General features: G+C 50.9%; 60 protein-coding genes (1 of these 60 only partly in view). 17 read left to right on the forward strand and 43 right to left on the reverse strand.

Going from position 1 to position 57,671, the window contains the following annotated elements:
- The 19 genes from nagZ to yceD all read right to left on the reverse strand — a co-directional run.
- Positions 1–682 carry the 5' portion of a beta-N-acetylhexosaminidase gene (gene nagZ / locus DES37_RS07095; protein ID WP_110025362.1) on the reverse strand. 347 nt of this gene lie to the left of the window's left edge, so the window shows 682 of its 1,029 coding nt (coding positions 1–682); its start codon is at positions 680–682; the stop codon falls past the left edge of the window.
- A 21-nt stretch (positions 683–703) separates the two neighbouring features.
- Positions 704–1,543 (reverse strand): thiamine kinase, encoded by an 840-nt coding sequence (gene thiK, locus DES37_RS07100; RefSeq protein WP_245930024.1) that lies wholly within the window; start codon positions 1,541–1,543, stop codon positions 704–706.
- Positions 1,497–2,120, reverse strand: coding sequence for a penicillin-binding protein activator LpoB (lpoB, locus tag DES37_RS07105; RefSeq protein ID WP_110025364.1), 624 nt, complete (start codon positions 2,118–2,120; stop codon positions 1,497–1,499). The genes thiK and lpoB overlap by 47 nt, the downstream gene beginning before the upstream one ends.
- A gap of 23 nt (positions 2,121–2,143) precedes the next feature.
- On the reverse strand, positions 2,144–2,518 hold the full coding sequence (locus DES37_RS07110) for a YcfL family putative periplasmic lipoprotein (protein ID WP_110025365.1): 375 nt from the start codon (positions 2,516–2,518) through the stop codon (positions 2,144–2,146).
- A complete protein-coding gene (gene hinT / locus DES37_RS07115) occupies positions 2,518–2,877 on the reverse strand; it encodes a purine nucleoside phosphoramidase (protein ID WP_036108232.1) in 360 nt (119 codons plus the stop codon). The genes DES37_RS07110 and hinT overlap by 1 nt, the downstream gene beginning before the upstream one ends.
- 216 nt (positions 2,878–3,093) lie before the next feature.
- On the reverse strand, positions 3,094–4,527 hold the full coding sequence (gene ptsG / locus DES37_RS07120; protein ID WP_036108229.1) for a PTS glucose transporter subunit IIBC: 1,434 nt from the start codon (positions 4,525–4,527) through the stop codon (positions 3,094–3,096).
- 297 nt (positions 4,528–4,824) lie between these two features.
- Positions 4,825–5,622 (reverse strand): metal-dependent hydrolase, encoded by a 798-nt coding sequence (locus DES37_RS07125; RefSeq protein WP_110025366.1) that lies wholly within the window; start codon positions 5,620–5,622, stop codon positions 4,825–4,827.
- A gap of 9 nt (positions 5,623–5,631) precedes the next feature.
- On the reverse strand, positions 5,632–6,636 hold the full coding sequence (holB, locus tag DES37_RS07130; RefSeq protein WP_110025367.1) for a DNA polymerase III subunit delta': 1,005 nt from the start codon (positions 6,634–6,636) through the stop codon (positions 5,632–5,634).
- The gene (tmk, locus tag DES37_RS07135; protein WP_036108220.1) at positions 6,633–7,286 is read right to left on the reverse strand and encodes a dTMP kinase; all 654 of its coding nucleotides are present in this window, start codon (positions 7,284–7,286) and stop codon (positions 6,633–6,635) included. The genes holB and tmk overlap by 4 nt, the downstream gene beginning before the upstream one ends.
- A complete protein-coding gene (gene yceG / locus DES37_RS07140; RefSeq protein ID WP_110025548.1) occupies positions 7,276–8,295 on the reverse strand; it encodes a cell division protein YceG in 1,020 nt (339 codons plus the stop codon). The genes tmk and yceG overlap by 11 nt, the downstream gene beginning before the upstream one ends.
- Before the next feature lie 10 nt (positions 8,296–8,305).
- Positions 8,306–9,106: an aminodeoxychorismate lyase gene (gene pabC, locus DES37_RS07145; RefSeq protein ID WP_110025368.1), complete on the reverse strand. Its 801-nt coding sequence runs from the start codon at positions 9,104–9,106 to the stop codon at positions 8,306–8,308.
- 111 nt (positions 9,107–9,217) lie between these two features.
- Positions 9,218–10,459, reverse strand: coding sequence for a beta-ketoacyl-ACP synthase II (gene fabF, locus DES37_RS07150; RefSeq protein ID WP_072006938.1), 1,242 nt, complete (start codon positions 10,457–10,459; stop codon positions 9,218–9,220).
- Positions 10,460–10,546: 87 nt separating this feature from the next.
- Positions 10,547–10,783 (reverse strand): acyl carrier protein, encoded by a 237-nt coding sequence (acpP, locus tag DES37_RS07155; protein ID WP_003857954.1) that lies wholly within the window; start codon positions 10,781–10,783, stop codon positions 10,547–10,549.
- Positions 10,784–11,047: 264 nt separating this feature from the next.
- Positions 11,048–11,782 carry a 3-oxoacyl-ACP reductase FabG gene (fabG, locus tag DES37_RS07160; RefSeq protein WP_036108209.1) on the reverse strand — a complete coding sequence of 245 codons (735 nt, stop codon included), beginning with the start codon at positions 11,780–11,782 and terminating at the stop codon, positions 11,048–11,050.
- Between the two features lie 11 nt (positions 11,783–11,793).
- Positions 11,794–12,723, reverse strand: coding sequence for an ACP S-malonyltransferase (fabD, locus tag DES37_RS07165; protein WP_036108207.1), 930 nt, complete (start codon positions 12,721–12,723; stop codon positions 11,794–11,796).
- 17 nt (positions 12,724–12,740) lie between these two features.
- Positions 12,741–13,694, reverse strand: a complete 954-nt coding sequence (locus tag DES37_RS07170) for a beta-ketoacyl-ACP synthase III (RefSeq protein WP_110025369.1) — start codon at positions 13,692–13,694, stop codon at positions 12,741–12,743.
- 6 nt (positions 13,695–13,700) lie between these two features.
- Positions 13,701–14,735, reverse strand: a complete 1,035-nt coding sequence (gene plsX / locus DES37_RS07175; protein WP_036108201.1) for a phosphate acyltransferase PlsX — start codon at positions 14,733–14,735, stop codon at positions 13,701–13,703.
- Positions 14,736–14,747: 12 nt separating this feature from the next.
- Complete coding sequence (rpmF, locus tag DES37_RS07180) at positions 14,748–14,918, reverse strand: 50S ribosomal protein L32 (protein ID WP_036108199.1); 171 nt, start codon at positions 14,916–14,918, stop codon at positions 14,748–14,750.
- 16 nt (positions 14,919–14,934) lie between these two features.
- Positions 14,935–15,456 (reverse strand): 23S rRNA accumulation protein YceD, encoded by a 522-nt coding sequence (yceD, locus tag DES37_RS07185; RefSeq protein ID WP_110025370.1) that lies wholly within the window; start codon positions 15,454–15,456, stop codon positions 14,935–14,937.
- A gap of 141 nt (positions 15,457–15,597) precedes the next feature.
- Between yceD and DES37_RS07190 the strand changes: the two genes are divergently transcribed.
- Positions 15,598–16,182: a Maf family protein gene (locus DES37_RS07190; protein WP_110025371.1), complete on the forward strand. Its 585-nt coding sequence runs from the start codon at positions 15,598–15,600 to the stop codon at positions 16,180–16,182.
- Between the two features lie 80 nt (positions 16,183–16,262).
- Positions 16,263–17,447 carry a dienelactone hydrolase family protein gene (locus DES37_RS07195; RefSeq protein WP_110025372.1) on the forward strand — a complete coding sequence of 395 codons (1,185 nt, stop codon included), beginning with the start codon at positions 16,263–16,265 and terminating at the stop codon, positions 17,445–17,447.
- 3 nt (positions 17,448–17,450) lie between these two features.
- Here the strand turns inward: DES37_RS07195 and rluC are convergent, their stop codons facing one another.
- Positions 17,451–18,410, reverse strand: coding sequence for a 23S rRNA pseudouridine(955/2504/2580) synthase RluC (gene rluC, locus DES37_RS07200; protein ID WP_036108189.1), 960 nt, complete (start codon positions 18,408–18,410; stop codon positions 17,451–17,453).
- A 573-nt stretch (positions 18,411–18,983) separates the two neighbouring features.
- Here rluC and rne point away from each other — a divergent pair.
- Positions 18,984–22,190, forward strand: a complete 3,207-nt coding sequence (rne, locus tag DES37_RS07210) for a ribonuclease E (protein WP_110025373.1) — start codon at positions 18,984–18,986, stop codon at positions 22,188–22,190.
- 77 nt (positions 22,191–22,267) lie between these two features.
- Here the strand turns inward: rne and DES37_RS07215 are convergent, their stop codons facing one another.
- A complete protein-coding gene (locus DES37_RS07215; RefSeq protein WP_036108183.1) occupies positions 22,268–23,203 on the reverse strand; it encodes a LysR family transcriptional regulator in 936 nt (311 codons plus the stop codon).
- A 118-nt stretch (positions 23,204–23,321) separates the two neighbouring features.
- Here DES37_RS07215 and DES37_RS07220 point away from each other — a divergent pair, with 118 nt between their 5' ends.
- Positions 23,322–24,551 (forward strand): MFS transporter, encoded by a 1,230-nt coding sequence (locus DES37_RS07220; RefSeq protein WP_036108180.1) that lies wholly within the window; start codon positions 23,322–23,324, stop codon positions 24,549–24,551.
- Positions 24,552–24,630: 79 nt separating this feature from the next.
- Here the strand turns inward: DES37_RS07220 and flgL are convergent, their stop codons facing one another.
- The 11 genes from flgL to flgB form a co-directional block, all read right to left on the reverse strand.
- Positions 24,631–25,593, reverse strand: a complete 963-nt coding sequence (gene flgL, locus DES37_RS07225; protein ID WP_110025374.1) for a flagellar hook-associated protein FlgL — start codon at positions 25,591–25,593, stop codon at positions 24,631–24,633.
- Positions 25,594–25,605: 12 nt separating this feature from the next.
- Positions 25,606–27,264: a flagellar hook-associated protein FlgK gene (gene flgK, locus DES37_RS07230; RefSeq protein WP_110025375.1), complete on the reverse strand. Its 1,659-nt coding sequence runs from the start codon at positions 27,262–27,264 to the stop codon at positions 25,606–25,608.
- 75 nt (positions 27,265–27,339) lie between these two features.
- Positions 27,340–28,308: a flagellar assembly peptidoglycan hydrolase FlgJ gene (flgJ, locus tag DES37_RS07235; protein WP_036108171.1), complete on the reverse strand. Its 969-nt coding sequence runs from the start codon at positions 28,306–28,308 to the stop codon at positions 27,340–27,342.
- Positions 28,308–29,405, reverse strand: coding sequence for a flagellar basal body P-ring protein FlgI (locus DES37_RS07240; protein ID WP_036108168.1), 1,098 nt, complete (start codon positions 29,403–29,405; stop codon positions 28,308–28,310). Before DES37_RS07240 ends, flgJ begins: the two co-directional genes overlap by 1 nt.
- A gap of 11 nt (positions 29,406–29,416) precedes the next feature.
- Positions 29,417–30,115, reverse strand: a complete 699-nt coding sequence (locus DES37_RS07245) for a flagellar basal body L-ring protein FlgH (RefSeq protein WP_110025376.1) — start codon at positions 30,113–30,115, stop codon at positions 29,417–29,419.
- A 48-nt stretch (positions 30,116–30,163) separates the two neighbouring features.
- Complete coding sequence (gene flgG, locus DES37_RS07250; protein WP_036108162.1) at positions 30,164–30,946, reverse strand: flagellar basal-body rod protein FlgG; 783 nt, start codon at positions 30,944–30,946, stop codon at positions 30,164–30,166.
- Positions 30,947–30,963: 17 nt separating this feature from the next.
- Positions 30,964–31,719, reverse strand: a complete 756-nt coding sequence (locus tag DES37_RS07255) for a flagellar basal body rod protein FlgF (RefSeq protein ID WP_036108160.1) — start codon at positions 31,717–31,719, stop codon at positions 30,964–30,966.
- A gap of 20 nt (positions 31,720–31,739) precedes the next feature.
- Positions 31,740–32,984 carry a flagellar hook protein FlgE gene (flgE, locus tag DES37_RS07260; protein ID WP_036108157.1) on the reverse strand — a complete coding sequence of 415 codons (1,245 nt, stop codon included), beginning with the start codon at positions 32,982–32,984 and terminating at the stop codon, positions 31,740–31,742.
- 23 nt (positions 32,985–33,007) lie between these two features.
- Positions 33,008–33,700 (reverse strand): flagellar hook assembly protein FlgD, encoded by a 693-nt coding sequence (gene flgD, locus DES37_RS07265; RefSeq protein WP_110025377.1) that lies wholly within the window; start codon positions 33,698–33,700, stop codon positions 33,008–33,010.
- An 11-nt stretch (positions 33,701–33,711) separates the two neighbouring features.
- On the reverse strand, positions 33,712–34,116 hold the full coding sequence (gene flgC, locus DES37_RS07270) for a flagellar basal body rod protein FlgC (RefSeq protein WP_036108152.1): 405 nt from the start codon (positions 34,114–34,116) through the stop codon (positions 33,712–33,714).
- Positions 34,117–34,119: 3 nt separating this feature from the next.
- Positions 34,120–34,536, reverse strand: coding sequence for a flagellar basal body rod protein FlgB (gene flgB / locus DES37_RS07275; RefSeq protein WP_036108149.1), 417 nt, complete (start codon positions 34,534–34,536; stop codon positions 34,120–34,122).
- A gap of 154 nt (positions 34,537–34,690) precedes the next feature.
- Between flgB and flgA the strand changes: the two genes are divergently transcribed.
- The 3 genes from flgA (at position 34,691) to flgN (ending at position 36,174) form a co-directional block, all read left to right on the forward strand.
- Positions 34,691–35,353 carry a flagellar basal body P-ring formation chaperone FlgA gene (gene flgA / locus DES37_RS07280; protein WP_036108147.1) on the forward strand — a complete coding sequence of 221 codons (663 nt, stop codon included), beginning with the start codon at positions 34,691–34,693 and terminating at the stop codon, positions 35,351–35,353.
- Positions 35,354–35,447: 94 nt separating this feature from the next.
- Positions 35,448–35,738 carry a flagellar biosynthesis anti-sigma factor FlgM gene (gene flgM, locus DES37_RS07285; protein WP_036108144.1) on the forward strand — a complete coding sequence of 97 codons (291 nt, stop codon included), beginning with the start codon at positions 35,448–35,450 and terminating at the stop codon, positions 35,736–35,738.
- Positions 35,739–35,745: 7 nt separating this feature from the next.
- Positions 35,746–36,174 carry a flagella biosynthesis chaperone FlgN gene (gene flgN, locus DES37_RS07290; protein ID WP_036108141.1) on the forward strand — a complete coding sequence of 143 codons (429 nt, stop codon included), beginning with the start codon at positions 35,746–35,748 and terminating at the stop codon, positions 36,172–36,174.
- Between the two features lie 47 nt (positions 36,175–36,221).
- Here flgN and murJ read toward each other — a convergent pair whose 3' ends face one another.
- From murJ to rimJ, 4 genes are all read right to left on the reverse strand, one after another.
- A complete protein-coding gene (gene murJ / locus DES37_RS07295; protein WP_110025378.1) occupies positions 36,222–37,757 on the reverse strand; it encodes a murein biosynthesis integral membrane protein MurJ in 1,536 nt (511 codons plus the stop codon).
- Positions 37,758–38,042: 285 nt separating this feature from the next.
- Entirely contained in the window at positions 38,043–38,969 is a 927-nt protein-coding gene (locus DES37_RS07300) for a Gfo/Idh/MocA family protein (protein ID WP_110025379.1), read from the reverse strand.
- A complete protein-coding gene (locus tag DES37_RS07305) occupies positions 38,969–39,607 on the reverse strand; it encodes a DUF480 domain-containing protein (RefSeq protein ID WP_110025380.1) in 639 nt (212 codons plus the stop codon). Before DES37_RS07305 ends, DES37_RS07300 begins: the two co-directional genes overlap by 1 nt.
- A gap of 11 nt (positions 39,608–39,618) precedes the next feature.
- Positions 39,619–40,203, reverse strand: a complete 585-nt coding sequence (rimJ, locus tag DES37_RS07310) for a ribosomal protein S5-alanine N-acetyltransferase (protein WP_036108135.1) — start codon at positions 40,201–40,203, stop codon at positions 39,619–39,621.
- A 256-nt stretch (positions 40,204–40,459) separates the two neighbouring features.
- Between rimJ and mdtH the strand changes: the two genes are divergently transcribed.
- From mdtH to solA, 6 genes are all read left to right on the forward strand, one after another.
- Complete coding sequence (mdtH, locus tag DES37_RS07315) at positions 40,460–41,668, forward strand: multidrug efflux MFS transporter MdtH (RefSeq protein WP_110025381.1); 1,209 nt, start codon at positions 40,460–40,462, stop codon at positions 41,666–41,668.
- A gap of 140 nt (positions 41,669–41,808) precedes the next feature.
- Positions 41,809–42,366 carry a lipoprotein gene (locus DES37_RS07320; RefSeq protein WP_110025382.1) on the forward strand — a complete coding sequence of 186 codons (558 nt, stop codon included), beginning with the start codon at positions 41,809–41,811 and terminating at the stop codon, positions 42,364–42,366.
- A gap of 140 nt (positions 42,367–42,506) precedes the next feature.
- Positions 42,507–43,550 carry a dihydroorotase gene (gene pyrC / locus DES37_RS07325; protein ID WP_036108132.1) on the forward strand — a complete coding sequence of 348 codons (1,044 nt, stop codon included), beginning with the start codon at positions 42,507–42,509 and terminating at the stop codon, positions 43,548–43,550.
- Between the two features lie 68 nt (positions 43,551–43,618).
- Complete coding sequence (gene dinI, locus DES37_RS07330) at positions 43,619–43,864, forward strand: DNA damage-inducible protein I (protein WP_036108778.1); 246 nt, start codon at positions 43,619–43,621, stop codon at positions 43,862–43,864.
- Between the two features lie 269 nt (positions 43,865–44,133).
- Entirely contained in the window at positions 44,134–44,388 is a 255-nt protein-coding gene (bssS, locus tag DES37_RS07335; protein ID WP_036108130.1) for a biofilm formation regulator BssS, read from the forward strand.
- A 152-nt stretch (positions 44,389–44,540) separates the two neighbouring features.
- A complete protein-coding gene (gene solA, locus DES37_RS07340) occupies positions 44,541–45,671 on the forward strand; it encodes an N-methyl-L-tryptophan oxidase (protein WP_110025383.1) in 1,131 nt (376 codons plus the stop codon).
- A 51-nt stretch (positions 45,672–45,722) separates the two neighbouring features.
- Here solA and trhO read toward each other — a convergent pair whose 3' ends face one another.
- Positions 45,723–46,772 (reverse strand): oxygen-dependent tRNA uridine(34) hydroxylase TrhO, encoded by a 1,050-nt coding sequence (trhO, locus tag DES37_RS07345; RefSeq protein ID WP_110025384.1) that lies wholly within the window; start codon positions 46,770–46,772, stop codon positions 45,723–45,725.
- 217 nt (positions 46,773–46,989) lie between these two features.
- Between trhO and DES37_RS07350 the strand changes: the two genes are divergently transcribed.
- Together DES37_RS07350 and DES37_RS07355 are read left to right on the forward strand one after the other, a co-directional pair.
- Positions 46,990–47,910 (forward strand): Kdo(2)-lipid IV(A) acyltransferase, encoded by a 921-nt coding sequence (locus DES37_RS07350; protein WP_110025385.1) that lies wholly within the window; start codon positions 46,990–46,992, stop codon positions 47,908–47,910.
- A gap of 128 nt (positions 47,911–48,038) precedes the next feature.
- Positions 48,039–48,440, forward strand: a complete 402-nt coding sequence (locus tag DES37_RS07355) for a MysB family protein (protein WP_110025386.1) — start codon at positions 48,039–48,041, stop codon at positions 48,438–48,440.
- A 42-nt stretch (positions 48,441–48,482) separates the two neighbouring features.
- Here DES37_RS07355 and DES37_RS07360 read toward each other — a convergent pair whose 3' ends face one another.
- From DES37_RS07360 to mdoG, 3 genes are all read right to left on the reverse strand, one after another.
- Positions 48,483–48,701, reverse strand: a complete 219-nt coding sequence (locus tag DES37_RS07360) for a YceK/YidQ family lipoprotein (protein WP_110025387.1) — start codon at positions 48,699–48,701, stop codon at positions 48,483–48,485.
- Positions 48,702–48,824: 123 nt separating this feature from the next.
- Complete coding sequence (mdoH, locus tag DES37_RS07365) at positions 48,825–51,341, reverse strand: glucans biosynthesis glucosyltransferase MdoH (protein ID WP_036108112.1); 2,517 nt, start codon at positions 51,339–51,341, stop codon at positions 48,825–48,827.
- Between the two features lie 14 nt (positions 51,342–51,355).
- Positions 51,356–52,891 carry a glucans biosynthesis protein MdoG gene (gene mdoG / locus DES37_RS07370; RefSeq protein WP_110025388.1) on the reverse strand — a complete coding sequence of 512 codons (1,536 nt, stop codon included), beginning with the start codon at positions 52,889–52,891 and terminating at the stop codon, positions 51,356–51,358.
- Between the two features lie 271 nt (positions 52,892–53,162).
- Here mdoG and mdoC point away from each other — a divergent pair, with 271 nt between their 5' ends.
- A complete protein-coding gene (gene mdoC, locus DES37_RS07380; protein ID WP_110025390.1) occupies positions 53,163–54,317 on the forward strand; it encodes a glucans biosynthesis protein MdoC in 1,155 nt (384 codons plus the stop codon).
- A gap of 25 nt (positions 54,318–54,342) precedes the next feature.
- Here the strand turns inward: mdoC and DES37_RS07385 are convergent, their stop codons facing one another.
- The gene (locus tag DES37_RS07385; protein WP_110025391.1) at positions 54,343–54,873 is read right to left on the reverse strand and encodes an O-acetyl-ADP-ribose deacetylase; all 531 of its coding nucleotides are present in this window, start codon (positions 54,871–54,873) and stop codon (positions 54,343–54,345) included.
- Positions 54,874–55,565: 692 nt separating this feature from the next.
- On the opposite strand from DES37_RS07385, the gene csgD reads away from it, so the two are divergent.
- Positions 55,566–56,213, forward strand: a complete 648-nt coding sequence (gene csgD, locus DES37_RS07390; protein ID WP_110025392.1) for a biofilm master transcriptional regulator CsgD — start codon at positions 55,566–55,568, stop codon at positions 56,211–56,213.
- Between the two features lie 60 nt (positions 56,214–56,273).
- On the opposite strand, the gene DES37_RS07395 is transcribed toward csgD, so the two are convergent.
- Positions 56,274–56,837, reverse strand: coding sequence for a TorD/DmsD family molecular chaperone (locus DES37_RS07395; RefSeq protein WP_110025549.1), 564 nt, complete (start codon positions 56,835–56,837; stop codon positions 56,274–56,276).
- Between the two features lie 54 nt (positions 56,838–56,891).
- Positions 56,892–57,629 carry a phosphatase gene (locus tag DES37_RS07400; RefSeq protein WP_036108098.1) on the reverse strand — a complete coding sequence of 246 codons (738 nt, stop codon included), beginning with the start codon at positions 57,627–57,629 and terminating at the stop codon, positions 56,892–56,894.
- Positions 57,630–57,671: the final 42 nt, after the last annotated feature.

The following is a 57,671-nucleotide window of genomic DNA, read 5'->3' on the forward strand; positions in this document are numbered from 1 at the left end:
GCGAGCCGCTTGCCGGGCGATTATCAAGTTCCGGGTAAACAACATGAGCCGGCATTATGGCATCCAGCGCCTGTTCATTTATCAGCGAGCGGAAAATAGCCATATCATGTTCACGAATGACATTTGCCGGGCGGTTATCCACGGGTGTTTCTTTATGTGAATCTGCACTTACGGCACCATGTCCGGGGAAATGTTTTCCGGTGGTTTTCATACCAGCCCGGTGCATACCCTGCATAAAGCGCCGCGCCATTGCCAGTGCTACCTGTCCGTCTGCATGGAAAGAACGTTCGCCAATCGCCGCACTGCCATGCCCGATATCCAGAACCGGTGCGAAACTGATATCAATATCCATGGCAATCATTTCGCTCGCCATTAACCAGCCAGCGTCTTCTGCCACCTGCCCACCCACTTCCACACCCAACAATTCAGCATAAGACTGTGCCGCAGGAATACGGGTAAACCCTTCGCGAAAACGCTGTACCCGGCCACCTTCTTGATCCACCGCAACGACCAGTCGCTGCCGGGAAGCAGCGCGAATCTGGCGCACCAACTCCCGTAACTGAGCAGGATCATGATAATTGCGCGTGAACAGTATCAGTCCCCCGGTTAAAGGATGTGCCAGAATTTCTTTTTCTTCCGCATCCAGTTCATAACCCGCGACATCTAACATTACCGGACCCACAGCAACCTCTCTTGTTTCTTGTTATGTGTGTTTCAACCTGCACCAGGCCTGGTCTGCAAGCTGAATAAATTCACTGGTTTGTGTTTCTTGCCACCGGTACTCATACCAGGAGGCCATTAATAAATTAACCCATGGCAGCCAACGGTTAATCTGCTGCCCCAATCTCACCTCATTAAGGTGCATCTGCCTGGCGTAAGACGCAACACATGCCGCAAACTGTGGCGGTTCATCAATTGCCAGAGTGGCAAGCTCAAGCCCTACATCGCCATCCCCGGCATACTCCCAGTCAATCAGGCGTACCTTGTTACCCTGATGGACAATATTACCCGGATGGATATCCATGTGCAGTGGCGCCAGGCGAATGGGCCCAGGCTCCCTGATGCGTTGACATTTCTTCAACTGAGCAAGCCAAAACACCGTTCGCCGTGAAGGCGCAGCATTCTGCCAGTAACGTTGTAATAAAGGCAGTAAAACAATACGCCAGCCGAACAACGGCTGGTGATGTAGCAGGCTCAGAGTGCGTGCCAGCACATCCGCAGGTGGCCAGGATGCAGCAACTTGCCCTTCCACCCATTCAACATACAACCAGGGGCGGCTCATAAAGACGGGGGCTGGCGCCAGTGAATGAGGTAACAACTGCAATGCCCGGTATTGCCGACGCAATTCAGCATGCGTGGAAGCCGTCCGCCGTACCCACTTTCCGCAGGTATTCTCTACCAGCACACTGTTGCCGCTCAGGCCCTGTATGGCGGAAACAGAGCCGGCGGCAAATGCCGCCGGGTGTGACGCCTGGTTGTGGTGATGCAAACCTGCATCACTGCGTTTGCTGTACGGCACCTTTACCAGACCAGATAATTTCACCTGTTTGCACCAGCATCAGTTGCATTTGCACAGCAGGGTTACTCACATTACCTTTCGCGCTGGTATAAAGCACATACTGTGCACCGACATTACGCGCAATACCAATGGCTTTGCTGCGTGAACCCAGGCTGTCTTGCGCAGATAAACCCAGTTGCTGTTTAGCCAGAGCAAGTTGCTGGTCACTGACTAACACAAAAGTTCGGTTATTTGCCAGAGCATTACGTAACGCCTGAGTACCTTCGCTGGCGGGTAAACTGCCATTGGTACGGTTATTCACGGAGTCTACTAACAATACACTGCCTGCCGTTACACCATCAGCTTTGAGCATTTGTGCAACCATCGGCTGAAACGCACTGCTCCAGTCGTAGTGCCGCTCTTTGGGTTGCGGAGTAACAGGTAATGTTGGCGTAACAGGTTCAGGCTGAACCGGTATTTCAGGAACAGAAGGAACGGTGGGCTCCGGCTGTGTGGGTGCGGGTTTGGCAGGCTCTACCGGTGCTGGCTGTTGCTGCTCATTACGCAACACACAACCAGACAGCACAAGAGCAACACCAAGCACGCACAAATAACGATACATACGTTGTTTCAAAATCTCCCCCTTCAAAGATAGAGATACACCCGAACCTGATCTGCGCCAGGAACCTGGGTTATGGCATGAATATCCACAGAGGTAGCCGGCGGAACAACAACACTACGCGGCTCATCCAGAGGGTGTATCTCCAGGCCTTTCTTGTCATACCAGTAAACACGGTAATGGACTGTCACTGGTTGATGACTTTCATTATAAAGTGATGATACCGCCAGGGTATTCACACCTGCATGGCTAATTTCCGGGCGCTCCGCCGTCACCCCGGCAACCAACAGCGAAGACTCAATCACCAACGTCTGGCTGCTATTCACCGGAATCACTGGCCCGGAACTGCATGCACCTAACACAGTAACAAGGCAGGCCAGGCATAACGTGCGCCGAATCATTATGCACCTTTATGGGACAGTAACGGGCCCAGAGGACGGCCACCAAGTAAATGCATATGCAGGTGATACACTTCCTGCCCACCATGACGATTACAGTTAATAACCAGACGGAAACCGTCTTCGGCAATGCCTTCCTGCTCAGCGATTTTTGCCGCCACCGTAATTAAGTGGCCCAGGGCCTGCTCATGCTCTGGAAGCGTATCATTGACTGTCGGGATCAGGATATTTGGCACAATCAGAATATGTGTTGGTGCCTGAGGGGAGATATCACGAAACGCAGTAACGAGGTCGTCCTGCCAAACAATATCAGCGGGGATTTCACGACGAATAATCTTACTGAAAATGGTCTCTTCAGCCATGTGAGTGTCCTTTAGTCAATCGCAGTGATGGGAGTATAACAAGCCCCGCAACACCTTGCTGTAAAAACACTTTATTGTACCGTTTTTCATCCTGGCGGCACAGCCTGCACTGACGAACCAGATTCTTCCTGCTCACTATTCCTGTATGACAAAAACAAATACGACAAAAAACAAAAAAGGGACCAGTGGCCCCTTTTTCGCTCTCCCCGGCAACAATTAGTTGTTGCGGATGTAATCATCCATTTCAGTTTTCAGGTTATCGGATTTAGTACCGAAAATAGCCTGAACACCTGAACCCGCGACAACAACACCTGCTGCACCCAGTTTTTTCAGGCCAGCCTGATCAACTTTCGCTACATCAGCCACGCTGACACGCAGACGAGTGATACAGGCATCCAGGTTAGTGATGTTTTCTTTGCCGCCAAACGCATTGACTAATGCCGGTGCCATTTCGCTGGTCGCAGCAGACTGCGTCTCAGTGGTGGCATCTTCACGGCCAGGCGTTTTCAGATCCAGAACTTTGATAAGCACACGGAACACTGTGTAGTAAACCGCAGCATAGCAAAGGCCAACAATCGGGAATAACCACAGTTTGCTACCGTTACCGCTCAGTACGATAAAGTCAATCAAACCGTGTGAGAAGCTGGTGCCATCACGCATACCCAGAAGGATACAGATCGGGAAGGCAAGACCGGCCAGGATTGCGTGAATCACATACAGGATTGGCGCCACGAACATGAAGGAGAATTCGATTGGCTCAGTAATCCCGGTCAGGAATGATGTCAGCGCAGCGGAGATCATGATACCGCCAACTTTGGCACGGTTTTCCGGTTTAGCGGAATGCCAGATAGCAATGGCAGCAGCAGGCAGACCATACATTTTGAACAGGAAGCCGCCAGACAGTTTACCTGCAGTCGGGTCACCAGCCATATAACGCGGGATATCGCCGTGGAATACCTGACCTGCCGCATTGGTGAATTCACCAATCTGCATCTGGAAAGGTACGTTCCAGATATGGTGCAGACCAAACGGTACCAGGCAACGTTCTACGAAGCCATAGATGCCGAAGGCCAGAACCGGGTTTTGGTAAGCTGCCCATTGGGAGAAGTCCTGAATAGCGGAACCAATTGGCGGCCATACAAAGGACAAGACAACCCCAGTGATAATCGCTGCCAGACCAGAAATAATCGGTACAAAGCGTTTACCCGCGAAGAAGCCAAGATACTCAGGCAGTTTAATACGGTAGAACCGGTTGAACATGTAAGCAGCGATGGCACCAGAAATGATACCCCCTAACACCCCGGTATCAGCCAGGTGTTTTGCTGCAATTTCTTCAGCCGGAAGATGAAGAACCATTGGCGCAACAACTGCCATGGTTTTAACCATAATGCCGTAGGCGACCACAGAGGCAAGGCCTGAAACACCATCGTTATTGGTGAAGCCCAGTGCCACACCGATTGCGAAAATCAGTGGCATATTGGCGAAAACGGAACCGCCCGCTTCGGCCATAACATGAGAAACGATGGCTGGCAGCCAACTGAAGTTAGCGGAACCCACACCAAGCAGGATACCTGCAATCGGCAGTACGGATACCGGTAGCATCAGCGATTTACCCACCTTCTGCAGGTTAGCAAATGCGTTCTTGAACATAATTGAGAGTGCTCCTGAGTATTTGTGCTTTTTGTACGCGATATGCGCTTTGAGTCTGGGGGAGAAACAGACTCTCTTCAGGACATCTAAGTGCCCTTTATTTATTACGCAGAGTAAAATAAATAGCGATTTCATTGTTTGATGGCAGTCACGTTTCCATGACAGACATACAGAAAAATCGCATTTAACCACTCAAATCGTATACATATGTTACAAAAAGGACGTTCACCGCCCGTTTTGTGGCGGTGAACTTTACTCGCTTTGGGGATTAATTACGAGCCTTAAAATAACAAGGATTTAGCTATTCTGGCGTAAAGCAGAAAGGTCGACATTAAAAAGTGATGAGAAATTATTCGTCGTGATTTCCGCAATGGTTTCAACATCCACGCCTTTAAGCACAGCCATATACTCGGCGACGTCACGCACCAGTGCAGGCTGGTTTTCCTTGCCCCGGTGAGGTACCGGTGCCAGATACGGAGAATCCGTTTCAACCAGAATTCTGTCGAGCGGGACATAACGAGCCGCTTCACGCAGTGACTCAGCATTACGGAAAGTCACAATGCCCGAAAACGAGATATAGAACCCCATATCCAGCAATTTACCAGCCGTTTCTTTATCTTCTGTAAAACAGTGTAGCACCCCACCACAGTCCATCACCTGTTCCTGGCGTAAAATTGCCAGGGTATCTGCGCGTGCGTCACGGGTATGAACAATGACAGGTTTGTTTAATGCCCGGCCAATTGCAATATGGTGGCTAAAAGAAGATTGCTGGCGCAATTTGGTTTCCGGCGTGTAGTAATAATCCAGCCCGGTTTCGCCCATAGCTATCACGCCGGGTTGTGCTGCCAGATTGTGCAGGCGATCGACATCCAGCTCTGCATCCTGATTCAATGGGTGTACACCACATGAAAAGGCCACATTATCCCGCTCACCAATTTGCTCACGCATCGCGACATAGCCATCAAGCGTTGTCGCCACCGCAAGACAGAAACCGACATCGCGTGCTGCTGCTTTGCTGAGGACATCATCCACATCTTTATGCAGTGTTTGGTAATCAAGGCCATCAAGGTGACAATGGGAATCAACTAAAAACATAATCGTCTCTTACAGATGTATTGACGGGAGGGTCGCTCCCGGTTGCAGGTAATGCTCCCAGGCCAGTAACTGCTCTGCCAGCAGCAGTTCGCGGTTAATCCCCGGAACAGCCAGCAGTTGTTCGCGTAATTGAAACACTGCAGCGCAAATCGCCTGGAGTACCATTCCCGGGTACCCTGCCAGTTGTTCCACTAGTGGCAGCCTGTCTACATTCATGACGGATTGCCCGGCGTGCTGCTGCAGTTTAAGTGCATCAACTAATAATGTCGAAAACCACCACAATATATCGGTGGCACGTTCCTGGTTCATCAACGCCAGTAAGCTGTAGAACTCGCGGTTATTGAGCGCCTGGGTTAGTTGCTCACAAAATTTATTGCGCAGTGCAGTGCTGTCCGGTTGTAACAACGATAACGCCGCAGCAGGTGCGCCACAGGATAAGCGCAGTGCAGCAAGGCATTGCACGGTATCAGAACCCGATTCACGTTGTAACCAGGCCTGCGCCCAGGGCTCATCAGGCACACCCAACGGGAAGTAAAAACACCGGCTGCGCAGAGTTGGCAATAGCTTATCCGGCTCATGGCAGGCCATAAGGAACCAGGTATTTTCCGGTGGCTCTTCCAGCGTTTTTAATAATGCATTAGCCGCCGCTTCTGTCAGAAGTGTGACATCCTTAATCCACACTACTTTTGCTCCGCCGAGGCTGGCGCGGTTATACAGTTTATCGGTGACATCACGGATAACATCAATACCGAGATTCTGTTTTCCTTTTTCAGGAACAACAGCGGTGTAATCAGGGTGTGTCCCTGCCTGCATTAACTGACACCCACGGCACTGCCCACAGCTTTTATTACCCTGAGGAGACTGGCACATTTTCAGCCGCGCCAGTGCATAACACAGAGCATCTTCTCCCATTCCTGGAATGGCATGAATGAGTAACGCTGGATGCCCATGCCCGGCCTGATGCTGCCCTGACAATTTTTCAAAGGCCGGGCGCAGCCATGGGTACCATTTCATTCACTGTCACCTTTTTCCCAGAGAGCCAGCGTTTCATGTAACGTACGGCGAATAGAGTCAGCAACCTCGGCCTGAGATGCATTGGCATTAACCGTCGCAATACGTTCATCCTGTGCGGCAAGCGCCTGGTAGCGTGCCCGTGTCCGGTCAAAAAACGCCAGGGACTCGGTTTCAATGCGGTCGAGTTCGCCCCGGGCCCTGGCCCGAGCCAGTCCGATTTTGGGTTCGACATCCAAATAGAGTGTCAAGTCTGGAGCGAAATCCCCCAGCACAGTATTACGCAGGGTTTCTAATAACCGGGCATCAATTTCACGCCCCCCGCCCTGGTACGCCTGGGTAGATAAATCGTGGCGGTCGCCAATGACCCAGGCACCACGGGCCAGTGCCGGTTTAATCACCGTTTCAACCAACTGAACCCGGGCTGCATAGAACATCAGCACTTCGGCTTTATCTGTAATGACTTCGTCGCCGACCGCTTTGATATCCAGCACCAGGCTGCGTAGTTTTTCTGCCAGAACCGTACCACCAGGCTCACGGGTAAACACAAGATCGCGGACACCCCGTGACTGCAGTGTCTCGACAATCACATCACGCGCACTGGTTTTACCCGCGCCTTCAAGGCCTTCAATCACTATAAATTTACTGCGCATTTTTTTCCTTTAATGTGTTGATCCATGCCCGTACAGCCTTGTTGTGGTTGGCCAGATTGGTACTGAATGTATGCCCGCCTTTGCCATCGGCGACAAAATAAAGATACGGCGATTTTGCCGGGTGAGCAGCCGCCTTCAATGAAGGCACACTCGGCACTGCTATCGGGCCCGGCGGCAACCCACTAATCACATAAGTGTTATAGGGTGTCGCAGTATCAAGATCCTTGCGGGTCAGTTTACCATTCCAGTCTGCGCCCATACCGTAAATTACCGTTGGGTCGGTTTGTAAACGCATGCCAATACGCAGGCGGTTAATGAATACAGAGGCAACCAGTTCCCGCTCACTGGCAACGGCGGTTTCTTTTTCAATGATGGAAGCCATGATAACCATCTGGTCGCTATTTTTGTACGGCAGATTATCGGCTTTAGACGCCCAAATGGTTGCTACAGTATTCACCATTTTTTGATGTGCACGTTCCAGTATCGCCACATCTGTAGTTCCGGCGGTATATAACCAGGTATCCGGGTAGAACCATCCTTCCACTTCGTTTTCTGGTATATCAAGGGCTTTGGCAACCGCACTATAACTATCGTCTTTCAGGGTATGCCGAATATATGGCGCTTCCCGTAACTGAGCCAGCCACTGATGTACTGTTTGCCCTTCAACCAGACGCAACGGAAATTGAGCCTCTTTACCACTCGCCAGTAACGACATTAATTGACGGACTGTCATATCTGGAGTCAGGCGATAAGTACCCGCTTTAAAGTTTGCCAGTTGCGGTTCAAGGCGCAGCAACCACTGAAAAACACGTGGGCGATTGATAATTTTTTCATCATAAAGTTGATTACCCAGAGCCAGACGGCCTGTACCCGGCTTCAGGGTAAAATAGATTTCTTGTTTAATCAGCAGTGAACTCACTGCAAGCTTACGGACTTTCCAGTAACCCACTCCGGCGGCAACAGCCAGCAGAAGAACGAGCACAAGAACGAGGCGCAGCATTTTTTTCATGACAATATTTTTACTCACATAGTGGGGCAAGGAAGGTAAACAACTCTTGTGATGTGTACCGCGTGGTGATGGCCTGCCGGACCGAAATTATTGGCATCAAAGCATTGCAGATGAAGGCTTCATCTGCGCGCAGCAACGCATCAGGGGCAGCCCGTACTTGATGCACTATTCTGCCCTGCCGCGTTAATTCTGCCATTATATGCTGGCGCATTGTTCCGTTCACACCGGAGCGGTCAACCAATGGCGTGTATACTGCCTCGCCCTCTCGCCAGAATAAATTAGCGGCACAACATTCCACCATCATGCCATCACTGTCAAGAACAATGGTTTCATGCTGGTTTGCCTGTTCAAGTTCCGCCCGAATAAAAACCTGTTCAAGCCGGTTAAGGTGTTTTATACCAGCAAGCTGGGGGTTAATCCCCATACGGACAGAACTCAGCCCCAGTGTCACTCCGGCGTTTTTCCATTCAGCATAAAAGGAAGGGAAACCTGAGACAGACAATATTCTTACCGGGCTGCCACATTGCGCTGGACTGTAACCACGCCCACCACTCCCTCGGCTGATAATCACTTTCAGAACAGCAAGATCCTGAGAACGAGCCATTTCAGCCATTTCTGCTGCCAGAGTTTCCCATTGAATAAAAGGGATAAGCAGACGCTGGCAGGCTTGCTGCAAACGAGCAATGTGATGAGATAAAAAACGAATTTCACCGGCAACAATTCGTGCGGTAGTAAAGCAACCATCGCCAAACTGAATGGACCGGTCGTTCGCTGGCAGGTGTGACTGGTATTCACCATTAATCAAGAACATCGCGCATCCTCACATCATGGAGGCGATAGTGTGACAGGCGGCGAAGTTGAGGGCAAGAGAAGGAGTCTGAGACAGATAAGGCCCGTAATACACGGGCCTGAAGTCACTGTGTTATACACGTTTGAATATCAGCGAACCGTTAGTGCCGCCAAAACCAAAAGAGTTACACAGAGTATATTCCATACCCGATACCTGACGAGCTTCGTGAGGCACGAAATCAAGGTCACAGCCTTCATCAGGATTATCAAGGTTGATGGTAGGCGGAACAGACTGGTCACGCAGTGCGAGAATCGAGAAAATTGACTCAACCGCACCAGCCGCACCCAGCAAATGTCCGGTCATAGACTTGGTGGAACTAACCAGAACACGTTGCGCTGCTTCGCCAAAGACTGTTTTCACAGCCTGTGCTTCTGCTTTATCGCCAGCAGAAGTGGATGTACCGTGGGCATTCACATACCCCACCTGCTCAGGTGTAATACCTGCGTCACGCAGTGCATTAACCATCGCCAGAGCAGCACCTGCGCCATCTTCCGGTGGTGATGTCATGTGGTATGCATCGCTGCTCATGCCAAAGCCAGTCAGCTCAGCATAGATTTTAGCGCCACGTTTTTTAGCATGCTCGTACTCTTCGAGCACCAGGATGCCAGCACCATCACCCAGGACAAAACCATCACGGTCTTTATCCCACGGACGGCTTGCTCCCTGAGGATTATCATTGCGCGTTGACAAAGCGCGTGCAGCACCAAAGCCACCAACACCCAGAGGGGTACTGGCTTTTTCTGCTCCGCCAGCAAGCATTACATCAGCATCGCCATACGCGATAATACGCGCAGCGTGACCAATGTTATGAACACCAGAAGTACAGGCTGTAGCGATAGAAATGCTTGGACCACGTAAACCAAACAAAATAGACAAGTGCCCGGCGACCATATTCACAATGGTGGACGGAACGAAGAACGGACTGATTTTCCGTGGGCCACCTTTTACCAGCGAACCATGGTTTTCTTCAATCAGGCCTAAGCCGCCGATACCAGAGCCAATAGCGGCACCGATACGATGGGCATTTTCTTCGGTAACTTCAATGCCGGCGTCCTGAAAGGCCTGAATACCAGCAACAATTCCATATTGAATGAAAGCATCCATCTTGCGTTGTTCTTTACGCGAGATGAAGTCATCACAGTTAAAATCCTTTACTAAGCCAGCAAATTTAGTTGCAAAGGCGCTAGTATCGAAATGGTCGATCAGGCTGATGCCACTCTGACCGGCAAGCAGAGCTTTCCAGGTGGACTCTACAGTATTGCCGACAGGAGACAACATGCCCAGTCCGGTCACAACTACACGACGCTTAGACACGTTTGTCCTCCAGGGAGGGAAATTATTGATACGCGTGGGACTAAAAGATAAAACTCAGGCGGTCGAATGACCGCCTGGAGATGTCACTTACGCCTGGTGGCCGTTGATATAATCAATGGCAGCCTGAACGGTGGTGATTTTCTCAGCTTCTTCGTCCGGAATCTCAGTATCAAACTCTTCTTCCAGAGCCATTACCAGCTCAACGGTGTCAAGAGAATCGGCGCCCAGGTCTTCAACGAAGGAAGCGCTGTTAACAACTTCTTCCTGCTTAACGCCCAGCTGTTCGCCGATAATTTTCTTAACGCGTTCTTCGATAGTGCTCATACTCTTAAATTTCCTATCAAAACTCGCTTTCGCGATGGTTTTCGTAGTGTATAAAATGTTGAAAAAGATGCAACTAAATCCCGGCAGGTCTTACCACGATTTTACGCTATTTTGCGGGTATTCCCGCTAATAACGCAAATAATTTTCTACTTCTCCGCACTCAGACTCAATAAACGCAGAATTTTCGCACATTCTCTGATTATATCTCAGACAAGTGGACAATCTGTATTCAACGACATTCCGGGCAAAAAAAGTATAGCGTGGTTACACCATGTACATTCCACCATTGACGTGCAAAGTTTCACCAGTGATGTAACCTGCGTCGTCAGAGGCCAAAAATACAACCGCATTGGCGATTTCCTTCGCGTCACCGAGGCGACCCGCAGGAACCTGCGCCAGAATACCTGCACGCTGATCATCAGACAGCGCACGCGTCATGTCCGTTTCAATAAAACCCGGAGCAACAACGTTTACTGTAATGCCGCGTGACGCCACTTCGCGTGCCAGTGATTTACTAAAGCCAATCAGACCGGCTTTTGCCGCAGCATAGTTAGCCTGACCAGCATTTCCCATGGTACCAACCACAGAACCGATAGTAATAATACGACCATGACGCTTTTTCATCATAGCGCGCATTACTGCTTTAGACAGACGGAAAACTGATGATAAGTTGGTTTCAATGATATCGTTCCACTCATCATCTTTCATGCGCATGAGCAAGTTATCTCGAGTTATTCCGGCATTATTAACCAAAATATCGACTTCACCAAACGCTGAACGGATGTTTTCCAAAACAGACTCAATAGATGCCGGGTCGGTCACATTCAATACCAAACCTTTCCCGTTATCACCTAAATAATCGCTGATTGCCTGGGCACCATTTTCGCTGGTTGCCGTACCAATCACTTTCGCGCCACGTGCAACCAGGGTTTCTGCGATTGCACGCCCGATACCACGGCTTGCGCCAGTAACCAGAGCGACTTTACCTTCAAAACTCATAATGTTCCTCATTATTGCTCAAGCGCTGCTGACAGTGCGGCCGGCTCATTGATGGCCGATGCAGTCAGGGTGTCAACAATACGTTTAGTCAACCCGGTCAGTACCTTACCTGGGCCTGCTTCAAATAACTGACTTACGCCTTGAGCAGACATAAACTCAACACTCTGTGTCCACAATACCGGGCTGTATAACTGACGAACCAGGGCTTCCCGGATAGCGTCCGGAGAGGTTTCGCATTTTACATCAACGTTGTTAACAACGGGAATGGCTGGCGCATTAAATGCGATATTTTGCAGTTCAACTGCCAGTTTTTCAGCCGCCGGCTTCATTAACGCACAGTGGGAAGGTACGCTGACCGGCAACGGCAGAGCGCGTTTGGCGCCTGCAGCTTTACAGGCAGCCCCTGCTCTTTCCACCGCTTCTTTATTGCCAGCAATAACTACCTGGCCCGGCGAGTTGTAGTTAACCGGGGAAACGACCTGACCTTGCGCAGACTCTTCACAAGCCTTAGCGATGGATGCATCGTCAAGGCCGATAATGGCAGACATTGCACCCGTGCCTTCTGGCACTGCTTCCTGCATGAATTTACCACGCAGTTCAACCAGACGTACTGCATCACGAAATGCGATAACGCCTGCGCAAACCAGAGCAGAATATTCGCCCAGGCTGTGCCCGGCCATCAGCGCTGGCGTTTTGCCGCCTGCCTGCTGCCAAACACGCCATAATGCGACAGAAGCCGTCAGCAATGCAGGCTGTGTCTGCCAGGTTTTATTCAATTCTTCTGCCGGGCCTTGTTGAGCCAACGCCCATAAGTCATAACCCAGCACATCAGAGGCTTCACGAAATGTTTCTTCAACCACCGGATACTGTGCAGCAAGTTCAGCCAGCATACCGACAGACTGAGAACCCTGTCCGGGGAAAACAAAAGCAAATTGTGTCATTTTTTTGTCCCTGCTAATCAAAAGCGAACCAGTGCAGAACCCCAGGTGAACCCGCCACCAAAGGCTTCCAGCAGAACTAACTGACCCGGCTTAATACGCCCGTCACGTACCGCTTCATCCAGCGCTGACGGAACAGATGCCGCAGAAGTATTACCGTGCCGGTCCAGCGTCACCACCACACTTTCCATTGGCATGCGCAGTTTTTTCGCAGTCGCGCTAATAATACGCAGGTTAGCCTGATGGGGCACCAGCCAGTCGAGATCTTCACGATTGAGGTTATTTGCTGCCAGTGTCTCATCAACAATATGAGCAAGCTCGGTAACCGCCACCTTAAAGACTTCATTCCCTGCCATTGTCAACCAGGATGGATTTTCCGGGTTAACACGGTCAAGGTTTGGCAACGTTAACAGGTCACCGTAAGCACCATCAGCATGCAAATGCGTGGAAATGATACCAGGTTGTTCAGATTTGGACAGCACCACAGCACCAGCACCATCACCAAATAAGATGATGGTACCACGGTCTGCGGGGTCCAAAGTGCGTGCCAGTACGTCAGAACCGATCACCAGCGCGTAATCAACTGCGCCATTTTTGATATATTGATCAGCAATACTTAACGCATAGGTAAACCCGGCACAGGCTGCGCCTACATCAAAGGCCGGGCAGCCTTTAATACCAAGCTGAGCCTGGATTTGGCATGCAGCACTTGGGAACGCGTGCGTCGAAGACGTTGTGGCAACAATGATTAAGCCAATTTGTGTTTTATCAACACCGGCCATGTCAAGCGCATTACACGCAGCCTGATAACCCATGGTCGCAACGGTTTCTTCCGGCGCAGCAATGCGGCGCTCACGGATCCCAGTACGAGTAACGATCCACTCATCAGTGGTTTCTACCATTTTTTCCAGGTCGGCGTTAGTACGCACGTGTTCAGGCAAATAGCTGCCCGTACCAATAATCTTTGTATACATGTACGCTCAGTCACTCTTGGGTAATACAGATTTCAGGCGAGAAGCAATTCGCTCAGGGATTTGCCGCCGCACCGCCTGCACTGCCTGTTCAATCGCGACCTCAAACGCTCGCTGATTGGCCGCACCGTGGCTTTTAATTACAGTGCCGCGCAATCCTAACAGACAGGCGCCATTATACTGGTCGGGGTTGAGGTGACTGAATCGCCTTTGCAGGCTTTTTTGTAACCAATGCTTTAATAAAATCAGCCACCACGCCCTTTTTTTCCCTTCCGACTGCGATTTCAGCAGCGAAAGAAACATTCTTACCACACCTTCCATGGTCTTTAATGTCACATTGCCAACAAACCCGTCACAGACCAGCACATCCGTTTTTCCGGTCAGTAATTCATTTGCTTCCAGATATCCGATGTACTGAATAGCCGGCAGTGCCGCCAGAACAGCCGCGGCACTACGAATAGGTTCAGGGCCTTTGGTTTCTTCTTCACCAATATTCAGCAGCGCAACACGCGGCTGAGACAGCCCTAACAGCTCTTCCGCCAGGACAGAACCCATAATAGCGAATTGCACCAGCATATCACTGTCACAATCCACATTAGCACCCAGGTCCAGAACGACTGTTTTTCCACGCATCTGGTGTGGCAGCATTGTTACCAGTGCCGGGCGCTCAATTCCATCCAGCGGCTTTAATAATAATTTTGACAGGCCCATCAATGCGCCAGTATTTCCGGCGCTGACACAGGCCTGAGCCCGCCCTTCTTTCACCAGTTCCAGCGCAATGCGCATGGAGGAGCCACGGCTGTTACGCACAGCATGCGATGGCCGGGCATCACTGGCAATAACTGACTGAGCAGGAATAATCTGCAAACGTGACCGTTGGTCAAAATCAGCTTTGGCAAGTAATGGAGTAATGGCGTCGGGATTGCCGACTAAAAGAAGGTTCAGTTGCGAATTAGATTCCAGTGCCTGCAAAGCTGCAGGCACTGTCACAGCAGGGCCAAAATCGCCCCCCATGGCATCTAACGCAAGGGTTAGACGTGTCAAAGTATCGCCAGATTACTTAGCGATTACCTTGCGGCCACGGTAGAAACCGTCAGCAGTAACGTGGTGGCGCAGGTGCGTTTCACCAGAAACTTTATCTACAGACAGGCTGGCAGTGGTCAGCGCGTCATGAGAACGACGCATGCCACGTTTGGAACGGGTTGGTTTATTCTGTTGTACGGCCATGGACCTTACTCCTCAATTACTTACGCTTTAAACTTGCTAATACGGCAAATGGGTTTGGTTTCTCCGCCTCTGCAGGCAGTTCACCAAAGACCATGTCCGCCTCGGACACTTCACAGTGTTCAGAATCATGCACCGGAACTACTGGTAAGGCGATGATGATTTCATCTTCGACCATAGCCAGCAGATCGATTTCACCGAACTCGTTAACCTCGATCGGTTCATACGCTTCCGGGAGTGCTTCAGCCTGCTCGTCAGAAACGACCGGGCTAAAACAATACGTTGTGTGAACCTGATGCGGGAATGTGTTGCCGCAGCGCTGACAAGTCAGAGTAACCGACACCTTCGCATCGCCAGTAATAACGGCGAGACGCTGGTTATCAATTGCGAACGACATTTCACATTCTACATCACTGTCCACACTGACGACGGATTCAGCAACGCGCGCCGCCTGCTCAGGGGTATATATGCCCTGATAGTCGAGGCGTTTTTGAGCTGTGCGTACCGGATCCAGTGTCAGGGGTAATTTTACCTTTTGCATAGGGCGCGCATATTAACTTTGTAACGTCTTAGAGTCAAAGAAAAAGGCATTATGACTCACCTTTTGCCATTTATTCGCACACATTGCGGCTGCACAGTTTAAAATATGGCGAACAAATTCGCTATAGATGACAGAAAAAATATGCTTCCAATTATACTGGCCTCCACTTCAGTGTTTCGCCGAGAGCTGCTTAACCGGCTTGCTCTGCCGTTTACCTGCGCAAGCCCGGGCACAGATGAAACGCCATTTCCAGGTGAAACATCCGACCAACTGGTTAAACGCCTGGCAGAGCAAAAAGCCCGTTCTTTGGCAGGGACTTATCCTGGTCATTTAATTATTGGTTCCGATCAGGTTTGCTTACTGAATAATACCATCACCGGGAAACCCTATACGGAGGAAAACGCAGTCAAACAATTATTAGCTGCACAAGGCAAAAAAGTACGTTTTTCTACCGGCATTGCCTTGCTTAATACCCAAACCAATCACATTCAGGTTGATGTTGAACACGTTGATGTCTGGTTTCGCCCGTTGTCAGAGCCTGAAATCCGCCGTTACGTCACATTAGAACAACCGTTACATTGTGCAGGCAGTTTTATGTGTGAAGGGCTTGGAATAACCTTATTTGAGCGCATTGACAGCAGAGATCCCAATACACTCATTGGCCTGCCGCTAATACGGTTATGTGAAATGCTGCGTGCCGCCGGAGCAGATCCTTTAGCAGAATAATGCCGTACCGGTCACACCAGGCAGGTGCTGTGTCATTGTACCCTCCATAAATAAAACAGCGTTTCATTTATGGAGATGTTATGTCGATACCCTTCACCCGCCAGGCACTTTTACTGACCATGAGTTTGGCGAGTTTTACCACGCAGGCAGGAGATACTACATGGCAGCATCCAGGCATTGTTGAAGGTAACTTACCCGCCTGGTACCCAAAACTGGCACAGCAACTCGCCCCTTCAGATAGCTGGCTTAACGGCCATTATGCCCAGTTTTCCACCTGGCGGGCTCATGCACGGCAACTTGTCCGAGATGCCCTGCTGACACCAGACTCTCACCGCCCATTCGCCCCTGAAGTACTCAGCCGCCAGCAACGCGATGGCTACCATGCTGAGAAAGTTGCACTGAATATCACCGATGACAGCCGTATTGCCGCACTTGTGCTCACCCCGGATACCGCAGGCCCTCATCCGGCCATCGTGCTATTACACGACCACGGCTCAAAATTCGATATTGGCAAAGAAAAAATGATACGCCCGTGGGGAGATGCAGCCAAAGAAGCGTCAGCCAAAGCCTGGGCAGAGAAGTTCTTTACCGGGCGTTTTGTTGGTGATGAGCTGGCAAAACGGGGCTACAAAGTTATTGCTATTGATGCACCAGGCTGGGGTGACCGTGGCCCAATGACCTATGAGCAACAACAGGCGCTTGCCAGTAATTTTTTCAATTTTGGGCGCTCACTGGCTGGTGAAATGGCATATGAAGACCTGCGTACTGTCGATTTTCTTGCCTCACAGCCTGATGTAGATAAAGCACATATTGGCGTACTGGGGTTTTCGATGGGAGGTTACCGGGCCTGGCAACTGGCCGCGTTATCCGACAAAGTTGCCGCGACTGCGGTTATCTCCTGGTTTGGCACCTGGCAAGGGCTAATGACCCCGGGGAATAACGTTTTGCGCGGGCAATCGGCCTTTTATATGCTCCATCCGGGTTTGAATGCCAAATTAGACATTCCCGATATCGCGGCAATAGCCGCTCCTGCACCCATGCTTATTTTTAGCGGTGGGAAAGATAAGCTGTTCCCTGCCAGTGCCGTAGATGCAGCCTGGGAAAAAATGCACCGAATCTGGCAGTCACAAGGGGGAGAATCACATTTACTGACAAGGCGCTGGCCAGACCTGGGCCACGTTTTCTATCAGGAACAACAGGTGGTTGCATTTGACTGGCTGGACAGGTGGTTACAGCCGGGTAAAACATCTCCCGGCATAAAATAAGAATCAGCCGCGGCTGGTTTTGCGCAAATAGCTAAGGCACTGCCTCAGTTCATTATCCAGCGGTGCTTCGATGCGTATGGTTTCGCCCGTTGCCGGGTGAGTGAATCGCAGGGCTGCGGCATGAAGGAACAAACGCCCCAGCCCACTGCCGTTTAGCTGGCTGTCGAACTCCCGGTCACCGTAGCGGTCATCAAACGCGATAGGATGGCCGGCATGAAGCGTATGCACACGAATCTGGTGAGTTCTCCCGGTTACCGGGCTGCAACGAACCAGGGTGGCGAAACCAAACCGCTCTTCCACTTTGAAGCGAGTCTCCGACGGTTTACCTTCACTACTGACCTTTACCATGCGCTCACCACTTTTCAGAATATTCTTTAAAAGCGGTGCCTGGACAACTTTAACGTGAGATTGCCACTGACCACGCACCAGAGCGAGGTAGTCTTTTTGCATTCCTTTATCCCGCAGTTGCTCATGGAGCGAACGCAGGGCAGAACGCTTTTTGGCAACCAGTAAGACACCGGATGTATCCCTGTCCAGCCGGTGTACCAGTTCAAGAAAACGTGCTTCAGGACGCAATGCCCGCAACCCTTCAATGACACCGAAACTGAGGCCACTGCCGCCATGTACCGCTGTGCCAGAAGGCTTGTTAAGAATAAGGATATGGTCGTCTTCATACAAAATGGCGTCAGTCAGTGCAGCCACTTTTTGCAAATGAGGCGACACCGCATCTTCTTCCCGCTCAGCAACCCGCACAGGGGGAATGCGCACTTCATCGCCATCAACCAACTTATACTCTGGTTTGATACGTTTTTTGTTTACCCGCACCTCACCTTTACGCAGGATGCGATAAATCATACTTTTGGGCACACCTTTCAGTTGTGTGCGCAAAAAGTTATCAATTCGTTGCCCGGCTTCCTCGTCGGAAATAGCAACTATTTTTACGGTTGGTGTCTCGGTTTTCATGGTGCGCGATTCTAATTACCCCGGACTCATAGCGCCACTTATTTTTCTGTGCTTATATTATTGCGCAGGCAGTTTAAAAATGCTTCCGGGCGTTTTTTTGCTGCTATTTGCAACAATCAGAAATGTGACGTTAAAAAACTGTGAGTAACCAGGTGATAAATGGCAAATGTCATCTTGCTATAACTGGCCTTGCAGTGGAATAATGTTGCGGTTTTCCGCGTTGAGACCTGTAAGAACAAGGAATTTTGCGGAATTACCAATTTTGCCTGAATGTTCATCAACGCAGCAATGGCGTAAGACGTTTTGTACTTTCAGGCAGTTAGCGGGCTGCGGGTTGCAGTCTGGCCGGTAAATGGAAGCTTCTCTGGCGAAAACATTCCCAGGCAGTTCCCCTATAAACAGCGCTGTTTTTCCGTTTGAAATACAGGCTACCGACACGCTGCGCCTCTCAGCAAGCGACAACCGTGAGGTTGACGACTTAGCGAATAGTCACGAGGCCATCGGTTCACATCCGGTCAGCGATTACCTTGCCCGCAGTTCTGTCGTCAATGTAAGAATAACGAGTAAGTTACGATGAAAAGAATGTTAATTAACGCAACTCAGCAGGAAGAGTTGCGCGTTGCCCTGGTAGATGGCCAGCGTCTGTATGACCTGGATATTGAAAGCCCCGGGCATGAGCAAAAAAAAGCCAATATTTACAAAGGTAAAATCACCCGCATTGAACCCAGTCTGGAAGCTGCATTTGTTGATTATGGCGCTGAAAGACACGGTTTCCTTCCTTTAAAAGAGATTGCCCGCGAATATTTCCCGTCCAACTATTCCTCTCATGGTCGCCCAAACATTAAAGATGTTTTGCGTGAGGGGCAGGAAGTTATCGTTCAAATTGATAAGGAAGAGCGTGGTAACAAAGGTGCCGCACTGACTACCTTTATCAGTCTGGCTGGCAGTTACCTGGTTCTGATGCCTAACAACCCTCGTGCTGGTGGTATTTCACGGCGTATTGAAGGTGAAGACAGAACTGAGCTGAAAGAAGCACTGTCTTCCCTGGAATTGCCTGACGGCATGGGGCTGATTGTGCGTACCGCGGGTGTCGGTAAATCAGCGGAATCCCTGCAGTGGGATTTGAGTTTCCGCCTGCGTCACTGGGAAGCCATCAAGAAAGCCGCTGAAAGCCGCCCGGCACCTTTTCTTATTCATCAGGAAAGTAATGTCATTGTCCGCGCATTCCGTGACTACCTGCGCCAGGACATCGGTGAAATCCTGATCGATAACCCGAAAATTGTTGAGCTGGCTCGCCAGCACATCGCTGCACTGGGTCGCCCGGATTTTTCCAGTAAAATCAAATTGTATACCGGTGAAATCCCGTTATTCAGCCACTACCAGATCGAGTCGCAAATTGAGTCTGCCTTCCAGCGTGAAGTGCGCCTGCCTTCCGGCGGGTCAATTGTTATCGATTCCACTGAAGCGCTTACTGCAATCGATATCAACTCCGCGCGCGCAACGCGTGGTGGCGATATCGAAGAAACGGCACTGAATACCAACCTGGAAGCGGCAGATGAAATTGCCCGTCAGTTGCGCCTGCGTGACCTCGGCGGTTTGATTGTTATCGACTTCATCGATATGACACCAGTACGCCACCAGCGTGCTGTAGAAAACCGTCTGCGGGAAGCCGTACGTCAGGACCGCGCACGCATCCAGATAAGCCATATTTCTCGCTTTGGTTTGCTGGAAATGTCCCGCCAGCGTCTCAGCCCTTCACTGGGTGAGTCCAGCCACCATGTGTGCCCACGCTGTAGCGGTACTGGTACTATTCGTGATAACGAATCATTGTCGCTCTCTATTCTGCGCCTGATTGAAGAAGAAGCGCTGAAAGAGAATACCAAAGAAGTTCACGCCATTGTTCCAGTACCTATCGCATCTTACCTGCTGAACGAGAAACGCTCAGCGGTTAGCGCTATTGAACAACGCCAGCCAGATATCCGTTGCGTTATCGTACCGAACGATAATATGGAAACACCGCACTACTCTGTTGTGCGTGTACGCAAAGGTGAAGAAACACCAACCCTGAGCTATCTGCTGCCGAAATTGCACGAAGAAGCGATGGCGATGCCGTCAGAGGAAGAACAGGCGGAACGTAAACGCCCAGAACAACCTGCACTGGCAACCTTTGCCATGCCTGATGTACCGCCTGCGCCACCAGAAGCACCTCATCGTGCAGCGCCTGCAGAAAAAGCGGCATCTGCTACAGCACCTGCAGGTCCTGGTTTCTTTGGCCGAATTGCCGGCGCACTGAAATCACTTTTCGGTTCCAGTGAAGACACCGCCAAAGAGGCACCGGTTTCTGAGCCAGAAGCTGAGAAGAAAGCCGACCGTGGCCAGCGCCAGCAGGACCGTCGCAATAACCGCCGTAACCCACGCCGTGATCGTAACGAGCGTAATGAACGCTCTGAACGTAACGAACGTAACCCGCGTAACGAATCTGACAACGCAGCTCAACCTCGCGATGAGAATCGTCGTGGCCGCCGCCAGAATCAAAATGCTGACGTCCGTGAACCTCGTGGCGCCACACCTGAAGGCAGTAACACACCAGCTACCCGCGAAGAGCAAATTCAGTCTCGCCGTGACCGTAACCGTCGCCGTACTGAAGAGAAACGTCAGGCTCAGCAGGAAGTGAAAAACCTGCAGCGTGAAGAAACGGAAAATACCGTTGATTCAACTGCAACTGCCGAGAAAGAGACTCATGTTCAGGTAATGCCACGCCGTAAACAGCGCCAGCTTACCGAGAAAGTGCGTATCGAAAGTGCCGCCGCGGCTGAAAGCAACAGCAACCTGCCTGTTGCTGCGGTTGAAAACGTACCGGCTACTGAACACGTACCGGCACCTCAGGAAACTGCAGGGTTGTTACCAGTGGTACAGGCTGAACAACCTGAAGCTGGTGAAGAGAATGGGGATGCACGCGAAAACAATATGCCGCGTCGCTCACGCCGTTCTCCACGCCACCTGCGTGTCAGTGGGCAGCGCCGTCGCCGTTACCGTGACGAGCGTTACCCGTCACAATCACCGATGCCGTTAGCCGTTGCCTGTGCTTCGCCTGAAATGGCGTCCGGCAAAGTGTGGATCCGCTACCCGGTAGCCCGCCCGGCAGACGACGTCGTCCAGGATGCGCCAGTACCAGCTGAAGCCTCTCAGGGTGTGGCCGATAACACTTCTCTGCCTGTTGCCGCTGATGTTGCACATGTTGACACTGCGCCAGTTGCTCCAGCAGATATCATGCCTGAAACAGCTGTTGCCAGCGAACAGGAAGCAACAACTCAGGCAGTTGATAACGCAATGGTTAATAGTGAAGAAACCGTCGCTGCACCTGCCGTTGAAACGGTTGCTCCTGCAGAAGCAGTTGAACCTGTAGAAGAGCAGGCTGCACCTGTGGTGGCTGAAGCAGAAACAGTGAAGCCTGTTGAAGCACCGGTAACAGAGCAGCAGGCTGATACTTCCGCCAGCGAGCCTGAAGCAGTAACTGAATCGCCTGCTGAAGTGGCAGAAGTGAAACACAGCCCGGTTGAGGAAACGGTTGCAGCGGTTCACAGTGAAACCAGACAGTTCCATGGCACCGCAACTGCACCAGCCACTCGCGCACCTGCTCCGGTATATGTACCAGAGCCGGCTCGCCACAGTGACTGGGTACGCCCGGCATGGGAATTTGAAGGTAAAGGTTCTGCTGGTGGCCACAGTGCCAGCCACCAGGCGACCGCACCTGCAACCAGGCCACAGCCGCAGGCATAACAGGGTGTAACAGCAACAACGAAAAAGCCTGCTCAATTGAGCAGGCTTTTTTATTTATAGTCAGCCACACAAAACTGTCACCGCTGGCGTTTGCCTTCCTGCATACCACTGAGTCCGGGCATTACCGAGCGCATCAAGTCAATAAACATCCGTAACCTTACAGGGTAGTAGTTCGCCCAGGGGTAGAGTAACCAGACAGGTAGCGGCCAGGCCTGCCACTCAGGCAGTACATGGACCAGCGCGCCACTACGCAAATCCTGCTCGACTATCCATGCAGACAGCACCACTGCCCCAACCCCGCCCAGTGCAGCCTTGCGCGCTGCATACAGGCTGTCCGTATACAAACGGGGAGACAGTGTCACTTCCACGGTTTCACCTTTCTGGTTCGCCAGGATAAGAGCCTTACGATAAAAAGAGCTTACTGAGATCCAGGGTAACTGGCTTAATTCCGCGGGCGTGTTGAGCGGTTTTACCTGAGCGGCTACATCAGGCGTGGCAACGGCAATGCGTGGCACTTCCGCCAGCTGGACTGCGACTGTATCCGGATTAGTTATATCCCCAACATGAATAGCGCAATCAAGGTTATCAGCAATAAAGTCCGGCGATTTATCATTAAGTAACCACTCCACATTCAGCCCGGGGTAGCGGCCCAGCATATCGATGAGTGGTGCCATCAGTTGATCCTGGCCGAAGGCATGAGGCGCCCGAACACGTAACAAACCGGACGGCAGGTTATCCGCATTGCTCAATTCGTCTTCCAGTGCAGACCAGGAACCGGCAACGTGGCGGGCATGCTGATAGCAGTGTTCGCCGTCTTCTGTAAGGCTCATTGCATGGGTAGTACGCAGCAACAGTTTAACACCCAGCATAGTTTCCAGTGTTTTCAGGCGGCGACTGACCGTTGCCTGAGTCAAAGTAAGCTGGCGTGCCGCAGACGATAACGAACCCGCTTCGACAATGCGCACAAAGGTTTGCAGCAGTTCAATTCTGTCTATACGTTCAGTTGTTTTCACTCAATAACCAGTTATACGTTTAACGTATAACTGTTGTACACCGGCATGGGCTACACCGCCAGCAGTTTCCCCCTCACAATACAGTCCATACACAGTTTGTCCTGATAAGGAAACCACCATGTCCGGTACTACATTGCACTCTGAACGCCCTCTGAGCACGGGCCTGATATTCTCACTGGCTGCTGGTGCAGGGTTGAGTGTCGCATCGATTTATTATGCGCAACCTATCCTGCCACTACTGGGGCAGTCATTATCACTTTCTGTTGATGGAATGGGGCTGATTCCAACACTGACGCAAATGGGTTACGCGTTGGGTATCTTATTTTTGATTCCCCTCGGCGACCGTTACGACCGCCGGGCCATTATTCTGCTCAAATGCATTATTTTGGCACTTACACTCGCAGCATGCAGTTTCACCAGTTCATTACACAGCTTGCTGGCTACCAGCCTGCTGATTGGGATGACAGCGACCATTGCGCAGGATATTGTTCCTGCCGCCGCCATTCTGGCTCCGGCTGGCAGGCAAGGGAAAATCGTCGGGACGGTAATGACCGGCCTGCTACTGGGGATTTTGCTGTCCCGAACCGTTAGTGGTTTGGTTGCTACCTGGCTTGGCTGGCGAGCAATGTATCAACTCGCAGCTCTCAGCATTCTGCTTATTGGCACCGTGCTATGGCGTGTTCTTCCCAGGTTTGCCACGCATTCAGAGCTGAGTTACCCGGGCCTGCTGCGCTCCATGGCGACACTGTGGAGCCGTTACCCAGGGTTGCGGATGGCCGCAGCCGCCCAGGGCCTGCTTTCCATAGGCTTTAGTGCATTCTGGTCAGTACTGGCATTGATGCTACTGGAGAACTACCACCTCGGCAGTGCCGTAGCCGGTGGGTTTGGGCTGGCAGGTGCCGCTGGCGCACTGGCTGCGCCGTTATCAGGCAGCCTGTCAGACAAAATAGGCCCGGAACGCGTAACGGTGATGGGTGCCGCACTGGTCACTGTGTCTTTTGCCAGCATGTTTTTGCTGCCATTGCTGCCTCTACATGCGCAGTTGTGCCTGATAGCACTGGCGGCAATTGGTTTCGACCTTGGTCTCCAGTCCACATTAATTGCCCACCAGACACTGGTGTACAGCCTTGAGCCTCAGGCAAGAGGCCGTCTGAATGCCCTGCTGTTTACTGTCGTGTTTATTGGCATGGCTGTGGGTTCTGTATTGGGTAGTAAAGCGTGGGTATCAGCCGGGTGGCCGGGTGTGCTGGCTCTCGCCAGTGTCACAGGTTTACTGAGTCTGGTCATTCGTTGGTGGGCCATTCGCCGCCATTGCGCCAGCCATGCTGGTAGCGTTGCCGAAGAATAAAAAAAATCCCGTACCGGGGTGCCAGTACGGGCAGACAAGGTATGCCCAGTTTCACGACATACCAAAAAGAGCAAAGCCACTAACTATTGAGCTGGAACAGGGACATCCCCTGCATATCGCTGAAGGCCTTATAAGAGGCCTGAAGCGCAGTTTGTTGCATTACATAAGAAGAAATTACTGAGTTCCAGTCTGCATCGACCAGGTTACTCATTTGCTGGGATTGCTGCAGGCTACGGTCATCACCCAGTGAATCCAGGTTATCCAGCTCATTCAGCTGAGTACCCAGTTCTGAACGGACTTTCAGTACGTTGTTCAGTGAGTTTTTCAGACCGCGGCTGGTTTTATCGATCACTGCCTGCAACGCATCTTTGCTCGTTTGATCGAGATCCTGTTGCGGTGTATTCAGGGAAGCGATAGCAGTATCCAGCATAGTAAACAAGTTAGTTTCGCTGGCACTGCCATCAGGCTCTGCTTCAGCGTTACTGGTTATCGAATCAAACACTTCTGAACCGGTATGGCCAATGACCATGGTACGCGCAGAATCCACTTTCTGAGTAATGTTCTCTGTACCGCCAACATAATTAACAGTGGTACCAGAATCATCAAAGGGCTCGGAGTCGGTTTTATAACCAGCGAAAATATAGCGGCCGTTACCGTCAGTGCTGTTTGCCAGGTTCAGTAACTGGTCACGAACCCCCTGTAACTGGGTAGCCAGTGAAGCCCGGTCATCATCGCTCAACGTACCATTGCTGGCATAAACGATTTTTTCCTGCGCAGTCTGAATACTACTGGTAACCTGGCTTAATACGCTTTCTTCCAGCGAAACCTTTTGGTTTGCGAAAGTCCGGGCCGTGGCATACTGGCTGTTCTGTGCCTGAGCCTGCGAAACCACAATCGCCTGAGAAGCCGCAACCGGGTCATCAGACGGGCGGTTAACCCGTTTGCCCGTGGATAACTGTTCACCATAATTCAGCCACTTTTGCTGCGACTGGGTGATACCACGAACATTTTGTTCAAAGATCATCTGCGTGCTGATGCGCATTGGTCATGACTCCTATGAATTAATGGATAGCAGCGCGTCAAAAATCGTTGATGCTGTTTTCAACACCTGTGAGTTCGCCAGATAATACTGCTGAAAACGCTGCAGGTTGGCGTACTCTTCATCCAGGTTCACACCAGAAACAGATTGTTGCTGGTTGGTCAACTGCGTAACCACATTAGCCTGCGTTGTACTGGTTGTTTTCAGTGTACTGGTGGTGTTACCGACCAGAGACACCAGGCTTGCGTAAGCATCGTTGAAGGTTTTGTTACCACCTACTATGCTCTTGTCCTGCAAATCAAGCAGCGCCTGGGCGTTGGTGTTATCACTCTCGCCGGAGGTCGCTGAACTCGCCAGCGCCACTTTCGCTTCATCTGTTACTGAAACGGCCATATTGACGATAGTGTTGGTTACCGGTTTAACAACAAAGCTGTCTTTGGCATCAGGTGAACCATCAACGGTCACCGTCAGGCCATCAAAAGCCAGTGTCGTATTACCACTGCCATCAGTGCCGGTTGTCGGTGTTACTGTGGTATTGTCTGATGTACGGGTAACCGTCCAGGCAGAGCCACTCCAGGTCACTTTATAATTAGTTGCCAGAACGGCAGAGCTGTCTGTGACCTCCGCCGTCAAAGTTGTGGAGCTGGTATTTTTCGCATTGCTCACCACCGCAGGTGCGCCAACAGCAAAGAACGCTTCGCCTGCATCGCCATTGGCGTCAAAACCCGCTTCATGCTGAGTATTGAATGCATCTGCAAAGGATAATGCCAGTTGCCCAAGGCGGTTACGTGCTGCATCCAGGTCTGTTGAACGGAAAGTCAGTAATCCACCCAAAGAGCCGGTTGTTAACTGGCTTTCAGGAATTTCGACGTTTCCTGCGGCTTCATCAACATACGCAACGGTTGTGCGGCCAGGATCAGCACTTGACGCAACTGCCGCCAGTTGGAATGAACGCGATCCCTGAACCAGAGACGTACCATTACCCAAGCTCACGTTATAAGTATTTCCATCCTGGATTGTGACTGTCACACCCACGATGTTATTCAGTTCATTCACCAGTTGGTCGCGTTGGTCCAACAAGTCGTTCGGACTGGCACCGCCGCCTGTCGCCGTCATTTGCGCAATCTTTTTATTCAGATCAGCAATCTGGCTGGTATAGGTGTTAATTTCCTGAACACTGGACTCAATAGCACTGTTTACCTGGCTGTCCATGCTGCGCAGGTAGTTATCAGTGGTTTTGAACTGGTTTACCAACCCCTGGGCCTGGCCGATTAACGCTTCGCGGGCAGAGGAGTCATTGGCATTACTGGTCAATGTGGTTAACGCAGAAAAAAAACTCTGTAACGATGTTGAAATACTGGTGGTTGTACTGGACAACAGGTCATCTATTTGTGAAACCTGGTCATAACGGCTGGACAACGCACTGCTTTGATTCGACGCCTGGCGCAACTGGTTGGTAATAAACTGATCGTATTCACGCTGAACACCACTGACATACACGCCATTACCAATCCAGCTATTACCGGAAAGGGTGCTATTAGACTGGGCCAGTACGGTGGTCTGGCGGCTATAACCGGTGACGTTATAGTTCGAAATGTTATTACTTACCGTATTCAGCGCGGTCTGTGCGGCAGTCAGTCCGCTCATCGCGCTGTTGATCAGGCTACTGGACATGGTGTTTCCTTTTGAGCGTTTAATCACGGGTCCTGACAGAGATTATCGGCAGCACAGGCCAGGACTTGAGGCTAATCAGAACAAATTGCTTAAATCATTGTTATACGCTTTAGAGACCTTATCGCTCATAGATTTTAGCTGCTGAATCAATGAGGTAAGCTTGCTGGCGTAACCTGGATCCGTTGCATAACCAGCGCGTTGCAATGCCTGAGCGCCCTGCTCCGCTGTTGCCGCTGTAGTCACCGCTGCATAACGCGGATTTTTACTCAGCAGGCCCACATAATCTGACAGCGCTTCCAGATACGAACTGTACACACGGAACGCAGCTTTCACTTTTTTCGCCTGGCCATTTTCAAATTCAGTGGTGGTGATTTCGGTAGTTGGCCCTTTCCAGTTGCCGGTTGCTTTCACCCCAAAAATATTGAAGCTGGGTGCACCACTGGCCGTGCGAATCTGGCGTTGCCCCCAGCCTGATTCCAGCGCAGCCTGCGCCAGAATCAGGTGGTGAGGAATGCCACTTTGTTCGCTGGCGAGTTTGGCGGGTAAAGACAACTGCGCCAGGAAGTTTTTGCTGTCACCATCAAGGTCTTTGTCTGCAAAGGAGACAATCGCCCCGGAACTGGGCGGAGCCTTGGGAATGGCTTTACGCACCAGTTGGGTAAATTCCTGAGTTTGATACTGCATGACGGTGTTCATATCGAGTTTCATTGGCACCGTCCCCGCTTTTTCAGACGGAGACTGCGTGCCATTGGTCATCTGTTTTACCATCATGTCTGCCAGACCAAGGCCTTTAGCACTGAGATCATCGGCAATCTGCTGGTCGTACATACTGGTGTACAAACGGGTTTGGTCATTGTCGAGCAGGTCATCTTTCGGCAAAGCCTGGCGCATACTCTTCAGTACCATTTGCACGAACATCCCTTCAACTTTTTTGGCTACCGCTTTCAGGTGAGCCTGAGGGTCATTCGCTGCTGCCCGTTTTAATTCATTCAGCGATTGCGCATCCCACGCAGCGCCAGCCATAGACTGGGTATCATTAATCATCAGATAATCTCCAGTTTCGCCCGCAGACAACCTGCACTTTGCATAGCCTGCAGGATAGACATCAAATCCATCGGTGTTGCACCCAGCGCATTAAGGGCACGAACCACATTGTTCAGATTGGCGCTTGAGTTGATGCGGCGCAGTGCACCACCACTCTGGCGCATATCAATCTGCGTTTGTGGCGTTACCACTGTTTGACCACCCGCGAACGGCGTATTGGGCTGGCTCACCACATTTTGCTGGTTGACGGTTACCGACAAGTTGCCCTGGGCAACGGCACAGTTATCCAGAGTCACTTCGCGGTTCATCACTACAGCACCAGTACGTGAGTTGATAATCACTTTGGCGTCCTGTACCGGTACATTCACCTGCAGGTTTTGCACATCCGCGAGGAAACGCACCTGGGAGCTGTTTCCCGGTGGAACACGAATTTGAACAGTACGGGCATCAATAGCCTGCGCTACGCCATAACCTTGAGAGCGGTTAATGGTATCGGATATCTGCTGTGCAAGGCTGAAGTCCTCCTGGTTGAGTTGCAGGTTGATGCTGTTGCCTTGCCCAAAGTTGCTGGGTAATTCACGCTCAACCACTGCCCCACCAGTAATCCGGCCACCATTGAGTTGGTTAACCTGAACACTACTGCCACCGGCAGATGCCCCCGCGCCACCAATCAGGATATTACCTTGTGCCAGCGCATAGACCTGGTTATCCACCCCTTTCATTGGCGTCATCAGCAGTGTGCCACCACGCAGGCTTTTCGCATTACCGAGTGATGAAACCACTACATCAATACGCTGCCCCTGGCGGGAGAACGCGGGTAAGTCTGCGGTGACCATTACTGCTGCCACGTTTTTCAACTGCATATTGGTGCCACTGGGAACGGTTATCCCCAGTTGTGACAACATGTTATTCAGGCTCTGGGTAGTAAATGGAGTCTGAGTGGTCTGGTCACCCGTACCATCCAGCCCTACCACCAGGCCATAGCCAATAAGTGAGTTATCACGCACGCCCTGTACAGTGGTGAGGTCGCGAATGCGGTCTGCCTGAGCCAGTGTTGCCACCAGCAGCAATCCGATTGCGAAAATTGACTTAAACATATTCACCTCGCTTAGAACGGCGCGACATTAAGGAAGAAACGTTGCAACCAGCCCATTTGCTGCGCTTCATTGATATAGCCGTTACCGACATACTCAATACGGGCATCAGCCACCTGGGTTGATGCGACGGTGTTGCTGGTTGAAATAAACCGTGGATTCACCACCCCGGAGAAGCGAATAAACTCAGCACCCTGGTTAATCGCGATTTGTTTTTCACCCACTACATGGAGGTTACCGTTGGCCAGAACCTGGTCTACGGTAACCGTCAGAGTACCGGTAAAGGTGTTTTGCGCACTGGACCCCCCCTTGCCGGTGAAATCGTTTTTACCTTCCATATCGAGGTCAGCACGAGCGTTACCAAATAACCCCTGTAAATAACGTGGCGCTGTCGTTACTGCAAGACTACTGCTTCCATCACGCGATGCGTTTGAAGAAGAAGATTTGCTGGCACTGACGTTTTCCTGGAGATTAATGGTGAGCGTGTCACCAATATTGCGCGGGCGACGGTCTTCAAATAATGGCTGATACCCATAGTTAATGGGCTGAACAGTCTGAAAAATAGAACCATTGACCGCCGGAACCGGGCCTGGAATAGGCTGTGCCGAAGTTGGCCCCTGAACAAGCGGCTTACTCGGGACCAGTGAACAGCCACCGAGGGCGACACTCAGGCTAATGACAAGCGGTCGATACCACTGGTTACGGTTTTGCATTACGTTTATCTTCAGAAAATATTAGCCGGCGGCGAAGCCGGCCAGATTTTAAAGTTGTGACAGTTTCTGCAGCATCTGGTCCGTTGTGGAAACCGCTTTACTGTTAATCTCGTAGGCGCGCTGAACCTGGATCATATTGACCAGTTCTTCGGCAACGTTAACGTTGGAGGTTTCTACATATCCCTGATACAGCAGCCCGGCGCCGTTCTGGCCCGGGGTTGATTCTGTCGGCGCACCAGAAGCCTGGGTTTCGGTGTAAAGGTTTTCGCCAATACTTTCGAGCCCGGAGGTGTTAATGAACGTCGCCAGGTTCAACTGCCCCACCTGTTGTGTTGCTGTCTGCCCTTGCAGGGTGACACTTACCACGCCATCACGCGCCACAGTAATACTCAGAGCATTACTGGGTATGGTGATAGCCGGCTGCACAGGGAACCCGCCGTTAGTCACTAACTGCCCGTTGGAATCGAGCTGAAATGAACCGTCACGGGTATAGGCTGTGGTGCCATCCGGGAGCTGTACTTCAAAAAAACCTTCGCCTTTAATCGCAATATCTTTGCTGTTATCGGTCTGGTTCAGGTTACCCTGGGTATGAATACGCTCCGTTGCCACCGGGCGAACCCCGGTACCAATTTGCAGGCCCGTCGGTAATGTTGTTTGCTCAGAAGACTGTGCTCCAGGCTGACGTACTGTCTGGTACAGCAAATCTTCAAACACTGCACGCTGGCGTTTGAAACCATTGGTACTGACGTTTGCCAGGTTGTTGGCAATGACGTCCATATTGGTTTGTTGTGCATCCAGACCGGTTTTCGCGATCCATAATGAGCTGATCATGGTGAAGTCCTGTTTTATTAAGTCAGTGACAGCAGTTGGTTCGCACGCTGTTCGTTACCATCAACATTGCTGATAACTTTCATTTGCATCTCAAAACGGCGCGAGTTGCTAATCATGTCAGCCATGGCTTCAACGGCGTTGACATTACTGCCCTCCAGCACGCCCGCCATCACTTTCAGTGTTGGGTCCGCCGCAGGTGTGGCGCCACGCGTGGCCTGCGCCTGCTGGGTGAGATGAAACAACCCGTCATCACCACGCTCCACTTCCTTGTCTGTAGCCTTAACCAGTTTCAGACGGCCAATTGGCGCTGCGGTATTAGGCGGGTCCCCCGGGTTTAGCGCAGTGATGGTGCCGTCAGCAGCAATAGTCAGCTCAGCATTCTGGGGAACGGCAACAGGACCACCATCACCCATCACCAGATTGCCATTCACTTCCAACTGCCCATTGACGTTCACCTGCATATTACCGTTACGGGTGTAGGCTTCCTGGCCATTCGGGGTCCGTACTGCCAGCCAGCCATCCTGCTGCATTGCCACATCCAGATTACGGCCGGTGTAATCCATCGAACCGGTACTCATATCCGAACCTGGTGTAGAGGCAGCAACCAGTGTGCGGGTTGGTAACGATAACCCTTCAACCGGCACTGCACGCAGTGCCTCAAGTTGTTTACGAAAACCAGGTGTCGACGCGTTAGCCATGTTGTTAGCCGTCACAGACTGTAAATCCAGCGTCTGGCTGGCTGCGCCCATGGCGGTATATATTGCGTGATCCATTAAGCCACCCCGTCAGTCGATTAACGCAGGTTAACCAGCGTGTTAAGGATCTGATCCTGAGTTTTAATCGTCTGGGCGTTTGACTGATAGTTACGCTGCGCAACAATCATATTCACCAGCTCTTTACTCAGATCAACGTTGGAAGACTCCAGCGCCCCACTGGTCAATGTGCCGAACGTACCAGTACCAGCAATCCCTAACAGCGCAGCACCTGAAGATGAAGTTGCACTCCACAGGTTGTCACCTTCAGACTGCAGGCCCTCCGGGTTAGCAAAGTTTGCCAGGGCAATCTGGCCCAGTAACTGGGATTCACCGTTGGAGTAGGTACCGCTAATAGTGCCGTCGTCATTGATGGCATAGCTCACCATTTCGCCCGGTGCGTAACCGTCCTGAGAGGTAGAAACAATGTTGTTGCTACCATAGTTCTGCTGCATGGAACCGGTGAAATCCAGCGAGAATGTGGCAGGCGTGGCACCACTGCTGGTGTCGGTGGTCAGGCTCGGGAAGATACCGGCAGTGGCGGTCGCCGTACCGGTGCTGTCTGTAGTACTGGTCAGGTTACCGTTAGAGTCAAAGTTCATCGTCCCCAACAGAGATGATGAACTACCGCTGACGCTACTGTCCTGGGTGTAAACACTCCAGGTGTTATCTGCAGTTTTAACAAAGTACACGTTCATATCATGGGTGTTACCCTGGGTGTCATACACCGTGATCGTGCCTTTCTTGTTATACGTGGTGGAATCGGTTGAATCGAAGGTGCTGGTAATTGCATCGTCTGATGAATTCAGTTGCACTTCCATTGCTGCGGTTGTGGTGGTTTTCGCAGACATTGGGGAGCTCGGAATAGACAGCGTTACCGGGTTTGCACCCTGGTTAATAGTGGGTGGTGTGCCACTCGCCGGATAACCCGTGACATAGTACCCCTGTGAGTTAACCAGGTTACGGTTTTCATCGAGTTGCAACTGGCCGTTACGGCTGTAATAAACCGAGCCGGCGTCATCCGTCATACGGAAGAAACCGTTCTGGTTAATAGCTACGTCCAGGCCACGGCTGGTATTGGTTACTGTACCATCCGAGAAGTTCTGGATAACAGCCGCTACTTTTACACCCAGGCCCACTTTGGAACTGGCGCCGGCAAACATATCGGCAAAGGCAATCCCGGAGGACTTAAACCCGTATGTGGCGGAGTTGGCAATGTTGTTGCCGATAACGTCCAGGTTACTGGAAGCAGCGTTAAGGCCACTGACCGCTTGAGAAAAAGACATGTGTCCTACCCCTGATGGTTAAGTTAGAGAATTTGACGCACTTCGCTAAGCGTAGTGGTGCCGTAGGTACCTAAATCGAGCAAATTACCGCTGCTGCTACTGGTGATGCCATTGACCAGCGCATACTGCAGTGGCTGGGCTGTTAATTGTGTAGAGCCGTTGGTTGCTGTAACCGTGACATTGTAAGAACCATCCGCAACCGTTGAGCCATCAGATGTTGTGCCATCCCATGAGAAGGTGTGGACACCCGCGCTCAGCGCGCCAAGGTTAATGGTTTGCACCACTTTACCGCTACTGTCAGTAATCGTGGCAGTAGTCGCGGTTGATGCCTGTTCCAGTTCCACACCAAACGGCGTGGTCGCACCACTGCCCGCCAGTACAGTAGAACCGGTAACCATGACACCATGGCCAATCAATGAAGAAGCCTGCAATTGCTGGCTGTCATCAATTTGTCCGGAAATAGAGCCCAACGTAGTATTGAGTTTTTCAATACCGCTCAGGGTGCTTATCTGAGCCAACTGCGAGGTCAACTGGCTGTTGTCCATCGGGTTGGTCGGATCCTGGTTTTTCATCTGAGCGACAAGTAATGTCAGGAACTCATCTTGTAAATCGTCTGCACTACTGGTTGTCAGGCCACTGGATGATGTGGTCGAACTGGTTGCTGAACTGGACGCCAGCGCACTGCTGGTATCATTAACACTGACTGAAACAGACATTGTTTCCTCCTTTATTGACCAAGTGTCAGTGTTTTCAACATCATGCTTTTCACAGTGTTGAGCACTTCAACGTTAGCCTGATAACTGCGCGATGCAGACATGGTGTTAACCATTTCTCCCACAACATCCACATTCGGCATCCGCACATAACCGTTGGTATCTGCCAGCGGGTTACCCGGCTGGTAAACCATCTTGAACGGGTCCTGGCTTTCCACGACACCTGCAACCTTCACACCGCCGGTTGGCGAACCAACAGGCGCATCGACCTGGAAAACCACCTGTTTGGCACGATAAGGTTGCCCGTCTGGCCCTGCGACGCTGTCAGCATTCGCAAGGTTACTGGCTGCAACGTTCAGACGGGCGGACTGTGCTGCCATCGCTGAACCTGCAATATCGAAAATATTAAGAAGCGCCATCTGTTACCCCTGTTGTTGCAATACAGACATCATGCTTTTGATTTGGCCGGTAATAGCGGTGATGTCCATCTGGTATTTCAGGCTGTTATCAGCAAAGGCTGTCCTCTCACGGTTCATATCCACGGTATTGCCATCTGCTGCTGGCTGGTCCGGGATCCGGTACATCAAATCCATTGATGGCGAAGACGATGTCTCAGCAGCAATATGCCGTGATGATGTCAGCGTCAGGGAAAGTCCCCCTTCCGCCGCCCTGCCGCGATCCATGACTTTTTTCAGTTCACTGGAAAAGTCGATATCACGGGCCTGATAACCCGGGGTATCAGCATTAGCGATATTCCCGGCGAGAACTTCCTGGCGCTGAGCCCGCAGGTTGAGTGCTTCCTGCCCAAAGCGCAGTGCAGCATCCAGTTTATCGAGCATGTTTCCTCCGCGCAGACGATGAGTTATAGCCGACAGCTTAATTCTCCTTGCGCGCGCTTTATCGACGGAATAAACGCAAAATGCTTCGCTATTTGTCGCCTTGAAATACTTTGCTTCCAGGTAGAATCCTTAACATCCCTAACTGGAGGTGCTTATGTTTTCCCGAATACTCAGCACTGTTGCAGTGCTTGTCGCTGCACTACCGCTTACCTGCCTGGCAGGTGAACTTGATTCCCAGATGGATGCTTTTTTTCAACAGCGCCTGGCGGGGGTCAGTGATGACGTGAAGGTGAAAATCAACTCGCCCCAGGCGCAATTACCTCAGTGCGCTAACCCTGAATTCCGCCTGCCAGCAACCGGGCGTTTTTGGGGTAACCTGAGTGTGATGATGCGCTGCGGTAGCCAGCAGCGTTATGTGCTGGTTTCTGTCCAGGCCAGTGGGAACTATGTGGTGGCAAGCCAGGTTTTAGAGCGCGGGGCGCCGGTAACACCGGGGGACGTCGAGCTAAAATATGGCCGTCTGGACCTGTTACCTCCGAATACACTGTTTTCTGTAGACGATGCGCTCAATGCCGTTACACTGCGTAATATTGCCGCAGGTCAACCCATCATGCGCACTATGTTGCGTGTTCAGTGGCGGGTAAAAGCCGGTCAAAAAGTACAAGTTATTGCGGCGGGACAAGGGTTTAGCGTGAACAGTGAAGGCAAGGCATTAAACAATGCTGCAGTCACACAAAATGCCCGTGTCAGAATGTCGTCAGGCCAGGTGGTCAGCGGGACTGTCGACAGTGATGGGAATATTCTTATTAATCTATAATCTCTTAAAGATTCTGTTCAGGCTGCCGATAAAAATTAGCAACGAAACGAGATGACAGGTATCGCCCGGCGCGACCACCACAGAGGACACAGATATGAGCATTGAGCGCACATCACCACTAAAACCCGTGAGCACTGTTCAAACACGCGAAAGCAGTGACACAACTTCGGCGAAAGTACGCCTGAACAAAACTGGCTCTGAGACCAGCAGCACTGTCACCCTGAGTGACGCTCAGTCCAAACTGATGCAACCAGGTTCCAGTGATATCAACATGGAACGGGTTGAAGCTATCAAAACTGCCATCAAAAATGGCGAACTGAAAATGGACACCGGTAAAATTGCCGATGCGCTGATTCAGGATGCGAAAAGCTATTTAGAAGAGTAATGCTGCCATGAGCCGCCTGTTAGAACTGATGGATCAAATGACTTCAGTGCTGAATGACCTTAAACGCGTTCTGGACGCGGAACAGGCCCAGCTCTCTGCGGGTTTTGTCAATGGTGTTGCGTTACAGCGCATCACCGAAGAGAAAAGCTCGTTACTCGCAACTCTCGACTACCTGGAACAGTTGCGGCGGATGGAGCAACGCCCCCGTCATGCTGCAGCCAATGATGACCCGGTAGAGTTGCGCTGGCAGACTATCAAGAAAAAAACTCGTTATCTGAACGACCTGAACACCCACAACGGCTGGCTGCTTGAAGGCCAACTGGAGCGAAATAAAGACGCGCTGGAAGTGTTGCGCCCCCATCAGGAGCCTGGCTTGTACGGCTCTGACGGACAAACGGCCACACCTAACCGCAGCGGTAAAAAATTTAGCGTCTGATTAAGCCCCCTCCACCAGGGGGCTCACGTTCTTAACCCCTTTCCCTGCTACAACGTTCTGCGGGCGAATTCCTTTATCTTAAATCCCAGCACCAACAGAGTGGCAAAGTAAGCCACAACACCGGCTACAACCACTGCCACCAGGCGCAACAGGCGTTCAGGCATACCACCCGAGTGCCATGCTGGCATGACAGACATCACCCCAACCAGCACCACAGCCATAACGACTACCGCACACACCAGGCGAAACAGAAACAAGCGCCAGCCCGGTTCAGGTGTAAAAATCCCTTTTTTGCGTAATTGCCAGTACAGCAAAGCAGCATTCAGGCAGGCGGCAAGGCCAATAGATAACGACAAACCGGCATGTTTAAGCGGGCCAATAAACGCCAGGTTCATTACCTGAGTCATGATGAGCGTAACCATCGCGATTTTTACCGGCGTTTTAATATCCTGGCGGGAATAAAACCCTGGTGCCAGCACCTTCACCACAATCAGCCCCATCAGACCAACGGAATAAGCAATCAAAGCCCGCTGAGTCATCTGTGCGTCAAACGCCGTAAATTTTCCATACTGGAACAACGATACCGTAAGCGGTTTAGAGAGCACACCCAGCGCCACCGCACTGGGCAATGCCAGCAGGAAACACAGGCGCAGACCCCAGTCCATCAGGCGGTTATATTCTTCATGATTACCACTGGCGAAACTTTTCGACAGCGATGGCAACAGAATCGTCCCCAGCGCCACACCCAGTACGCCAGAAGGGAACTCCATCAGGCGGTCTGCGTAGTACATCCAGGAAACCGAGCCAGAAGCCAGGAAAGACGCAAAAATAGTATTAATGATGAGCGATATCTGGCTGACGGAAACCCCCAGAATAGCAGGCCCCATCTGGCGCAATACACGAATCGCCCCTTCGTTTTTAAAACTGATACGCGGCAAAACCAGCATGCCGATTTTGCGCAAATGCGGTAATTGATAAAACAACTGCAATACCCCACCCACAGTAACCGCCCAGGCCAGAGCCAGCACGGGTGGGTGGAAATGGGGCGCCGCAAACAGCGCGAAGCCTATCATACTGACATTGAGCAATGTCGGTGCGAACGCCGGAACGGAAAACCGGTTCCAGGTGTTAAGAATGGCCCCCACCAGTGACGCCAGTGAGATAAGCAGAATATAAGGAAAGGTTATCCGCAGCAGTTGCGAAGTCAGTGCGAACTTGTCTGCCGTATCAGCAAACCCTGGCGCGGTGATCATAATCACCCAGGGAGCTGCCAGCATCCCAACAACAGTAACCAACGCCAGCGCCAGTGTGAGCAGGCCCGACACATAGGCAATAAATACCCGCGTTGCTTCCTCACCCTCTTTACTTTTGTATTCAGCAAGAATAGGAACGAAAGCCTGAGAAAAAGCCCCTTCAGCAAAAATGCGCCGCAGCAAATTAGGGAGTTTAAAAGCAACAAAGAAAGCATCTGTCGCCATCCCTGCGCCAAAAACCCGGGCGACGATTGCATCGCGGGCAAACCCGAGAACACGGGAAAACATCGTCATCGAACTGACCGCAGCCAGCGATTTTAACAAGTTCATTACAGTACGGTTTCCACAAAAACAACAACGCCTGCAAAGCAGGCGCCAGACTGATGACAAACCTTATGAGGTTACTGAGCAACGCCAGGGTTACCCACTAACTGGCCGGACATGCCACCACAGAGTCGATACGCACAATTTTTATTTACTACCAGCATGGCCTGGCTATGTATTGCTTTACTTACCAGTAATCCCCAGCCACCGCAAAGCCACAAGGCCGCCTAGTCTACCTGAGAGGAAACGCAAAAAACCAGCCACAGAGCGTTACAGGACATAACCACCGGGTTATTCACTTATTGCTTCGCGCCACAACTTTTCAACAATACGCTGCGCCAGCACTGCCTGGTCACCGGATGTTTGTGGCGCAGTCTGGTTTTCCACACAGGAAATAAAATGCTGAACACAACCATAAAACCCGCGCTGTTCAAGCGTGGATTGCCAGCCCGGCACAGGTACCGATACCACACCCTGCCCACATTCCTGAGTCCACTCGCGCATTTCTTTAACCCAAAACAAACCGCCATCCGTCACAGCCTGAATAGTTTCAGCCTGGCTGCCTGCCCGGCGGTGCATACTGGTGGTAACCAATGACTGTTGCACAGCGAAATGGTGTTCAGCATACAACATTTCACCGCTCTCATTGGTTTGAATGCGCCCACTGGTTACCCGGCCTTCACCACCAGCCAGCCAAAGCGCGGTATCAACCACATGCAGGTAGTCATCCAGCAATGTGAAATGCAAATCCTGCGGCCCAACACTGTCTGCACGGTGCTTTTCCATACGTAGCGAAGCCAGGTTACCTGTAACACGAGACTTGAGGGCCTGGTAATGCGGCGCAAAACGCCGGTTAAAACCGACCATCAGCGCACACTGTTTCTGGCGGGCCAGGGAGACCAGTTTCTCTGCATCACTGAGTGTTGCAGCAAGGGGTTTATCTACGCAGACGTGCACCCCTGCCCGGAGTGCTGCACTGACGACATCATAATGGCTGTGGGTTGCGGTATGGACAAACAGGGCATCGCAACCAGCCAGTACATCGGCAAGGCTCGCCGCGCAGGGTATTCTCCAGGCTTCACAAACACGCAGGGCTTTCTCCTGGCCTGGCGACCAGGCTCCTGTTATTTGCCACCCTTGCTCATGAGCCAGCACTGGCAACCAGGCTTTCTGAGCTATATTACCAAGCCCGGCAATTCCCACCCGTAATTTGCCCATTATAACCCCGCAGCTTCAAGCCGCGCTTTTAACGCAGCCAGTTCGTCTTCCAGTACAGCAACACGTTGTACCAGGCTACCCGAGTCCACCTCGCTTTCACTACCCACAGACACAACGACCGGTTCACTCCCGTCACCAAACAAATGTTGGTAACGATGCTCACGCTTACCGGGTTCACGAGGCAGTTTCACCACCATCGGGCCATCGTCACGGCTGACCAGCGCCTCCAGTGTTTGTTCAACTTCCTGCATATCGGCAAAATCATGCATACGCGCTGCACGCATCCGTAATTCACCGGGCGTTTGTGGGCCACGGAGTAACAAGGTTGCCAGCAAAGCTACCTGAGCGCCGGAAAGTTTTAATTGCCCAAACTCTGAATTACAAAAACGCTGCTCATATTTGGTCACCCGGTTCCCAAAGCCACTTTGCGGGCTGACATGATGGCGGCGCACCAGTTCATCCACCACAGACTGAACATCTGCATCACTTAGCGACATCACCGGTTCACGGTTAGTTTTCTGATTACACCCGGTGACAATAGCGTTGAGCGACAATGGATATTGTTCTGGCGTAGTCACTTGCTTTTCCAGCAAGACGCCAATCACGCGAGCTTCCTCTGGGGAAAATTGATGTTTCATGCCCTCTCCTTTTAACGCCCGGGGGTCCAGTCTTTGGTGGTCAGGGCGGTAAGAACGTGATCCTGCCATTGACCATCAATTAGCAAATAATTTTTGGCGTAGCCTTCTTTTTCAAACCCCAGACGCGCCAGTAAATTACCACTGCGATTATTATGCGGCATGTAATTTGCCATAATCCGGTGAATATTCTGGGTCCGCTGCATATAACGTAACGCGCTGGTCAAAGCCTCGAACATCAATCCCTTGCCCTGCCATTTTTCCCCTAACGAATACCCCAGATAACAGGCATGAAAGGCACCACGCACCACATTGGAAAAATTTGCGACACCACAGATTTCTTTTTCGTCCGGGTCAAGTAACGCAAAATAATACGCGCCCCCCTGTTTATGCAGCTCATTAATCATGCTTAACCGGGCTTGCCAGCCTGAAGGATAACAATGGCTTTCATCGCGTATGGGCTCCCAGGGCTTCAGGAACACACGGTTTTGCGCATAATACTCTGCTAACCGGAACGCATCTCTGTCATACACCAGCCGTACAACCAGCCGGTCTGTGGTCAGCCTGACCTTAGGTACATTGCTACGATAGCCAAACATCTCCCCACTCCTGTTTCAGGGCTTCCTGTGCCAAAATTCCCTGTCGTTAACCTCACTCGTATACTGATGACGAGTATAGTGCAGAGCATCATAATAAAAAGCGCGTTGTGCTGCCTGGAAAGAACCAGGCACTTTTTTGATTTTATTCACAAATGAGAGTTATCGCAGCCAATAAAAATATCTTTGTGGCTCTCTGGGCAAGAACAGAGAAATCAGCGATGATAAGTTTCTTATCTTTCATTCCCCTGGAGGGGAAATGGCGCGCGTGAAGCAGGCAAGGAACCTGGGTAAAGCATTCCTTCTTCTCGACAATATGCTGGTAGTACTTGGCTTCTTTGTCGTTTTTCCACTTATCTCTATTCATTTTGTTGACCGGCTTGGCTGGGCTGCCTTATTGGTTGGCATTGGTCTGGGCCTGCGCCAGCTAATTCAGCAAGGCCTGGGGATCTTTGGCGGCGCTTTTGCGGACCGTTTTGGGGCCAGGCCGATGATTGTAACCGGCATGCTGATGCGTGCGGGCGGTTTTGTCGCCATGGCTGTGGCTCACGACCCCTGGGTTTTGTGGGTATCCTGCCTGCTGTCAGGCCTGGGGGGGACACTATTCGACCCGCCACGCTCGGCGCTGGTGGTAAAACTGATTCGCCCGGCACAACGGGGGCGTTTTTTCTCTATTCTGATGATGCAGGACAGCGCAGGTGCAGTTATCGGTGCCATGCTGGGAAGCTGGTTACTGCAATATGATTTTCGCCTGGTATGCTGGACCGGTGCCGTACTCTTTATTCTGTGTGCAGGGTGTAATGCGTTTTTGCTGCCCCGTTACAAGCTTTCTACTACCCGGGCTCCGTTACGTGCTGGCATGCAGCGTGTCATGAAGGACCACCGTTTTGTAGCATACGTTCTGACACTCACCGGCTACTACATGTTGGGCGTCCAGGTGATGCTGATGCTGCCAGTGATGGTTAATGATATTGCGGGTACACCTGCGGCAGTAAAATGGATGTACGCCATTGAAGCCTGCCTGTCACTGACACTGCTGTACCCCATCGCCCGCTGGTCTGAGAAACGGTTTCGCCTTGAGCAGCGCCTGATGGCTGGCTTGCTGATCATGAGCCTTAGCCTGTTGCCCGTCGGGCTGGTCACGAATTTGCACCAACTGCTACTCCTTATCTGCCTGTTTTATCTCGGTTCAATTATTGCAGAACCCGCAAGGGAAACCTTAGGTGCATCACTGGCCGACCCACGGGCCCGTGGTAGTTATATGGGGTTCAGCCGGTTGGGGCTGGCTTTTGGCGGCGCACTGGGTTATGCCGGGGGCGGCTGGCTGCTGGATACAGGCAAAGCACTCAATCTTCCAACGTTGCCCTGGCTGGTTCTGGCCTTTATCGGTATCGCCACATTTGCCGGGTTATGGTGGCAATTCAGCCAGGTAGCATCCCGTCAACAGGGCATTGCCCCCAACCCGTAACATTTGTTGTACCGCTTGTCAGTAAAGTGCGGGGCAAGACCTGGTAATACATTTCAGGTTATTCTTCTGGCCTGCCAGAGAAAAATACTTGATGCTGGTTATGTCAGCAAACTGGCTTATGAAGAAAGTCGAGGATATAGATGAAGAAAGTGTTCTTAGGTATGGTGGCGCTTTGCGCAAGTTTACTGGTTGCCTGCAACCAACTGACACAGTACACCATCACTGAGCAGGAAATTAACCAGGCTCTGGTGAAGCATGACCAGTACAACAAAACCATCGGTTTACCTGGTGTTGCTGACGCACACATTGTGTTGTCTAACCTGCAAACGCAAATTGGCCGCGAGGAGCCAGGTAAAGTGAAGCTCACCGGTGATGCAGATATCAAACTGACATCCATTTTTGGCAACCAACAAGCGTTAATGAAACTAACGCTGAAAGCAACGCCTTCATTTAATGCAGAACAAGGTGCCATTTACCTGAAAGACCTTGAAGTCACCGATACCGATGTACAGCCGCAAAAAATGCAAACGGTATTGCAAACCCTTAACCCTTATTTGAATGATTCACTTCGCGCCTGGTTCGAAAAAAATCCGGCGTATGTCCTGAAGGACGATCGCAGTAACGGCGAAAAGCTGGCGAAAAAATACGCCAAAGGTATTGAAGTGAAGCCGGGTGAAATTGTCATTCCCCTGCTGTAATGCAGCTCTTCTGCCCGCCCAACTGGCGGGCAAATAAATTTGTGCAGAAAAAGGTGCAAACGTAAACGTTTCCGCTTATCCTTTGTGCCCGGCTGAAGCCCACGAACACGTGTCTGACTTTTCCAACGCCGGAGCACTTCATGACTACACCCCAGGTATTAACTATCCGCCGCCCAGATGACTGGCACCTCCACTTACGTGATGGCGACATGCTACGCGCTGTTGTGCCTTATACCAGCGCTGTCTACCGCCGTGCGATTGTTATGCCAAACCTGGTGCCACCGGTGACCACGGTAGAAGCCGCGATAGCGTACCGCCAGCGTATTCTCGATGCCGTTCCCGACGACCATCAGTTTGAACCACTGATGACCTGCTACCTGACTGACAGCCTGGATCCCGACGAACTGGAGAAAGGTTTTGTTCAGGGCGTATTCACGGCGGCAAAACTGTATCCTGCCAATGCCACCACCAATTCAAGCCATGGTGTCAGCAGTATTGATGCCATTAATCCGGTGCTGGCCCGCATGGAAAAGATCGGTATGCCGCTGCTGGTGCATGGTGAGGTTACCCACGCCGATATAGATATTTTCGACAGAGAAGCCCGTTTTATTGAAACGGTAATGGAACCGTTGCGCCAACGTTTCCCGGCATTGCGCGTGGTTTTTGAACATATCACAACGAAAGAAGCCGCCCAGTATGTGCGCGAAGGTAATTCATTACTGGCGGCCACCATTACGCCACAACACCTGATGTTCAACCGTAACCACATGTTGGTTGGTGGTGTTCGCCCACATTTCTATTGCCTGCCAATTCTCAAGCGTAATGTGCACCAGGCCGCATTGCGTGAGTTAGTTGCCAGCGGCTGTGACCGGGTGTTTTTAGGCACAGACTCAGCGCCACATGGCAAACACCGTAAAGAAGCCAGCTGCGGTTGTGCCGGTTGCTTTAATGCACCTTCTGCGCTGGCTATTTACGCGACAGTGTTCGAAGAAATGAATGCTATGCAGCACTTCGAAGCATTTTGTTCATTCAACGGCCCGCGTTTTTATGGGCTGCCAGTAAACGAAGACACTCTGACACTGGTGCGCCGTGAAGAAGTGATGCCGGAAGAAATTTCACTGGAAAACGATACGCTGGTACCGTTCCTTGCCGGGGAAGTTCTTAACTGGAGTATTAAACCCTGATTAATTAACTTGCCCCCCTCATGATGTTACTGTATAAATACACAGTATATTTCACAGGGGGGTTTGTTATGCGTATTGAAATTACTCTGGCGAAAAGCTCGCCACTGCCACCCGGTGCTATCGAAGCACTGACCAATGAATTATCCCGTCGAATTGCAGCACAGTTTCCTGAACAACCAGGGAATGTATCTGTACGTTATGCCGGAGCCAATCAGCTCTCTGTCTTTGGTGGTGCCAAAGAAGATAAAGATCGTATCAGCGAAATTTTACAAGAAACCTGGGAAAGCGCAGACGACTGGTTCTGCGGCGAATAACCCTGTCCAATTTCCATTTTGGTATTTTTGCCGGGCACGCCGTCCGGCTTTTTTCGTCTTTATCTGAGCTATTATCGGCAGGAATCAGGTTTCTCCGAGATAAATGACGATTAATTGTGCTACAACGCTAAATTATTGTAAAAAAAGTTTAGTTCTCAGTTAATCACTCCCATCAAAATTTATTTATTGGTATACTTACCCTTGCTTCACATATAAACATGCATTAAACCTCGAACGTCGTCGCCGTAGTTACGTATAAGGGGGTTATGATGGAAAAAAATAACGATGTGATCCAGACTCATCCCCTCGTAGGGTGGGATATCAGTACCGTAGACAGTTACGATGCGCTAATGCTGCGCTTACACTATCTGACGGCAAATCATCAAGATCCAGAAGAAACTGAAGTTGGTCAGACCCTGTGGCTAACAACAGACGTCGCCCGGCAATTTATTTCCATTCTCGAAGCCGGTATTGCAAAAATTGAATCCAATGATTACCAGGAAAACGATTACCGTAAGCATTAATCGGTTGTTAACTGTAAACAAAAGGCATCCAGTGTGATGCCTTTTTCATATTTCCCGGGTTGTTTGTCACGCGATTGTTAATTACCCTGCTATATATCCACTCTGCCATTATCACCTGTTTTTATCAGGGGTATTAATTTTGGAGACTATTTGTGACCCACTACGATTTCATCGTTGTTGGCAGCGGCTCTGTTGGCTCGGCTGCAGGTTGTTATGCCCGGCTGGCAGGTTTATCGGTGCTAATGATCGATAGTGCCATCCCACCTCATGAACAGGGCAGCCACCATGGAGACACCCGGCTTATTCGCCACGCGTATGGTGAAGGAGAGAAATATGTCCCGCTGGTCTTGCGTGCTCAAGCCTTGTGGGATGCGCTGCAACAACACACTGAACTTCCCCTGTTTCAGCGTACCGGGGTTATCAATGTCGGCCCTGAAGGCTCCGAATTTTTAGCTAACATGCGCCACAGTGCACAACGCTGGTCCATTCCGTTAGAGAGTATGACGGCATCGGATATAGCCGAACGCTGGCCTGCTCTGCGCATTCCTGGTGACTACGAAGCCCTGTTTGAGCCCAATGCAGGTGTACTCAAAAGTGAAAACGCGGTAGCAACATGGGTGAAGCTCGCAAGAGAAGCGGGATGCGCGCAACTGTTTAACTGTGCAGTTAGCGCAATACATTACCAGGATGGCAGTATTCAGGTGGATACCGCTGATGGCAGCTTTACTGCAGGCCGCCTGCTGGTCAGTGCCGGAACCTGGGTAACCCGGTTGATTCCATCTCTGCCAGTCAGCCCGGTACGCAAAGTATTTGGCTGGTTCCAGGCCGACGGGCGCTACAGTGCTGATAACGGTTTTCCTGCTTTTACCGGCGAACTGCCCGACGGTAACCAGTTTTATGGTTTCCCTGCCAGCGATAACGCACTAAAAATCGGTAAGCATAACGGCGGGCAGCCCATCAGTACCCCCGAAGAGCGCACACCCTTTGGCAGTGAAACGGGCGACGGCTCGGAGTGCTTTGCATTTTTGCGCCAGTTCCTGCCAGGCATTGGTGGCTGCCTGTATGGCGCATCATGTACTTACGACAATTCCCCCGATGAAGACTTTATCATTGATACCCTGCCAGAAAACCGCGATGTCATGGTTGTTACCGGGCTAAGCGGCCATGGCTTCAAATTTGCGCCAGTGTTAGGCGAAATAGCCAGCCTGTTTGCTCAGGGGAAAAGCTGCACATTTGATTTAAGCCCTTTTCGCCTGAACAGATTTGGAAGCGGCGAGAAATAACCTGCCAATCTGTTGGCCCGGCACACCTGTACAGAGGCGTGCCGGAACAAATTACTCATCTTCCGGGCTGTTCAGCGTAAGCTTCAGGCGCTGGCGGGATTTATTAAAAATACGGGCTGCATTTTCGCGCCCGGCGCGGCGCTGGCGCTGCTCGGCTTCAGGCAACTGGTGCTCCTGCTGGCACTGTTCACTACAACACCCGTCATATTGCTCCGCACAGGCCGGGCACTGAATAAACAATAAATGGCACCCTTCATTTTTGCAGTTGGTGTGGCTGTCGCAAGGCGCCCCGCACTGGTGGCAGTGAGCAATAACATCAGGTGAGATTCGCTCCCCCATGCGGGCATCAAACACAAAGTTCTTGCCAATAAACCGAACCGGCAGCCCCTGCTCTCTCGCCTTACGAACATATTCAATAATGCCGCCTTCCACATGAGAAACCCGGGTGAAGCCCTGGTACTTCATCCACGCACTGGCTTTTTCACAGCGGATCCCACCGGTGCAGTACATGACAATATTTTTATCTTTGTAAGGCGCCATCATTTCTGCCGCTTTGGGCAACTGCTCACGGAATGTGTCTGCGGGTATCTCCAGTGCGCCCTCGAAATGCCCCACTTCATATTCATAGTGATTACGCATATCAATGAACACGGTATCCGGGTCATCAAGCATCTGGTTGACTTGTTCAGCTTTCAGGTAATCACCCACATCACTGGGGTCAAACGCCGGGTCGTCAATGCCATCCGCCACGATACGGTCTCGCACCTTCATGCGCAGGACCCAGAAAGAGCGCCCGTCGTCATCCAGCGCAATATTCAGGCGCAGACCGTCAAGAGCCGGGTGAAAACGGTACAACTGCTCACGGAAAGCTTCAACATTGCCCTCCGGCACACTAATTTGTGCGTTGATTCCGTCAGGAGCCAGGTAGACGCGCCCAAACACCGCAAGCTGGCTGAATGCCAGGTACAGGGCATCACGGGTGGCATTCGGATCTTCAATTGTGAAGTATTTATAGAAAGATATGGTTTTGCGAGGTTCTGTTTCCGCCAGCATGCGGGCTTTCAGTTCCTCATTGGAAACGCGGTTATGTAACACTGGCATGGTGTTCACTCTGCTCCTGAAGAAAATAGCCCGGCATGATATAGCAATCTACGCTAAATAACATCCATACAAAATACGCTACATTTCACGGCTATAATTATGCACAGAGAGAATAACTGGTGCTAAAAGCACCGTTCTGCACTGAGATATTTTGGGCATTATTCAAATGATGCCACAATACGACTTATGGAGATCAGTAATTTCTGATGGGAGCTGCATGACACATTTACCCCAATTCAACCGTTCACTTCTTCACCCCAAATACTGGCTGACCTGGCTTGGGATTGGCCTGCTCTGGTTGCTGGTGCTGCTTCCCTACCCACTCATCTATCGCCTTGGGTGTTTCATGGGCCGCATGGCAATGCATGTAATGAAAGACCGGGTGCGCATTGCACAACGTAATCTGCAGCTGTGTTTTCCACACAAGAGTGATGCAGAGCGCCAGGAACTGGTGGTAAAAAACTTTGAATCGGTCGGTATGGGGTTAATGGAAACCGGAATGGCCTGGTTCTGGCCTGACTGGCGTGTCGCCCGCTGGTTCGATGTGTCAGGGGTTGAATCAGTTAAACAATTACTGGCTGAAAAACGGGGGATTTTGCTGATCGGAGTACATTTTCTGACACTGGAACTGGGTGCGCGTATTTTCGGGATGCAGACACCGGGTATCGGCGTCTATCGCCCCAATGACAACCCGCTGATTGACTGGTTGCAAACCTGGGGGCGGGTTCGTTCCAATAAAGCCATGCTGGATCGTAAAGACTTTAAAGGCATGGTAAAAGCACTCAAAAGTGGTGAAATTGTCTGGTATGCGCCGGATCATGATTACGGTCCCCGCAGCAGTGTGTTTGTTCCGTTTTTCGCAGTTGAGCAAGCCGCAACTACCTCTGGTACCTGGATGCTGGCGCGGATGTCTAAAGCCTGTATTGTGCCCTTTGTTCCTCGCCGTAAACCGAATGGCGCAGGTTATGAATTACTGGTGCTGGAGCCTGAACTGGATATTCCCCTTGGCTCGGCCGAAGAAACAGCCAGCTGGATGAATAAAGTGGTTGAGAAGTGTATTTTACTTGCACCGGAGCAGTACATGTGGCTGCATCGCCGTTTTAAAACCCGCCCGGAAGGGGTGCCTTCCCGTTACTGAGTTCCCGCCTCTCTGCCTGCTGCAGAGAGGTTTTCTTGTTATTTCCCACTGTAATATGGTTGACGCTCACCAGAGTGCTGTCTATAAATTCCTGATACCCCCGACAACATTGTTACAGGAGTTTATGTATGACCGGCAGCGAACTGAACTACTACTCCACGCTTGAAGAAGCACTTGATGCAGCCCGTGAAGAGTATTTTGCCAGTCATCCCGACCTTGATGAGGATGATGTCGATATTCAGCAGCTCAATATTCAAAAATACATTCTGCAGGATGGCGAAGAGATGTGGGTTGCCTGTTTTTTCGATGACGAAAATGAAGCCGATGAACAGGGTGATTATATTCCCGTGCTGTACGGCCCGGCTGCCCAGGCTGTTTTTAATGGTGATTTTGATGAAGCAGAGCTGCGCATGGAATGGGTGGAAGAAAACACGCTGCACGAATGGGATGAGGGTGAATTCCAGTATGAACCGCCACTGGACGACGAAGAAGGCAGCGAAGCCGCAGATGAATGGGACGAACAGGAATAACACTGCTCCCCGCCTGATGCCTGAGCCTGGCGGGGAGCAGTGTTATTCGTAAGGCCCGTGATGTACGTCAACCGGTAACAGCAGCGTATCGGCAATCAGTGAAAAGGGTAAATCAATTACCGTCAGGTAGCGCCAGGCAGAATCTCTCACATCCCACTGCACACCGGGATAATACTGGTTACCATGCCCCTGTCCGGGAACAGTCCGGCTGATTATGCTGCCACAACCACTTAATAATAGTGCCATGACAAGAATGCCCATCGTTCGCAAATTTACCGCCTTTAAAATGAAGCCGTTTGCTTAATCATAGTGAAAAATTCATGGCTGCTATTTTTCTCATCTCCCAGTAACAAACAACCGGCCCGAAGGCCGGCTGTATAGACATTACTGGGCTTTGCTTATTTGCGAGCCCCCGGAGATATTATTCCAGGCATTTACCCAGGAAGAATATTTTTCCGGCGCAGTCCAGACACGGTAATGCATTCTTGCCATTGTCACCGGGTCACTGAGCAGCACCAGGCGGCGGTCACGGTTGAGTTTATCCGGTGTTTCATTGAGCGCCTGCTCAACGTGCCGATCACGCGCGATTTCCAGCACGTGGCTCTTACCATGACGAGCTGTTGCCATTGCCGTAGCCAACGCGTTATATGTCGGATGAAAGACCGCCAGCATAAACCCATTGAGCAACTCACGCTCACGGTTACGTTTCAAATACGCTTCCGTATCCACCAGCACTTGTGGCGGCGAATACTCTTCCGGAATCAGGAAGAGCTTCCAGCGCTTAGTCCGCAACCCATTGGTTGCCCGGCTGGAAACTACCGAAACAAATGGCGAGAGGATCAGCGAGAATACAATAGGTGCAAGCCAGAACAGGAAACGCAGATCCAGCCATGCCATGCCAATTGCCCAAACCAGGCCCAGCAACAACTGCGAACCATGGCGCATGAAGGCTTCACCCCATGGCGTGGAGTCATCATCACGCTGAGGAGAATTCCACACCACTTCCCAGCCCAAAAAGGCACTGACCACAAACACGGTATGGAACAACATGCGTACCGGTGCCAAAAGCACTGAGAACAGCACTTCCAGAATCAGCGAGATCAACAGACGAAACGCCCCGCCAAACTCTTTGGAGCCTTTACACCAAATCAGCAATACACTCAGAAGCTTAGGCAGGAACAAGAGCACCATCGTTGAGGCAAACAAGGCAATAGCCAGTTCCGGGCGCCACTGCGGCCACACCGGGAATAATTGCCTTGGCTGCAGGAAGTACTGCGGTTCCGTAAGGGCATGTACCACCTGCAAAGCGGTGGACAACGCCAGGAACATAAACCACAACGGTGCAGACAGGTAAGACATTACCCCCGTCAGGAACACAGCGCGGTGCACCGGGTGCATACCTTTAACCAGGAACAAACGGAAGTTCATCAGGTTACCGTGGCACCAGCGGCGGTCACGTTTCAGTTCATCCAGCAGGTTAGGCGGTAACTCCTCATAGGAACCTGGTAAATCGTAGGCTATCCATACACCCCACCCTGCACGGCGCATTAATGCTGCTTCAACAAAATCGTGCGAGAGAATAGAGCCGGCAAACGAGCCTTCACCCGGCAGCGGTGCCAGCGCACAGTGCTCAATGAAGGGTTTGACACGTATAATGGCGTTGTGCCCCCAGTAGTGGGATTCCCCCAACTGCCAGAAGTGCAAACCAGCGGTAAACAACGGCCCGTAGACGCGAGTCGCAAACTGCTGGCAACGAGCATACAACGTATCCATGCCAGACGCGCGCGGCGCAGACTGAATGATCCCTGCGTTCGGGTTTGCTTCCATTAAGCGCACCAGGCCAGTCAGGCAGTCGCCCGTCATCACGGAGTCAGCATCCAGTACTACCATATAACTGTACTGGCTGCCCCAACGACGGCAAAAGTCATCAATGTTGCCACTTTTGCGTTTCACCCGGCGGCGGCGGCGGCGGTAAAAAATCTGCCCTTCCCCACCAACTTCGGCGAGTAAATCCATCCAGGCTTTCTGCTCAGCGACGCAAATATCCGGGTTGTAACTGTCGCTCAGGATATAAACATCAAAATGCGCGTGTTGCCCCGTTGCTTTTACCGACTCCCAGGTAGCCCGCAACCCGGCAAATACCCGGTTAACATCTTCATTGCAGATAGGCATGATAAGCGCAGTACGGTGCTCAGGGTTAATTGGTTCGTCACCCACTGTCGAAGCAGAAATACTGTATTTATCCCGCCCAATAAGCAGTTGTAAAAAGCCCATCAGCGCGGTCCAGAAACCAGCTGATACCCAGCAGAACAACACCGCAAACAGAATCAGAATGCCGCTTTGCAGTACATAAGGCAGTATCTGCATGAACGACACCCATAAATCCTGCCCGACCATATCCGCAGGATTAATCATCGCCCAGCCCTGGTAAGGCAAAATGGTTTTCATATACCAGGTTGCCACAACAGTCTGAGAAATAGTGAGTAACAGGAGGATATAGCGGCGCAAAGTCCCCACCATACGCCACTTCTGCTCTGCCTTTTGCTCTTCTTTAGACAGCGAGTGATGGCGTGGTGAGCGTTCACGACCCAGCAAGCGTTCCCAAACACGCCCAATAGGGTTGGTGCGCCAGGGTTCCGGCGCCATTGACGCGCGGTGGGTTGCAGGCATAGCCTGCAACTGATCACGACCTTCTTTATCTTTCACCATGACACTGCTGTTTGCCACGCCCGGCCAGTTCAGCGCAAGGCGGGGCTTAACAGATACCAGTGGCGAATCATCATCCCTTGAAAAAGCACCAGCCTGTGGTTCCAGGGCCTGGTGTATTGCTTTAATTTCCAGCCCTTTAAGAGCTGATTTCTGCGTGTCAGGCAGCGGCAGATTATCAATATAATCAGGCATAGTTTACAGTCAGCTTATTCATTAGCAGGGAGCTGGTAGCTCCAGGTTTCACTTAATGTCTGATCACCATTGACCAGGGCAGCCCGCATTTCTGTGGTCTTTTTCGGATCTTTAATTTTAACACGCAGAGTTAAACGCCAGCCTTTTGTCACCGGGTTATAACGTACGCTGTTTTCAACAATTTCACCGTTGTCCCCAATACTGGCCTGAGAAGCCACTGGTGTATTATCCGGCAATGTTTTCATCTGCGGCCCGTCAAAATCGACAATAAATGCGATAGTGCCATCGGGCTGGCGGATAAGGTTGGTTTGTTTCACATCCCCCGTAGAACGGCGCGTTTGCGTTACCCATGCATTAGCCGGGTCATGCAATTTGCTTTCGTCTTTGGTAAACGTCAGTTTGTAGTTGAAATTCATTTCTTTGCCAGGGTCAGGCAATTGGTCTGGGGTCCAGAATGCAACGATATTATCGTTGGTTTCATCATTGGTAGGAATTTCCACCAGTTCCACATGCCCTTTGCCCCAGTTGCCTTGCGGCTCAACCCATGCACTTGGGCGCTCGTCATAGCGATCATCCAGATCCTCGTAACGCGAGAACTGGCGGCCACGCTGCAACAGGCCAAAGCCCTGTGGGTTTTCCATACTATAGGTGCTGACCGCCAAATGTTTCGGGTTATTCAGCGGGCGCCAAATCCACTCGCCATTACCGGCATGAATAGACAGGCCATCTGAATCATGAATTTCAGGGCGGTAGTTAATTGTTGGTGAAGGCTGTTGCGGCCCATACAGGAACATACTGGTTAACGGCGCAATACCCAATTTACCCACTTTATCGCGCAAGTAGATTTTAGACTGCACATCAACCACGCTGTCACGCCCCGGGAACAGGACAAACCGGTAAGCCCCGGTAGCACGAGGAGAATCCAGCAACGCGTAAATAGTCAGGCGTTTATCTTCCGGTTTAGGGCGCTCAATCCAGAACTCACGAAAGCGTGGGAACTCTTCACCTGAAGGTAACGCCGTATCTATTGCCAGACCGCGGGCAGAAAGCCCGTACACCTGGCCTGCACCAATTACCCGGAAGTAACTGGCCCCCAGTACACTGAGGATCTCATCTTCTTTATCTTTACTGTTGATGGGATACAGTACTTTGAACCCGGCGAAGCCAAGGTCTTTGACGCTGTCTTTATCGTGCTTCACATCGCCAAAGTTAAAATAATCCGGACTGTATTTGATTTCATGCACACTGGTCGCCGTCACTTCATTAATTTTGACTGGCGTGTCGAAATACATGCCCTGATGGTAAAATTCGAGTCTGAACGGGGTTTTGAGGTTATGCCAGTAGGCTTTATCGTGATTGAACTGAATCTGCTGGTAATCGGCAAATTTCATGTCCTTGAAAACAGACGGCAGATTGCTCTTTGGCGCCTGGTAGCTGCTGCCCGCAAGGGATTTTGCCTGTTTTGCGACATCATCAATGGAGAACGCCCACACAGATGAGGTATAAAGCGACAGTAATACTGCCGCGCCGACCCAACGCATTTTCATCATTTCTAGTTTATGTTTCATATTAACCAGCACATCCCCCTTTGTGTGCTTAAATCAATCCGATCCATTCTAAAGTATACTTCAGGCTTCCGACAACCAAATCCCCTCCTGGTTCAACACACTGGCTCATGGATTAAACAACTGGCAACAAGTTTGCTTCCAATACGTCCTTTAATCCTGGAGACAGCCTCTGTGTCTTCGTGTAAGTTAGCCCGGACTGTAAACAATTCACCGTTTAAGGATAAGGTGAAAAGTCTGAGATTGTTGGAGTTTTATGAGTAATAAACCTGTGCAACGGGAATTTTTCCTCGATTCTATCCGGGCATGGTTGATGATATTAGGGATTCCTTTCCATATATCATTAATCTATTCCACTCATCAGTGGCACATTAACAGTGTCACGCCATCTTTGTGGCTGACCATTTTCAACGACTTCATCCATTCATTCAGAATGCAGGTTTTTTTCGTTATTTCTGGCTACTTTTCATGGATGCTCTACCTGCGCTACAACCGGAAACGGTGGTGGGTGCTGCGCACAGAGCGGGTGGCTATCCCTATGCTGGCCTCCATTCCTCTGCTGACACTGCCACAATTTTTCCTGCTGCAGCATTTAAGTGGTGAAAACCGTAACTGGGGAAGCTTTACGTTCTACCAGAAATATAACACGCTGGTTTGGGAGCTGACTTCGCACCTGTGGTTCTTGCTGGTGCTGGTTATTCTGACGACATTAGGTTTATTTTTGTTTCAAAGAATAAAGCAAGGTAAAGGTTTCTCCTGGATTTTCCCTAACCCAGAAACGTTAACTTTGGGAAAACTCTCAGTTATATTTTTGTTGCTGGGGCTGGTTTATGCCACTTTTCGCCGTGTGATTTTTATTTTTGCACCACAGGCCCTTTCTGATGGCTTGTTTAATTTTACGGTTATGCAAACGCTGTTTTACCTGCCCTTTTTCCTGCTCGGTGCGCTGGCATTTAAATATCCGTCACTGAAAGCCCGCTTCGTTCGCCCCCACGCAGGTTGTTATGTTGGTGCTCTGGCGGGGGTCGCCGTTTACATGCTAAACCAGCATTATGGTAGTGGTGATAAGTGGTTGTATGAAACTGACAGTGTAATAACCATGCTGCTCGGAATATGGATGGTCAATGTGGTGTTTTCCTTCGGGCATACCTTACTGAACAGCCACTCACCGCGTGTGACTTATTTCGTCAACGCTTCGCTGTTTATTTACCTGGTACACCACCCTCTGACACTCATTTTCGGCGGTTTTATCATGCCGCATATTGCATCCAATACGCTGGGCTTTGTCACTGGCATGGTATTTGTCATAGGCATTGCCATCGTGCTGTATGAAATTCACCTGCGCATCCCTGTACTGCGTTTCCTGTTTTCAGGAAAACCCCAGCGCAAGAGCGATGCTGCTACGGTGTAATCCGCTGGTCTGGCAGAGTTTTCTGTCAGACCGCATCACAATTCATCAGCAAGTGCTGGTATAAATCATGGGTTTCCTGGTCGTAACAACAGAACACTACCTGGTGCGGCAAAGAGTGGTTGCGCAGGAAATCACACACGGTGCTCATCGCAATCTGAGCCGCAGCAGGTTTCGGATACCCGTAAATTCCGGTACTGATAGCCGGGAAGGCAATGCGCTGGTAACCATGAGATGCGGCAAGTTGCAGGCTGTTATGGTAAGCATCAGCCAGTAACCCCGCTTCATCGCAGTCTCCCCCCTGCCAGACCGGGCCAACCGCATGAATAATCGCTTTTACCGGTATATCACCTGCCCCCATAATCACGGCCTGGCCTGTCGGGCAGGCGCCATTCTGCCGGTAAATTGCAGCACATTGTTCCAGTAACTCAGGTCCGGCAGCATGGTGAATCGCCCCATCAACGCCACCGCCGCCCTGTAGTTGAGCATTTGCCGCATTGACAATAACATCCACATCCAACGACGTGATATCGCCAGAAATAACCGAGATACGAGACATAAATCGCTCCTCTTACCGCAGAACGAAACACCTGCCTTCGGTGATGCCCGGCAGGGCTCCCTGTTATAAGGGTAGCCAGGCGGGCCGCGATAAACTGCTTACCTCCTCCCAGTTTTACCTGAATCCCTGCGGATAAACACCAGCAAAATGTGTTTTCTGTTGCCTGTTCTTTCGCAGGCAGAAACCCTTGTTTCGGCGCATCTGATACTTAACCCGATTTAACCCAATGCAATGACATTACTATTACTTAAATAAAATTACGTCACCACTACACTTTCATCTTAAGAAAACTATAAAAAAGGGAAACTACTAAAAGATAGTTATTAACATGCGAAAAAATCTTAAATTTAAATATATTAAATATCATATAATCAATAACTTAATTAAATACACCCTATTAAATATAGTAGGTTTTTAATTTTCAGATAAATTCCATTTCATTCATTCAGCAAACACCAATGAAACATTTTTAAATCTAAATTTACTAAATGTTACAGCCAAAAGGTTTGCCTGAACAGGCTAACTGAATAGATTGAAACAATAGCTTTTCATTGCCATTTTGATTTCGCACCCTCAATGGATGGATGGGGTAATAACGTCACACAGCAGCACGTCACCTGTCAGTTGAAAAAGGTTTGCCGTAATTGTGAAAACGTTCTATTGCAGGTGCCATAAACCCGTGGAGTTACATCATGTATCATGAATTCCATCGCTTACATGCCCAGACATTGTTGTTGATAACCAGGCCGTCGCTTCTTTCCACGGCACTGTTCCAGTATCTGCGCACAGAACTGGACCTGGAAGGTCACATCCATAATATCCACCAACCTCTGGAAGCCATTCCTGGCAATACGCTTATTCTGTTTGATATGGCGTTTGCTGAACGTAACCATATTCATTACTGGCAAGAAGTGCTTAGCCATACCACGGCGGGTAGCCAGGTTTTACTTATCAATATGCCAAACACTCAGCCTGAGCATAATGTCAGTAACTGGCAGCATATTGCAGGTGTATTCTTTGTCAGTGAGAGTGAAAAGAGCGTACTGGAAGGTATTGGTGGTATTTTGCGCGGAGAACACGACTTTTCAAGCCAGATTGCCAGCCACTGGATGAAATCATCACCCCGCTCTGAACCTTATATCTACGAATCTTCTTCACTGACTCAGCGTGAAAAGGAGATCCTGAATAAATTGCGCATTGGTGCATCCAACAATGAAATTGCCCGTTCGTTATTTATCAGCGAAAACACAGTAAAAACGCACCTGTACAATCTGTTCCGCAAGATTTCAGTGAAGAACCGTACCCAGGCTGTTTCCTGGGCCAATAATCATATGATGTAAAAAAACCGGCACTGATGCCGGTTTCTCTGTTTAGTCTTTCTGCTGGGCAGGCTGCAATATTTACTGTTGTGACTGCTCGTCTTCTTCCTGAAGTTCATCCCACATAGCCTGAATTGCTTCACGGGTGACCTGGGCCAGCGTGCGCCAGAATACAGTCGTAGCATGGGCTTCAACTTTACCAAGGAAAGTGCCGCACCATGGAAGCAGAAAACTGTCAAACAGGGTCTGCAAGGCGAGAGATTCATCTTCCTGAGCCTGGTCTTCAAGCCAGGATGCCGCCAGTAAGATACCGCCAAAGTTGTCTGCCGGGGAATCCGACAACGGCATACCACGGCTGCTGAGAAACTCGCGGATTTCAGCTTCGTTGCTCCCTTCAACCCAGGCGCTACGCAATGGGCTAACGCTGCACTCATCGCCAACAAACAGGGAGTGGTAGTCTTCGCTGACCGCAGCCATATCTGTATGCTCTTGCAGGCGAGCCAGCAACGCCTCCTGCTCTAAAGGCCAGCTTTGTGCCAGCTTACCTTCCTGAATCGCTGTGTAGAGCGGTACCAACAATGGGTCCTGAGGTTGGCGGTAAAAAAGTGAACCTAAAATACGGCAAAGAATAGAAAACTCATTCATTATCATGACCTTTTCCAGGCATCGGCCTGCAGGGTTAATTCAATTGCAGCAAATTCAGAGTGCTGCGAACTCTTCAACAGGCGCCATACCATGGGATTCCAGAAAATCCAGTAACCGGCGCGGCGATACATTTAAAATACGCTCACGAGGAAAAGCGACTTTATTGAGGATCTTTTCACATTCATGAAAGTGCCCAAGGGTAAAAGCAGTATGCGAATCAGACCCTAATGATAGCCACCCACCCGCTTCTTTCACTGCCGCTGCAATTTCGGTGCAGTTAGCTTCAGACCCTTTACGCGAGTGGGTGAACGAGGAATTATTCAGCTCCAGCGCCACGTTGTAACGCGCAGCCGCGTCCGCAATGGCCGGTATATCGACAGGAAATTTTGGGTTACCAGGGTGGCTGATGATATGGACTTTACCCGATGCCATAGCCGCAATCATTGCTGTGGTATGGGTGTCTTTATCTGCCGGCGGGAAAACAGGCTCATGGAAACCGGCAACCACCAAATCCAGTGAATCACGCATATGCCCCACACAATCCGTTTCACCATCGGTATTTTTAATGTTCGCTTCAATACCACGTAAAATACCCACACCATCAACCATCCGCGGCCAGATGCGCATATTGACGAAGTGCCAGTAATGGGGTGCATCCGCCATTTCCGGACCGTGGTCAGTAATTGCAAACAGTTTGATACCAGCAGCTTTCGCCTGAGCGATGTAATCGTGAAGGGTGCTGTATGCATGGGTACTGGCAACCGTATGCATATGCAAATCTACGGGGTACATAGCAATCTCCTGTTAAAAACAACAACAATGATAACAGTTATC

Source organism: Mangrovibacter plantisponsor (assembly GCF_003182475.1).
Lineage (GTDB): Bacteria > Pseudomonadota > Gammaproteobacteria > Enterobacterales > Enterobacteriaceae > Mangrovibacter > Mangrovibacter plantisponsor.

Coding starts and splice junctions, on each gene's coding strand:
- lpoB (WP_110025364.1), bottom strand. CDS start 2,120: ATGTATCGTTATTTGTGCGTGCTTGGTGTTGCTCTTGTGCTGTCTGGT.
- DES37_RS07110 (WP_110025365.1), bottom strand. CDS start 2,518: ATGATTCGGCGCACGTTATGCCTGGCCTGCCTTGTTACTGTGTTAGGT.
- hinT (WP_036108232.1), bottom strand. CDS start 2,877: ATGGCTGAAGAGACCATTTTCAGTAAGATTATTCGTCGTGAAATCCCC.
- ptsG (WP_036108229.1), bottom strand. CDS start 4,527: ATGTTCAAGAACGCATTTGCTAACCTGCAGAAGGTGGGTAAATCGCTG.
- DES37_RS07125 (WP_110025366.1), bottom strand. CDS start 5,622: ATGTTTTTAGTTGATTCCCATTGTCACCTTGATGGCCTTGATTACCAA.
- holB (WP_110025367.1), bottom strand. CDS start 6,636: ATGAAATGGTACCCATGGCTGCGCCCGGCCTTTGAAAAATTGTCAGGG.
- tmk (WP_036108220.1), bottom strand. CDS start 7,286: ATGCGCAGTAAATTTATAGTGATTGAAGGCCTTGAAGGCGCGGGTAAA.
- yceG (WP_110025548.1), bottom strand. CDS start 8,295: ATGAAAAAAATGCTGCGCCTCGTTCTTGTGCTCGTTCTTCTGCTGGCT.
- pabC (WP_110025368.1), bottom strand. CDS start 9,106: ATGTTCTTGATTAATGGTGAATACCAGTCACACCTGCCAGCGAACGAC.
- acpP (WP_003857954.1), bottom strand. CDS start 10,783: ATGAGCACTATCGAAGAACGCGTTAAGAAAATTATCGGCGAACAGCTG.
- fabG (WP_036108209.1), bottom strand. CDS start 11,782: ATGAGTTTTGAAGGTAAAGTCGCTCTGGTTACTGGCGCAAGCCGTGGT.
- fabD (WP_036108207.1), bottom strand. CDS start 12,723: ATGACACAATTTGCTTTTGTTTTCCCCGGACAGGGTTCTCAGTCTGTC.
- DES37_RS07170 (WP_110025369.1), bottom strand. CDS start 13,694: ATGTATACAAAGATTATTGGTACGGGCAGCTATTTGCCTGAACACGTG.
- rpmF (WP_036108199.1), bottom strand. CDS start 14,918: ATGGCCGTACAACAGAATAAACCAACCCGTTCCAAACGTGGCATGCGT.
- yceD (WP_110025370.1), bottom strand. CDS start 15,456: ATGCAAAAGGTAAAATTACCCCTGACACTGGATCCGGTACGCACAGCT.
- DES37_RS07190 (WP_110025371.1), top strand. CDS start 15,598: ATGCTTCCAATTATACTGGCCTCCACTTCAGTGTTTCGCCGAGAGCTG.
- DES37_RS07195 (WP_110025372.1), top strand. CDS start 16,263: ATGTCGATACCCTTCACCCGCCAGGCACTTTTACTGACCATGAGTTTG.
- rluC (WP_036108189.1), bottom strand. CDS start 18,410: ATGAAAACCGAGACACCAACCGTAAAAATAGTTGCTATTTCCGACGAG.
- rne (WP_110025373.1), top strand. CDS start 18,984: ATGAAAAGAATGTTAATTAACGCAACTCAGCAGGAAGAGTTGCGCGTT.
- DES37_RS07220 (WP_036108180.1), top strand. CDS start 23,322: ATGTCCGGTACTACATTGCACTCTGAACGCCCTCTGAGCACGGGCCTG.
- flgL (WP_110025374.1), bottom strand. CDS start 25,593: ATGCGCATCAGCACGCAGATGATCTTTGAACAAAATGTTCGTGGTATC.
- flgK (WP_110025375.1), bottom strand. CDS start 27,264: ATGTCCAGTAGCCTGATCAACAGCGCGATGAGCGGACTGACTGCCGCA.
- flgJ (WP_036108171.1), bottom strand. CDS start 28,308: ATGATTAATGATACCCAGTCTATGGCTGGCGCTGCGTGGGATGCGCAA.
- DES37_RS07240 (WP_036108168.1), bottom strand. CDS start 29,405: ATGTTTAAGTCAATTTTCGCAATCGGATTGCTGCTGGTGGCAACACTG.
- DES37_RS07245 (WP_110025376.1), bottom strand. CDS start 30,115: ATGCAAAACCGTAACCAGTGGTATCGACCGCTTGTCATTAGCCTGAGT.
- flgG (WP_036108162.1), bottom strand. CDS start 30,946: ATGATCAGCTCATTATGGATCGCGAAAACCGGTCTGGATGCACAACAA.
- DES37_RS07255 (WP_036108160.1), bottom strand. CDS start 31,719: ATGGATCACGCAATATATACCGCCATGGGCGCAGCCAGCCAGACGCTG.
- flgE (WP_036108157.1), bottom strand. CDS start 32,984: ATGTCTTTTTCTCAAGCGGTCAGTGGCCTTAACGCTGCTTCCAGTAAC.
- flgD (WP_110025377.1), bottom strand. CDS start 33,700: ATGTCTGTTTCAGTCAGTGTTAATGATACCAGCAGTGCGCTGGCGTCC.
- flgC (WP_036108152.1), bottom strand. CDS start 34,116: ATGGCGCTTCTTAATATTTTCGATATTGCAGGTTCAGCGATGGCAGCA.
- flgB (WP_036108149.1), bottom strand. CDS start 34,536: ATGCTCGATAAACTGGATGCTGCACTGCGCTTTGGGCAGGAAGCACTC.
- flgA (WP_036108147.1), top strand. CDS start 34,691: ATGTTTTCCCGAATACTCAGCACTGTTGCAGTGCTTGTCGCTGCACTA.
- flgM (WP_036108144.1), top strand. CDS start 35,448: ATGAGCATTGAGCGCACATCACCACTAAAACCCGTGAGCACTGTTCAA.
- flgN (WP_036108141.1), top strand. CDS start 35,746: ATGAGCCGCCTGTTAGAACTGATGGATCAAATGACTTCAGTGCTGAAT.
- murJ (WP_110025378.1), bottom strand. CDS start 37,757: ATGAACTTGTTAAAATCGCTGGCTGCGGTCAGTTCGATGACGATGTTT.
- DES37_RS07300 (WP_110025379.1), bottom strand. CDS start 38,969: ATGGGCAAATTACGGGTGGGAATTGCCGGGCTTGGTAATATAGCTCAG.
- DES37_RS07305 (WP_110025380.1), bottom strand. CDS start 39,607: ATGAAACATCAATTTTCCCCAGAGGAAGCTCGCGTGATTGGCGTCTTG.
- rimJ (WP_036108135.1), bottom strand. CDS start 40,203: ATGTTTGGCTATCGTAGCAATGTACCTAAGGTCAGGCTGACCACAGAC.
- mdtH (WP_110025381.1), top strand. CDS start 40,460: ATGGCGCGCGTGAAGCAGGCAAGGAACCTGGGTAAAGCATTCCTTCTT.
- DES37_RS07320 (WP_110025382.1), top strand. CDS start 41,809: ATGAAGAAAGTGTTCTTAGGTATGGTGGCGCTTTGCGCAAGTTTACTG.
- pyrC (WP_036108132.1), top strand. CDS start 42,507: ATGACTACACCCCAGGTATTAACTATCCGCCGCCCAGATGACTGGCAC.
- dinI (WP_036108778.1), top strand. CDS start 43,619: ATGCGTATTGAAATTACTCTGGCGAAAAGCTCGCCACTGCCACCCGGT.
- bssS (WP_036108130.1), top strand. CDS start 44,134: ATGGAAAAAAATAACGATGTGATCCAGACTCATCCCCTCGTAGGGTGG.
- trhO (WP_110025384.1), bottom strand. CDS start 46,772: ATGCCAGTGTTACATAACCGCGTTTCCAATGAGGAACTGAAAGCCCGC.
- DES37_RS07350 (WP_110025385.1), top strand. CDS start 46,990: ATGACACATTTACCCCAATTCAACCGTTCACTTCTTCACCCCAAATAC.
- DES37_RS07355 (WP_110025386.1), top strand. CDS start 48,039: ATGACCGGCAGCGAACTGAACTACTACTCCACGCTTGAAGAAGCACTT.
- DES37_RS07360 (WP_110025387.1), bottom strand. CDS start 48,701: ATGGGCATTCTTGTCATGGCACTATTATTAAGTGGTTGTGGCAGCATA.
- mdoH (WP_036108112.1), bottom strand. CDS start 51,341: ATGCCTGATTATATTGATAATCTGCCGCTGCCTGACACGCAGAAATCA.
- mdoG (WP_110025388.1), bottom strand. CDS start 52,891: ATGATGAAAATGCGTTGGGTCGGCGCGGCAGTATTACTGTCGCTTTAT.
- mdoC (WP_110025390.1), top strand. CDS start 53,163: ATGAGTAATAAACCTGTGCAACGGGAATTTTTCCTCGATTCTATCCGG.
- DES37_RS07385 (WP_110025391.1), bottom strand. CDS start 54,873: ATGTCTCGTATCTCGGTTATTTCTGGCGATATCACGTCGTTGGATGTG.
- csgD (WP_110025392.1), top strand. CDS start 55,566: ATGTATCATGAATTCCATCGCTTACATGCCCAGACATTGTTGTTGATA.
- DES37_RS07395 (WP_110025549.1), bottom strand. CDS start 56,837: ATGAATGAGTTTTCTATTCTTTGCCGTATTTTAGGTTCACTTTTTTAC.
- DES37_RS07400 (WP_036108098.1), bottom strand. CDS start 57,629: ATGTACCCCGTAGATTTGCATATGCATACGGTTGCCAGTACCCATGCA.